Genomic DNA, 57,671 nt, shown 5'->3' with positions numbered 1-57,671 from the left:
TAATATTTCTCCATTTTGAGAACTTAATTTGTAGATTTCAGGTTGATTACCGCTATCATTTAATGTATAAAGAAAATCATTATAAAATTCCACACCTGAGGTTTCATGTATTTTTTTTGATAATGTAAACTGTATAGGTATTTCAGATAAATTCAAAGTATCTGTTTTATTTTGAGCAGGTAAAAAGTTTGTAAAAAATAAGAAAAATAAAGCATATATTTTCATTACTAAAGTTTTCATAAAAAGTTTTTTTTAATACTCTAAAAAAAATTGAAATGAAATAATAAATTTAAAAAAATAGGATAACTTCACTATATTCAATTTTAAATAAGTTGGTTATCCTAAATGATTTATAATTTTAAAGAACACTTAAATTCATAAGACGCAATTAACTTTAACAAAGCTACTACAATTTCGTATAAAATAAATAACTTATTATATAATTTTAAAATACAATTATAATTATTATCTATTTAGTTTATAGAGTGTCGATGTAATTATTATAAATTTCATTTTTTATCCTTTGATAAATATATTATTTTCGGTTACAACAATTCCTTTTATCTGACTTATTAGAGATATTTTTTATAAGTTTTTTAAATTTTCTTCAAGTATTGCTAATTTTTCTAAAGTATCAGATTGTTTTTTCTTTTCAATTTCTACTACTTTTTCTGGAGCTCCATTTATAAATTTATCATTAGACAATTTGGCATTTACACTTTTTAAGAAACCTTGTAGATAATTAATTTCTTCTTGTATTTTATTTTTTTCAGCTTCTATATCTATAGCTTGTGAAAAAGGAATAGCAAATTCTGTTTTACCTACAAGAAATGTGTAAACTGGTTGTTGAGATTCTAAATTATGTTGTACTTCAGATATATTAGCTAATTTTTTAATAATTTCAACATTATTTAAAGCATCTTTAGATTTTATGATGAGTTCTAAAGGCTCTTTAGGGGAAATACCTTTTTCAGACCTAAAATTACGTACTCCGGTTATTATTTCTTTAGTTTTTTCAAATTCAGAAATAATATTTTCCTCAAATATACTGGCAGAGGGATAAGTTGCAATAATCAAACTATTATAAGTTCCCCTTTCTTTTATATTTTGCCAGATTTCTTCAGATATAAATGGCATATAAGGATGTAATAATTTTAATAAATCTTCTAAAATAAAAAGTGTGTCATTATATGTTACAGAATCTATTTTTTCTCCAAAAGGAGGTTTTACACTTTCTAAATACCATGAACAATAATCATCCCATATTAATTTATAAATGTTCATTAAAGAATCTGATATTCTGAATTTCTTAAAATCAGTATTTACCCAAGTAATTGTTTGTGCTATTTTATTTTTTATCCATTTTATGGCTTCTTTATTTTCTGCAGGAATTTTTTTAGTTGTGTCTACATTCCAAGACTTTATTAACCGAAATGAATTCCATATTTTATTAGCAAAGTTTCGACCTTGTAAACATAAATCTTCATCAAACATAAGGTCATTCCCGGCCGAAGAACTTAATAAAACCCCTACACGTACACCATCTGCACCATATTTATTTATTAATTCCAAAGGATCTGGAGAATTTCCTAATTGCTTAGACATTTTTCTTCTTTGTTTATCTCTTACAATACCAGTGAAATAAACATTAGAAAAAGGTTTTTCATTTCTAAAGGCATATCCAGCCATAACCATTCTTGCTATCCAAAAGAAAATAATGTCTGGTCCTGTTACTAAATCTTGTGTAGGATAGTAATATTTTATTTCTTCATTATCGGGTTCATTAATTCCATTGAATACAGAAATAGGCCATAACCATGAGGAAAACCAGGTATCTAAAACATCTTCTTCTTGTTTTAAATCTTCTAAAGTTAAAGTAGAATTTTTTTTCTGAGCTAGTATTAATGCTTCTTCACGGGTTTCGGCTACTACAAATTCATCTTTTCCTTCTCCATAATAATATGCTGGAATACGATGTCCCCACCAAAGCTGTCGAGATATATTCCAGTCGTGCACATCTTCTAACCAGTTTTTATAAGTGTTTTTATATCTTTCAGGATATAGCTTAAGTTCATTATTCATTACCACTTCTAATGCTGGGGTTGCAAAATCTTTCATTTTCATAAACCACTGAACTGAAATCTTAGGTTCAATTACAGCACCGGTTCTTTCAGAAGTTCCTACTTTATTTATATGATCTTCTTCTTTTTCTAAAAGATTAAGATGTTTTAATTCTTCTACTATTTCTTTTCTTACAATAAAACGATTCTTTCCTTCATATTGTTTCCCGTTTTTATTTAATGTAGCATCATCATTAAATATATCTATACTCTCCAGATTATGCTTTTTACCTAATTTATAGTCATTTACATCATGTGCGGGAGTTATTTTCAGGCATCCTGTTCCGAACTCCATGTCTACATACTCATCCTCAATAACGGAAACTTCTCTTTCTACCAAAGGAACTATAACTTTTTTTCCTTTCAAAAAAGTATACCTTTCATCTTGCGGATTTATACATACGGCTGTATCTCCAAAAATAGTTTCAGGTCGGGTTGTAGCTACTACTATGTATGAATAATCACCCACTATTTGGTATTTTAAATAATATAATTTTCCATTTTGTTCTTTGTGAATAACTTCTTCATCTGAAATATTTGTTTTAGCTTCAGGATCCCAGTTAATCATTTTATAACCTTTATATATATATCCTCTATTATAAAGGTCTACAAAGCATTTAATTACCGAATTGTATAAATCATCATCTAAAGTAAATTTAGTTCTGTCCCAATCGCAGGAACAACCTAATTTTTTCAATTGTTCTAATATAATTCCCCCATGTTTACGGGTCCATTCCCAGGCATGTTCTAAAAATTTTTCTCGACCTATGTCTAATTTGCTTATTCCTTCTTCTTTTAACTTATTTACAACTTTGGCTTCAGTAGCAATAGAAGCATGATCTGTTCCCGGAATCCAACAAGCATTATACCCCAACATTCTAGCACGTCTTATTAATACATCCTGAATAGTGTTATTAAGCATATGTCCCATATGTAATATACCGGTAACATTAGGAGGAGGAATTACAATAGTATAAGATTTTTTTTCATTAGGTTCGGAATGAAAAAATCTATTTTCCAACCAAAAGTTATACCATTTAGATTCTACATCAACAGGGGAATATTTTGCTGCAATTTCTGACATATACTTATATTTTATTAAAGACCTTACAAAGGTAATATTTTAGGTTGTTTTTTAAAAAAATTATAGTCACATCCACTTTTTTAGTCTAAGAAATCTGTTTTATTTTTTTAGTATTGGTATTTTGCTTATTTTTTTGTTATAATTTTTATTTTAAAATTATAGTCATATAAAAAAACTTATACTTTAAAAGATAGTAAAATAGTATAATTTTAAATAATTTATTTTCAAAGAGAAATAATTATTTATATATAGAAATAATTGATTATATTTAATAATATAAAGTAAATAATCTGTTTATGTTAATATTTTAAATATATTTTTAATTAATAAATTAACTCATGATCTGATTTCCATTTTTTATAAATTAATTTTTATATAAAATTTTATGGAATTTTAATGTTTAATGTATCTATTATTATAATATTTAGACATAAATCAGTACATTTAATAACCTAACAAAAAAAGTATGAAAAAGCTATTTTTTTTATTACTAATTTCAATTCCATATATGATTATGGCACAAGATTTTAATTATCAACAGAAATGGAAAGAGATAGAATCTCTAGCTCAAAAAGGAGAGGTAAAATCATTATTACCGGAAATTGATAAAATTTATAATCATGCAAAAAAAGAAAATAACACTATAGAAATTATTCAATCTTATATTTATAAATCTAAAATAATATCTGAAACTACTGAAGATAATGAAAATGATTCTTTTAAACTTATTATTTTAGATGTTGAAAAAGAAATTTCATCTAGTAAAGGAGTTACCAAAGCTATATTGCAATCTATGTTGGCTAAACTTTATAGTGAATATGCAGATCAATCGCGTTGGTCTCGGATGAATATTACAGAATCTCAAGATAATTCCGATGACATTGGAACCTGGACAACCAAGCAATTATTGCAAAAAAGTTCTGAATTATATAAAGAGTCTATCAATAATAAAGAATTATTACAAAATGAGAAAACAGATAATTGGAAAAAAATCCTGACTACTTATGATGATATTATTCTTTATCCGACAATGTATGATGTGTTAGTATTTAGATACATAGATTTTTTATCTAAAAATGCCTACATAGATAATAATACTGAATTTAATGAGCAAAATAAAAAAATTAAAAATTCTCTTTTCCAAGATATAATTAAATATCACCAAAATGATGTTGAAAAATCTGCGTATCTTAATTCAGAACTTAAAGAAGTTATAGAAAAAGATATTCCAACAGAAGAAAAAACTGAAGAATTGCTCAGGTTAGCAAAAAAATATCCTAAAAATGACTTTTCTGCATATATATATTACGCTGCAGCAAATAATATTTTAAATACTGATAAAGTAAAGGCATTTGAAATTTGTAATCATGTTGCTGATCAAAAAAATAACCAATGGTCTACCAATTGTGTGAATTTGCAACATTCTTTGCAATTGCCCACATTCTCTGTAAATTTCGATCAGACTTTATTACCCAATGAAAATATTCCTGTTACGGTGACCGCTCGAAATCTCGATAAAATATATTACAGAATCTATGAAGTAAATCCCACAGAATTTTCTTTGATAACAAGAAAAAATAGTGTTATTGATACGGGAATATTCTCTGCTAATACTAAAAATATAATAAAAAAAGGGAATATAGATTTAAAACATTTTGATGATTTTTCAGATCATTCTACCATAGTACGATTAGAAGGTTTACCTCAGGGAAATTATAAAATTGAATTTGCTAATACTGTAAATTTTATACCTCAAAATGATAAAAATAGTAATCTATTGGGAACATCTTATTTTATGGTAAACAATTGGTCTTTAATAAGGACAGCATCAGAAGATAATTCTACTTATCAGCTGGTTAACAGAAAAACGGGTCAAATTTTATCCAATATTTCTATAAAACTTTTTGAGAAATTAAACTATACAGACAAAAAACCCCGTATATTATCAGACCCTATTAATTTAAAAACAGATAAAAATGGATTTATACAACTTCCGAATTTAAAGAAAGATACTGGATATTATCAAAATAGTACTTTTTATATTTATAATTCTGAATCTAGTTCTTATATTCCTCTCACATCCAGTAATTATTATTATGGAAGAGATGATAATAGTTTTTCAAAGAATAATAATATTTCAATTTTTACAGATCGAGTTATATACAGACCAGGTCAAAAGGTCTATTTCAAAGCAATTTTATTCACCGTTGATAAAGAAAAATCTTTAATCACAAAAAATCAAAAAGTTACTTTTAGACTATATAATCCCAATAATGAAGTTGTGTCTACCTTAGATTTAGTATCTAATGAATATGGAAGTGTTTTTGGAGAATTTATTCTTCCTCAAGGAGGTTTAACAGGAAATTATTATCTAGATTCAGATTATGCATATTCAAATCATTATTTCTCTGTAGAAGAGTATAAACGCCCAAAATTTGAAGTTATACTTGAAAAGCCGCAAGGTGAATATACTTTAGATAAAGAAATAAAAGCATCAGGTAAAGCTCTATCTTTTTCAGGGACTTACATATCAGATGCTAAAGTAGTTTATAGAGTAGAACGACAAGAAATATTCCCATATTATTGGTGGTATTATTCTATACCTTCCATTGTAGAAACAATACAACAAGGAGAAACTATTACCGATGGAGAAGGTAAGTTTAATATACTCTTTACAGCAAAATCTAAAAAAGCATTAGAGAAGAAAGACTATCGTACTTATATTTATACTATATATGCAGATGTTACAGATATAAACGGAGAAACTCATACCACAGAAACTCAAATTACAATCGGAGATCTGCCAAAAAAACTGAACTTACAAATACCAGAAAAAGCCTCTCAGAAAGAATTTAAGCAAATAATTATTAGTTCAACTAGTTTGAACGATGTAAAATTGCCTTCTCAAGGGAATATAAATATTATTGAATTAATAGCTCCAAAAAAGATTATTTTACCCAATAAAATAGATGATATTCCTGAATATCAATTATATGATGAAAAAACTTTCAATCAATATTTTCCTCATTTACCTTATTCTAAAGAGGAACAAACTCCTGCGCTGTGGAAAAAGGGAAAAGAAATTTCTTATTTTTTTAATACCGAAAAATCTGATACTGTAGCAATAACCGAGTCATTATCTCGCGGATATTACTTAATACAGGCAACCACTTTATATGGAGAAGACAGTATACAAACCCAAAAAGTGATTGAAATATTAGATAATCAAACTTTAAAATCTACAGATAATCTGTTTTTTTCAATTCATACTGATAAAAAATCTTATAAAGTAGGAGAAACCATTACATTAAATTTATTATCAGATTTAGAAGGAGCTACAGGTATTTTACACATAGAATCAGGAGGAAAATGGATAATACATAAAGATATATTATTAAAAGGGGGTAAAGGTTCTTTTAGTTTACAGGCTAATCAGGAATATGTAAAAGACGGGTTATTTGTTACCGCATATGTAATAAAAGAAAATGGTTATAGAAATCAAACATTAGCTGTTCAAATTCTAAATCAGCCAAAGGATCTGAAAATCACTACTAAAGTATTTAGAGATAAAATAACTCCGGGAGCAGAAGAAAAGTGGGAATTAACAGTAAGCGGTGCTGATAAAGATAAAGTAACCGCCGAAGTGTTGGCTACCATGTATGATGCTTCCCTAGATCAGTTTCAATCTAATACCTTTTCTTTCTCTCCATGGGGATATTCTCCTTATGGTATCTTATATAATCATTTAATTTTTGGATATAAAAGTAAATCTCTAACGTTAAATACTAATTATAAATCTTACTCACATCGAATTCCTCAAGAAGTAAATATAAAAGACTTTCCCATTTATTTTTCCCGTTGGGGTGATGTAGCTCAGTTGGCGGTATCGCGGCCAATGATGGATGAGACTCAAGATATGGCAGAGGAGAGAGTAGACAAGATAGAATTGTCTAGTTTAGAAGAAAGAAAGACAAAAGTTAATCCGCCAATTCCTGTTAAACCCTCTCCACAAATTTCCGAAATTCAAATTAGAACAAATTTACAGGAAACAGCCTTTTTTTACCCTAATTTGTATACAGATAAAAATGGAAATGTAAAATTATCATTTACTTCTCCTGAAGCGCTAACCAAATGGAAATTATTAATTCTGGCACATACGCAGGATTTAAAATCAGGAACGGCAGAATTTTATACGCAAACTCAAAAAGAACTGATGGTGGTTCCTAATGTACCACGTTTTTTGCGTGAAGGAGATGAAATTACAATCAGTACAAAAATCACGAATCTGTCTTCTAAAAAACTTGCCGGTCAGGCTCAACTTCTTTTGTGGGATGCTCTTAATAATAATTCGGTAGACGCTGAGTTTTTAAATTCAAATTCTACACAGACATTTCAAGCAGATACGTCACAAAATACAGAAATAAGCTGGAATATTAAAGTTCCTAAAAATATACAGGCTGTTACTTACAGAATTGTTGCAAAGGCTGGTGGATTTTCTGACGGAGAAGAAAATATACTCCCGGTGTTAACTAACCGAATGCTGGTTACAGAAACACTTCCTATAAGTATTAAAGAAAATCAGACCAAAGAATTCCGTATAGATAAATTAATTATGAATCAATCTAAATCTTTACAGAATTTTAACCTTTCAGTAGAACTTACTACAAATCCAATCTGGTTGGCAGTTATGTCTTTACCCTATTTAAGGGAATATCCATATGAATGTTCTGAACAATTATTTAGCCGTTTGTATGGAAATATACTATCCAGTTATATTATTAATTCTTCTCCAAAAATTAAAAAAGTGTTTGATAATTGGAATACTCTTGGTATTAACATTTCCAATTTAGAGAAAAATCAAGAGCTTAAAAATATTTTGTTAGAAGAAACTCCTTGGATAAAAAATGCAGAGAATGAAAATGAGCAAAAAAAACGTATAGCATTATTTTTTGATCTGAATCAAATGAAAAATGAAACTCAACAGGCTCAGAATAAGCTTATAAAAAGACAAAATGAAAATGGAGGATTTGCCTGGTTTGAAGGCGGTTCGTCCAGTTCAAATATTACCGAACATATAATTTTAGGTTTTGGGCAATTGAAGTTTATGTTAAAAGAAAAAGCAAATAGCTATTTACTTCCTTCATTAAAAAATGTAATAAAATCAGCAATTGATTACTCAGATCAAGAAACTATAAAATATATTAACTCACAATCAAAACAAAAACAAAAAATAGATGGAAAAAGTTTAATCCAATATTACTATGTAAGAAGTTTTTGGAAAGATGAATATAAGATTCCTACACAAATTACTAAATATCTAAAGGATATTACTAAAGATATTTCTGTATTTTTCAAAAATTATGATTTGCAATCTAAAGCTATGACTGCTTTAGTATTAAATCGATATGGATATTCAGAATCTGCAAAAAAAATAATACAAAATATAAAGGAAACCTCTGTGGAAAGTGATGAAATGGGTATGTATTGGAAAGATAATCAACCAGGATGGTATTGGTACCAGGCTCCTATAGATACACAAGCCCGCTTAATTGAAGCATTTTCTGAAATTACACCTTCTGATGTTCATTCTGTAGAAGAGATGAAAGTATGGTTGTTAAAAAATCGGCAAACAAATGCTTGGAATTCAACTAAAGCAACTACCAATGCTGTATATGCACTTATGAATTTTGGTAAAGATTGGACTGATTCGGAAAAAGGGGTAAATGCTTGGGTTGGAAATACTCAACTGTTTCCTAGTGTAAATTCATCTATTGAAACAGCTTCCGGATATATTAAACAATCTTGGAATGCAGAACAGATAAAACCTGAAATGGGTGTGGTGAAAGTAGAAAAAAACTCACCTGGAGTAGCATGGGGAGGAATATACTGGCAATATTTTGAAGATTTAGATAAAATTACTCAAACAGATACTAACATAAAAATGCAAAAACAATTATTTCTTAAAATAAATACAAATCAAGGACAACAGTTACAGCTTATCACCAATAAAAATTCCATTAAAGTTGGAGATTTGGTAACCGTTAAATTAATCATAAAAGTAGATAGAGATATGCAGTATATACATATAAAAGATATGCGTGCTTCCGGGTTCGAACCTGTAAATGTTTTATCTGGATATAAATTTCAAAATAGAGTAGGATATTACGAAAGTACAAGAGATGCGGCCACTAATTTCTTTTTTGAATTTTTACCTAAAGGTATCTATAATTTTGAATATGATTTACGTGCCAACAATAAAGGAGAGTTTTCTAATGGCATTACCCAATTACAAAATATGTATGCACCGGAAATGTCTGCATATAGCGAAGGAAAACGAATAAATATTAAATAAAAATTTCAAGAATTGTAAATATTATATAAAGGATCTTACATTGTTTAATTTAGGATCCTTTAGTATTTTTGTCAATAATTTTTTCCATTGAATAAAGAACAATTAACCTATTTTATAAAAAAAAGAGCCTACGAACTATCTTTTTTGGAATGTGGAATTTCTCCATCCGGGTTTTTAGAAGAAGAAGCTCCTAATTTAGAAAGATGGCTTAAAAATGAGTACCATGGAAAAATGAAATACATGGAAAATCATTTTGATAAAAGATTAAATCCTTCTTTATTAGTAGAGGAGGCAAAATCTGTTCTTACATTTTCTTATAATTATTTTCCTAAAAAATTACAAAATCCGGAAACTTACCAAATAGCCAAATATGCATACGGAGAGGATTATCATATTGTAATTCGTGAAAAATTGTTGAAATTGGTTGAAGAAATTAAAGTGATGGTAGGAGATTTTGCCTATCGTGTGTTTACCGATTCGGCTCCTGTAATGGAACGTGCTTGGGCTCAAAAATCTGGAATAGGATGGATTGGAAAAAACTCACTTTTATTATCTAAGAAAAAAGGATCTTACTTTTTTTTAGCTGAAATTATTTGTGACTTAGAATTGGTATATGACAATCCTTTTAAAACTGACCATTGTGGAAGCTGTACCCGATGTATAGATGCTTGCCCTACCCAAGCTATAAATGAACCAAGGATAATAGATTCTAAAAAATGTATTTCATATCTAACTATTGAATTAAAAGATGAAATAGGTAAAGAATTTAATGGGAAAATGAATGATTGGATCTTTGGTTGTGATATATGTCAGGATGTTTGTCCATGGAACCGTTTTTCAACTCCCAATTCAGAGGAAAAATTTCAACCCGCACCGCATTTACTTAATTTCACTAAAAAGGACTGGATACATTTAGAAGAAACTACTTTTAACAAACTATTTAAAAAATCGGCTATTAAAAGAACTAAATTTTCAGGATTGAAAAGAAATATTTTTATGAGCTGATTAAACCCATATTTTTAATACAAAATATTATTTATAATTATGAAAATTGGATTTTAAATTATTATTAAAAAAAATAATTTAATTCGAATATAAATTCGTTATTGTATGTAACCTTCTATTTGACTAAAATTAACAATTAGTTAGGGAAAATGTCTATGTACTTTCAAATAATTTAAATTTTATTCTTTTCTTTTTAGAATATAATGATAAATATTTTGGCTTCCTACGGTAATAAATGAATCTATAAATTCAAAACCATTTTCGTACATAAAATTTAATGCATCAATCATAGAATCAAAAGTAATTTCTTCCCCTTTAGAATTTTTTATTACAGAAGTATTTTTATGAGTTAAATTTTTAAAAATTTGACCAAAATCTATTTCTACATTTACTTTATCACTAAATGCTTTAGAAGTACCCACTATTTGTATGTATTGAGTATTTATATTTTTTATAGGAATATCATTTATAGATTGGGCTTTTATCATATATAGAGAGCCTAAAAATACACATAGGACTAGTGAAAATTTTTTCATACCAAAGTCTTTTGCCCAAAGATAAAAACTTTAACGTAAAAATATATTAATATCTTCTAATTTATATTATTTTTTTGTTAAGTCATATTTTTACTATTTGCCTTAATAAATCTAAAAAACCTTACCTTTGAAAAGTAAAAATAAGACGGTTTGAATTTTGTAAATGTAATATTACCTTTATCATTAGAAGGAACTTTTACTTATAAAGTTCCTGAAGAATTACAAAATCAAATTAAAGTCGGGCAAAGAGTAGTAGTTCCTTTTGGAGGAAAAAAACTATATACGGCAATTGTGGCAGAAATACATAATAAAAAGCCTGAATTATATACTACTAAAGAAATTTATTCTTTGTTGGAAGATTTTCCAATGATAACACAAAATCAATTAAAATTTTGGAATTGGATTGCAGACTATTATATGTGTTCTTTAGGAGATGTTTACAGAAATGCGTTTCCTTCTGCTTTAAAATTAGAAAGTGAAACGTTCATACGAAAAAGTTTGAAAAATATTCCTTGGGAAGATCTAAATGATAAGGAAACTTTCGTTATGCAAAGCCTGGAAGTAAGAACATCGGTAAATTTAAAAGAAATAGAAGCTTTTCTTGCTAAAAAAAATATTATTCCTGTAATTAAATCTTTGTTTGAAAAAGGATTAATTGAAACTGATGAACAAATTATTGAAAAATATAAACCTAAGAAAATAACTTACCTTAGATTAAATCCTGAATTTGATAATTCTGAAATTTTCAAAAAAGCATTAACGGAAATTGGTAAAGCTCATAAACAGAGAGAAGCACTCTTAATATTTATACAGCTACAACAACAAAGAACCACTTATATTGAAAAAGGAGAATTAGTAGAAAAATCTTCTCAATCTGTAGTAAAAGCATTAATAGAAAAAAAATATTTGTTCGAATTCCAATTAGAAGTTGATAGGAGAGAAGAATATGATGATAATATTGAAGATTCTTATCTTTTGTCTGAAAAACAGCAAAAGGCGTTAAAAGATATTGAAAATAATTTCATAAAGTTTGAAACAGTTTTATTACATGGAGTAACCGGTTCAGGAAAAACTGAAATTTATTTTCAATTGATAGATAAATTTTTAAACCATAAGGTAAATTCTTTATTACTGCTTCCGGAAATTTCTATTACTACTCAATTAGTGGGAAAAATACAAAAACGGTTTGGGGATGAAGTTGGTATATATCATTCTAAACTTAACCCGAATGAAAGGGTTGAAGTATGGAAAAACACATTACTTAACCGTCATAAAATTATTATAGGAGCTCGTTCATCTATATTTTTACCTTTTCAGAATTTAGGATTTATTATTGTAGATGAAGAACATGACAGTTCTTATAAACAAAATGATACTCGTCCGTTTTACCATGCCCGCGATTGTGTGCAAATTCTGTCAACATTTTTCAAATCTAAAGTGTTACTGGGATCGGCCACTCCCTCTATGGAAAGTTATTATAATCATGAACAGGGAAAAATTGGTTGGGTAGAGCTTAATGAAAGGTTTGGAAATATTCATCTTCCGGAAACAGAAATGATAGATTTAAAAAAACCATTAGCTGCACCCAATATATCATATGAATTAAAAGAAAAAATCAGCCAATGTTTAGAAAATAAAAATCAGGTAATTTTATTTCATAACAGGAGAGGATTTGCGCCTATTGTTGAGTGTAATGAATGCGGTCATTCTCCCGGTTGTCCCAACTGCGATGTTTCGCTTACCTATCATAAAGTAACTTCTACACTTAAATGTCATTATTGCGGGTATGTTAGGGCGCTTCCCGAAGTTTGCCCTCACTGTCATTCTCATGCTTTAGAAACCAAAGGAATAGGGACCCAGCAAATAGAAGAAGAAATTAATCATTTATTTCCTGAGGTACGTGTAGCTCGGATGGATGTAGATACTATGAGAAAAAAACATGCCTATGAAATTTTATTTGAAAAGATGTCTTTGCATGAAATCGATATTTTAATTGGAACTCAAATGGTTACTAAGGGATTAGATTTTGATAAGGTACAGCTGGTTGGAGTAATCCGTGCAGATTCATTGATGAACTTACCAAATTTTAGGGCAGAAGAAAGAGCAATACAATTACTGACCCAAGTTAGTGGGAGAGCAGGAAGAAGAAAACAGGGAAATGTATACATACAGACTTTTGATCCGGATAACCCCCTGTATGTTTTTGTTAGAGAAAATAATTATGATCTGGCTAAGGAGGCTATTTTAAATGAAAGAAAAGAATTTTTATATCCGCCTTATTATCGTCTGATAGAGCTTACTTTTAAACATAAAAATCAAGGAAAGGCTAAAAAGGTAGCCGATTATGTAGGTGATTATTTAAAACATTATATAAAATCTCCTTTATTATTAGGTCCGGAAGAAGGGATGATCCCTCGTATAAACAACCAATTTATTTATAAAATTCTTATCAAGCAGCCTTCCTCCAAATCTACCCGAAATATAAAATCTTATATTAAATCGGCTTTAGAAAGAATAAGGCAAATTCAAGCCTACCGTTCGGTAAAAATTGAGATAGATGTAGACCCATTATAAATTTTCAAAATTATAGTATATTTTGACTTTTTTCGTTGTATAAATAAAGTTGTTATAATAAATACTCTAAAAATTTATACTATTTTTGTATAAACTCATACAATAACAAAAAGTGGAAGGAGGAAAAATTATACGAACCATAGGGGGAGAAAGTGTAAAAATCGCAAAATAGTATATTAATAAAGAAGAAAGTAATTATCCAAATTTAAAACCTAAGAAATTAGATAAAACTATAGCATATAATTATGATATTATTCAAAAAGATTAATAAAGTATATTTGAAGACATTAACATTTCTTTTATTTATGTTCTTGTAATCAGAATTTATATACCCCTATATGTTATGAAAAAACTAAAAAAGAATTATTTTCTGATTTTTAGACCCTCAAATTACTATTCATACTGGACGAAAAGGAGAAATTAAGTGAATAATATTAAAGATAAAAAAGAAATAACCCTACCAGTACGAGTAGAGTTAAGTCATTTAGGCATTATAGATGGGTATTATTTTTTAAATGATATTTTATTTAACGGCTTTGCTTACGACCATCGCGATCAACAATTGTATAAAGTCTATCAAATTATTGCCGGTAAAATTAGTGCCGAGCAGGATTATGGTTTTTTTGAATCCCAAAGTTTGGTAAAAATTGATTTTGCAGTGATTGAGGATGATTATAATATTGATGAAGAGATGTTTTATCAAGGTAAACCACTTAATGGTATAACTTATGAATATCTAGATGGTTTTGTTTGGATTGAATCATTATGGATTGATGGTTATATTGTTGAGGATATCTGCTGGTACCCTGATGGATCCGGGTTAATACGTTCTTATGGAACCAATTATCATGAAGATGAATGTCAATTTGAGTGGAATTATAAACAACTTAAAAGTGTTAATATTAGAAAAGGGAATATCAATGCTGCAAATTATTTTAGTTTAACGTTAAATGATCAAAATCAAATTAAATCATGTGTGTTAAATGCATCGAATATAGCGAGTTTAGCTAAATTAGCGTTGCGAGAAGACTTACCTTTACCGGCAAATAATCCAGCCGAATTACTGGCTTATTACCCATTGGCTGATGATATTTTGCTTAATCTCGCAAGTGATGAGAACTTTAACTATTTTGTTGCTCATAGTTCGTTTCAATCCATTAAGAAATTACAATTATTAACTGAATATTTATCACTACCGGTATTATCGCCATTAATGAATTTGCCACATTTAACATCGCTTTCTTTTGATGAGGAAGGTATACTTAGTTATGATCTACAAAACCTGCCCGAACAAGAGCGAAAGATTAAACAACAACAGTGTGATGAGCGTAACTATGCGTTATTAACGTGGTTATTTTCGATACAAGCGAAGCAACATTGTGACATCAGTTTAAATGCAAGCTCTACTGAAATGATGTTTAGTTATTACCAAGAACGAGATAGGCTGATGCTTGATGTTAATCAAAATGATTTTAACTATCTACTCAACGTTTTACCGTTAGCGCGTATTAGAGAACTGAGTTTACGACAACGTAATTTCCCGATCCCTTTATTATTAGAAAAACTTGCTCAATTTAGTCATTTAAAAAAGTTAACAATTGAGGAAGGTATTGTATATAATTTTGATCGTAAACAATTGGATGATAAAGCAAAGGCTGAGGCGAAGAAAGCATCAGATAATCGGAATCAGTTATTATGGGAATTATTGGTCACTTTACAATCTCAATTGCATTGTGACATAGAGCTTATACTGCCATCGGATGAAAAAGTGCAACAACGTTATACACGCTAATCTAGGAGAAATTAAGTGAATAATATTAAAGAAAATAAAGAAATAACCCTACCAGTACGAGTAGAGTTAAGTCATTTAGGCATTATAGATGGGTACTATTTTTTAAATGATATCTTATTTAACGGCTTTGCTTACGACCATCGCGATCAACAATTGTATAAAGTCTATCAAATTATTGCTGGAAAAATTAGTGCCGAGCAGGATTATGGTTTTTTTGAATCCCAAAGTTTGGTAAAAATTGATTATGCGGTGATTGACGATGATCATAATATTGATGAAGAGATGTTTTATCAAGGCGAACTATTTAATGGAATAACTTATACTTATTCAGATGGTTTTGTTTGGGGCGAAGCGTTATGGGTTGATGGTTATATTGTTGAGAATATCTGTTGGTATCCTGATGGTTCGGGATTAATATATCTTTATGAAACCAATTATCATGAAGATAAATGTCAATTTGAGTGGCATTATAAACAACTTAAGAGTGTTAATATTAGAAAAGGGAATATCGATGCTGAAAATCGTTTTAGATTAGCGTTAAATGATCAAAATCAAATTAAATCATGTGTGTTAAATGCATCAAATATAGCGAGTTTAGCCAAATTAGCGTTGCGAGAAGACTTACCTTTACCGGCAAATAATCCAGCCGAATTACTGGCTTATTACCCATTGGCTGATGATATTTTGCTTAATCTCGCAAGTGATGAGAACTTTAACTATTTTGTTGCTCATAGTTCGTTTCAATCCATTAAGAAATTACAATTATTAACTGAATATTTGTCACTACCGGTATTATCGCCATTAATGAATTTGCCACATTTAACATCGCTTTCTTTTGATGAGGAAGGTCTACTTAGTTATGATCTACAAAACCTGCCCGAACAAGAGCGAAAGATTAAACAACAACAGTGTGATGAGCGTAACTATGCGTTATTAACATGGTTATTTTCGATACAAGCGAAGCAACATTGTGACATCAGTTTAAATGCAAGCTCTACTGAAATGATGTTTAGTTATTATCAAGAACAAGGCAGATTGATGCTTGATGTTAATCAAAACGATTTTAACTATCTATTCAACGTTTTGCCATTAGCGCGTATTAGTGAACTGAGTTTACGACAATGCAATTTCCCGATCCCGTTATTATTAGAAAAACTTGCTCAATTTAGTCATTTAAAAAAATTAACAATTAAAGAAGGTATTGCATATGATTTTGATCGTAAAGAATTGGATGATAAAGCAAAGGCTGAGGCTAAAAAGGTGTTAGATAATCGGAATCAGTTATTATGGGAATTATTAGTCACTTTACAATCTCAATTGCATTGTGACATAGAGCTTATACTCTCACCAGAGGAGACCGTGCAACAACGCTATCCACGCTTATCAAGTTGAAATAAAGCAGAAATTATTAGGTTAGTACGAGTAGCGTTAAGTCATTTACGCATTATGGATGGGTACTATTTTTTAAATGATACCTTATTGAATAGTTTGGCTTACGCTCATCGTGAATAACTTTTGTATAAAGTCTATCAAATTATTGCCGATAAAATTAGTGTCGATCAGGATTGTTTTTTTGAATCTCAAAATTTGTTAAAAATTGATTATGTAATGATTGACGATGATCATAATATTGATGCAGAGACTTTTTATCTAGGTGAACTATTTTAATGGAATAACATGTAGTTATTCAGATGGTTTTGTTTGGGGCGATGCGTTATGGGTTGAGGGTTATGTTGTTGAGAATATCTGTTGGTACCCAGATGCTCAGGATTGATATATTTTTATAAAATTAATTATGATGAAGATAAAAGTCAATATTGTGACATTAGACTTGACACGAATCCTACAGAACTTATGTTTAGCTATTCTCAAGAGCAAGGTAAGCTTAAGCTTGATATTCATCAACATGATTTTAACTATTTATTCAACATTTTGCCATAGAGCGTATTAGTGAATTGAGTTTACAATAATACAATTTCCCGCTTCCTTTATTATTAGGATTAGATTTTGATAAGGTACAGCTGGTTGGAGTAATCCGTGCAGATTCATTGATGAACTTACCAAATTTTAGGGCAGAAGAAAGAGCAATACAATTACTGACCCAAGTTAGTGGGAGAGCAGGAAGAAGAAAACAAGGAAATGTATACATACAGACTTTTGATCCGGATAACCCCCTGTATGTTTTTGTTAGAGAAAATAATTATGACCTGGCTAAGGAGGCTATTTTAAATGAAAGGAAAGAATTTTTATTCCCGCCTTATTATCGTTTGATAGAACTTACTTTTAAACATAAAAATCAAGGAAAAGCAAAAAAAGTGGCCGATTATGTAGGTGATTATTTAAAACATTATATACAATCTCCTTTATTATTAGGTCCTGAAGAAGGGATGATCCCTCGTATAAACAACCAATTTATTTATAAAATTCTAATCAAACAGCCTTCCTCCAAATCTACCCGAAATATAAAATCTTATATTAAATCGGCTTTAGAAAGAATAAGACAAATTCAAGCCTACCGTTCGGTAAAAATTGAGATAGATGTAGACCCATTATAAATTTTCAAAATTATAGTATATTTTGACTTTTTTCGTTGTATAAATAAAGTTGTTATAATAAATACTCTAAAAATTTATACTATTTTTGTATAAACTCATACAATAACAAAAAGTGGAAGGAGGAAAAATTATACGAACCATAGGGGGAGAAAGTGTAAAAATCGCAAAAAAATCTATAACTCTTACTGCTACGGAGGGCGATTTAACTTTTAATTCAGCTACAAAAGTGGTGATGACCGGGAAACAAGGAGGTGTACAATATCTTAATAATTATAAACCACCTATACCTTTACAAGTGGTAAAGATAGAAGGGCCTTTTAATGAACAGGGAGACAAAATTACTGTAATAGAGAAAGGAAAATCTTATATCTATAAAGCCACAGAATTTAATCGGGAATTGAAGTCACCATTAGAAATTAAACAAATAAAATGGGCGATGCAGCATAATGACGACAATCTTATTTTTGCATCTCAAGCTAGAGGAAAGCAGGAAGTAACTTTAAGTATTTCTGAGTCAGAACCTTCAGAAAAGATTACTATTTATGCTTATTTTGAGAACCCCATACAAGAAGCAAGTATAGAAGTAAGTTTAAAAACCGGAGAGCCTGGATATATTATTATTTCCTCAAGAATATCACATGAAAATGATAAAAATAGAACAAAAATTTTTAAATATTCTCAAGGTAATCTCTATGAAGAAATTGAAGAATATAGTAGAGATAATCAATTGTTTAAAATTGAACCTTATACTGGACATGTAAATGAGTATGTACAAAAAGCAAAAGAAGATTTAGACTTATTGGCTTCAAATTCCGAAGGAAAAAAACTATTAGTCTGGTTTGAACAAAAATATAAAGTCACTATCGGTGTAAAACCTGGGAGTGGAATAAATCATACTAATGGTTTTAGCATTACTTATGAAGGTATTCCTATTAAATTACCTGTAGAAAATAATCCCTTACCACAATTAATCTCTTCATATGTTATATTAGGTCATGAAATGGGACATGCAAAATCTTATCATTTAAAACAACAAGATCTCCGTTATTGGGAAGGAACAATTATGGTAGATGAAATCTATGCATCCCATATAGAAAATAAAATAAGGATGGCTGCGGGAATTCCTTTAAGAGATTATTACGATCGTGATAAAATAGGTTCAAAAACGCGTTTAATAGACAATAATCATAAAAATCTATATATTAATAAATATGAAAATAATTATCCTATTTTTAATCCTATAACTCAAACTATCAAAGAGATAGATTATAATGAAGCTTTTAATTATGATATTATTGAAAAAGATAAATAATTACTGTATCTGTTTATTATTCTTAATTGGATGTAGCTCTAATGATATACATAAAACAGATAAAATTATAAAAACTTTGCAAGAAAAAGAATATATAAGCAAAGCAATAAACTATAATAAAAGAAAAAGGTTCTTTAATGATAGTTTGCATAAAGAATTTTATCAATATAGACAAAAACAAATAGATTCGTTTTTATCTAAAAAAAGACTGAAAGATTTTATTATACAAGATAACTTTTTCTTTCAACATCTTTTTTCAGAAGATGATTATAGTTTACATATATATACACCTGATTCAATCTATTTTTTTGGTTTTTCTTCAATTAAAAGTAGTAGAAGTTTGAAATCTGAAAACTCAAATTGCTTATATTTTTCTTTCCAAAAAGATTCTCTAATCATAAATAGACATACCCTTTACGATTTTCCAAAAGAAAAAAATTCCTGTTTAAAAGAAAATATTTTTCCATCTTATACCTCTTTTTATAGAAATGGAAAATTAAAATTATTAATGAAAAAAGATAGTGTAATTTACCAAAAGAAAAAGAATAAAATAATGATAGATTTAGATACTTCTATTTATACTTATGATTCAGGAAAAATATGCAAAGAAAAAAATGGTGTATTTCATTGTAATAATGGGTCCATTGAAAAGTGTGATATAGATAGTTTAGGATATTTCTTCAACTGTAAAATAATAAAACAAGGAGAGTGAAATTATAATAAACTAAAAAGAATAAATCATGCTGATGAAAATCAAATTACTTATAGGGAGAACTGGAAGAATTATTTATTGAAGGATATTTTGAACGAAATAAAGTTTCTTCCTATATAGTTTTAGGGCATAAAATGGGACACGTCATGTCATATTATAAAAATCAACAAGATACACAAAAATGGGAAGATGAAGGTATAGTGATAGATGAAATTTATGCTTCCCATATAGAAAACAAAATACGAAAAGCAACAGGTGTATTCCTCTGAGAGATTTTTATGAAAGAGATAAATTTGGAGGAACAAGATTAGTTGATATAGAACATTTTAGTTTGTATATTAATAAAGAAGAAAGTAATTATCCAAATTTAAAACCTAAAAAATTAGATAAAAATATAGCATATAATTATGATATTATTCAAAAAGATCAATAAAGCATATTTAAAGACATTAACACTTCTTTTATTATGTTCTTGTAATCAAAATTTATATACCCCTCCAATAATAGTCGAAAAAATACAGAAAGAAAAATATATAAATGGGGGAAAATTAGATACTATTTATCAAGACTTATTCCTTTTTAGGGATAATCAGGTGAAATTTTTTTTACAAAAACATAAATTCGATATTTTTCTTTTAGAAGAAAAGTTTGGTACAGAATTTTTATCATCTCAAAATCCATTTTATTTAGCGATTATAACTACAAAAGATTCTATTTACTACTTTCATTCCAAAAAAGGTATTTCTTATGATATAGTAATGAATAATGTCGCAGATAATGGATGTTTAATATATACATTCAAAAATAAATCTATAGAAATAAACAGAGGTATTGACAAGGTTTTCAGTAACAATATATGTTATAAAAAAAATAAAAAAGAATTATTTTCTGATTTTTCTACAAATAATCAAAATTATTTATCTAGTTATAAAAATGGAAAATTAAATCTAGTCATGGAATTCGATTCAATAATATTTAGAAAAAATAGTAATGTAAATATAGATCTAAATAGTCAAAAATTTTTTACACCGAATGGATACTGTACAGAAAAGGACAATATTCTTAGCTGTAATAATGTAAATATGAAATGTAAAAGAATGCATGATACTGGTTTTTTATATCATTGTGATACTATAAAGTGAGCTCTATGCTTCTCATATTGAGAATAAGATATAGAGCAGCAAACCTACGGGATAAATACGATGGTTCTGGATATGGAGATATTATGGATAAAGAGGGATTCTCATTTTATATTAACCAATCAGAAGATTATTTTGCAAAACCATTACATAAATTAGACAAATCAGTAGCATTTAATTATTACCATATAAAAAAATGAATAAATTAATATATACGCTATTTATTTTATTGATTATATCTTGTAATATTACAGGTGTCAATAAGTCTGCAAAAATAATTCAGAATATTGAAACTAAAAATATAGAACAGACCTATATGACTTTTTCTCCACAAAATAAAAGATTTTATAATAAATTGTATCAAGACTTTTTTAAAGATAGAAAATTTATAAATAAATATATTAAACAGAAAAAGATAAGAAATTTTATAATTCAAGAAAGCTTTAATATAAATGATGCATCAGGAATTCCGCTTTATGATGCATTTATTATATATAAAGATTCTGTACTTATTTACAATTATTCAATTTCAAAAGAAAATAAAACTATTAGAAGAAAAAATGTAAAAACATTTATTTTAGGTAATCCATTTTTTTATACTTCTGACAATAATTTATATTATGTAAATAAATCATTGTCAGATAATAAAAATAGTTTTGATAGCTATTATATTTCAAGTTATATAAATAATAGGTTAGATTATTTATCTAAAATAAATCATAATAAAGACTCCATTTTATTAAAACGCAATAATAGCAAAACTTTGATAGATTTAAATACAACAAAATGGTTTACTTCAAATGGTATTTGTATGACTAAAAATAATATTATGGAATGTAGAAATATTAGTAAAAAATGTATGAAAAACGAAAAGGGAGAGTACATTTATTGTGATACTATAAAATAATCTTTCCTATATTGTTTTAGGGCATAAAATGGGACATGTAAAATCATTTCACTTAAAACAGCAAGATTTAAGTTATTGGGAAGGAACAATTATGGTAGATGAAATCTATGCTTCCCATATAGAAAATAAAATAAGTATGGCTGCGGGAATTCCTTTAAGAGATTATTACGATCGTGATAAAATAGGTTCAAAAACGCGTTTAATAGACAATAATCATAAAAATCTATATATTAATAAATATGAAAATAATTATCCTATTTTTAATCCTATAACTCAAACTATCAAAGAGATAGATTATAATGAAGCTTTTAATTATGATATTATAGAAAAAGATAAATAATTACTGTATCTGTTTATTATTCTTAATTGGATGTAGCTCTAATGATATACATAAAACAGATAAAATTATAAAAACTTTGCAAGAAAAAGAATATATAAGCAAAGCAATAAACTATAATAAAAGAAAAAGGTTCTTTAATGATAGTTTGCATAAAGAATTTTATCAATATAGACAAAAACAAATAGATTCGTTTTTATCTAAAAAAAGACTGAAAGATTTTATTATACAAGATAACTTTTTCTTTCAACATCTTTTTTCAGAAGATGATTATAGTTTACATATATATACACCTGATTCAATCTATTTTTTTGGCTTTTCTTTAATTAAAAGTAGTAAAAGTTTGAAATCTGAAAACTCAAATTGCTTATATTTTTCTTTCCAAAAAGATTCTCTAATCATAAATAGACATACCCTTTACGATTTTCCAAAAGAAAAAAATTCCTGTTTAAAAGAAAATATTTTTCCATCTTATACTTCTTTTTATAGAAATGGAAAATTAAAATTATTAATGAAAAAAGATAGTGTAATTTACCAAAAGAAAAAGAATAAAATAATGATAGATTTAGATACTTCTATTTATACTTATGATTCAGGAAAAATATGCAAAGAAAAAAATGGTGTATTTCATTGTAATAATGGGTCCATTGAAAAGTGTGATATAGATAGTTTAGGATATTTCTTCAACTGTAAAATAATAAAACAAGGAGAGTGAAACTATAATAAACTAATAAACAAGTTATAAAAGTAGTAAATTATGAGTATCGAAATAATATGGATTTAATTAAAGTAAATTCCTGAGGAATACAATATTTATAGTAAAATAAAAGATTCCATCCTTATCAATAAAAACGTCTCAATTAAAAAAATGATATATTTTGTTCCTTAATAATATTTACATTATGTAACAGTAAAATTAGACCAATTTTTCATTGGACACCCATTATTTACAAAAAAAGACAATAGGTCAAGTAAGTAGTCTTTACAAAAAATTAAAGACTATTATATTTGATTAGAAAACAGAGAAACCAACCTATTATCTTTAAAAATATAAAAATATTCTAATAATGAGTAACATAATATTCAAAGTATAAACAGTTACTTTTTACTTCCTTATAAAATTGAGTATCTTTTAAATCACTAAGAGAAGCAAAATATCTTCGGTTTTTAATTAAAATGCCATCTCCTTCCGGTAATTTATCTCTGTAGCAATAATATCTCGCCAAGTAAAAATCTTCCTGTTCTACTTTTGAAAGCGCAAAAACAATCCGGGCTTTAAGTTCCCTGTCTTTTGCCAAACTGAGCGCTTTTTCCAAATATTGAGTAGGAATTTTTGTGTAATCCGAAAAATAAGTAGTACTAGGATATTCTTTAAAATATACCATAGCAAAAAAATCTAAATGAGTATTATAGTAAAATTTAGGCCCATTCTGATTGTTTTTATCGAATCGTAAAATATGTCGGTAATATCCGTTACAGGATGTATTATAAAAGAAGTTTCCTAAAAGATAATTAGCTTTTGCAGATTGTTCGTTATCTTTCTGAGCTATTTTTTGCAAGGAAATTAGAGTTTCAGTTAATTCCCGTTTATTCATAGTAGATTTGATAAACTTAAAATCTTTCAGATAATCTACGCCCATAACTTCTGATTCAGGAGATTGAAAAGATTCAATCTTATTATATCCGAAAATATAATAGGGAATGTTGCTATAGCCGTTATATTCATTGGGTTTCAAAGTTTGTTCTTCTCCATATCTATGATTGATGCTAAAAAGTGTAAAATTATTACTTACTTTTTGGAACTCAGCAAGTGCTTTTTGTAATTCGCCCTGAGACAAATAGACATTTCCTTTCATCTGAGCTACATATTCATCAAAATTAAAATTGGTTTGTTTTTTTTGTACATATCCATCATATCCATATGGAGATATATTTTTAACCAAATATGTATCCATAGGAGATTTATTTTTCTTATGATATAGAGCAACTATATCCTCTAGTAAAGATAAATTAGGATTATATTCCAAATCTGTAATTTGATTATGCAATAAAAAGGATTGGGCGTATTGTTTTTGTAAAAAATAACGATTAGCTAAAATATCTATAATAAAAGATTGGGTAGAAGTATAGTCATTATTTTTTAAATTATCATTAAATATATTTTTATATTTTGAAAATAATATTTTTTCAAATTCAGGAGTAATAATAGGCTGCTCACAAATATCCAATAACATCTGCAGTCTGATTTTTTGTTCTTTGTAAATTTTTTTGTATGCATGTACCTTAGATAAAAACTCACGGGATTTTTTATAATTTTTTTGTAAAAAATATAAATAAGAAGTAGTTAAATTCCAAAAATCTGTATCCTTTACTTTTCTATCTAATGACTGTTTCAGGGAAAGATCTAACGTTTGTTGGAAGAAAGGAGTTGTTGAATCTTCAGTAATTACGGGTAGCCTTTTATCTGTATTATTTTTTGCATAATGTTCAGTATCTACACAACGGTGGAATACGTGTAAATAGTTTCTTTCCAGCTGATTTACAGCTCTGGCCATTAAAACTTTAGCTTGTATGGCATCCGGTGAATTTTGTATTATTTCTTTCAGAGAGCTTAGTGGATTATTAAAATCCTGATATCCTAATAAAAGATATGCATCATTCTTTTCTTTTTCAGTTTTTGCATTTTTTAGTAAATCTTCTAAAAAATTATCAGAAATGGAAAAATTATACTCGTATTCATTTTGTTTGGGTTGAGACAATATTAATGAGGAATATACTTTACTTTTTATATTTTTAGTGTGGGTGAAGACAGTAAAAAAATCATAATTTGCCTGAATTAAATTTCCTAATCCCCTTTCTGCTCCAGCCTTTTGATCCAATGCATAATAATACATTACAGGATAATATTTTAAGGAGGCTACATATTGATTAAAATATTCAATAGCTTGTTCAAAATCCTTTTTGTAATGAGCCAAACGTACTAACTGATAACCATATCGGAGTTTTAGCTCCTTGTCGGTTTCTGCATTCCAGCTTCTTTTTAATACATTGATTACTTTTTCATAATCCAAATCATTTACAGATAAAGAAGGACTATCCATCCAATAATTAGTTTTTGAAAAAGAAACACTCATATAAGGTTCCAGGTATTTGGAATAGGCAATGTATTTTAAAGCTTGTATGTTTTTTGTTATGAAATCCGGAGTGATAAAAGACAAAGTATCATTATTAATTTTTTTTCCTTTAATTAGGGACCGTATATCTGTTTCTTTAGATTTAAAAACCAGATAATAAGCCTGATTATACTCTACATGTAAATATTTTTGCCATTCTTCAATATTTTCATTTTTAAAAGTAAATATTTTATTAGTAGAAGAGTAATAAGTAGAAGATAAACCTAATAGAAAGGGAAAATATTGAGGAGAATTGATAGTTTCCTGCATAAACAGGTTATAATAATCATATTCAGGATTATAATGTGTACAAGGGTAGACCAAAGAAGAAGCTAATAAGGCGAAAGATACAACGATTTTTTTCATAATAATTCCTCTGTTTTAAATCTTTTAACAAATATACTATCTAAATGAAAATAAATAATACTATATGGTTTATCTATTTTTTTTGATAAGTACATTTTCGTTTCATTTAATAGTTTTGGTGAGATATTTTCTATAGTTATAATAAAATCTTTATTAAGGTACAAACCATGAAGAAAATGATCTTCCATAACCTTATACCTATTTTCAGAAATTTTAGTAAATTTTTTATTTTCTAACTCTTCAGTAGTTAATCCATTGATTATTTTTATTTTTCCCATATGATTTTTAACTATTCCCCAGGAAAAGAGTGGGAGAGCAATATCAAACTCTAGCGGGTATGTACGTATAGTAGAGAGATAGTCTTTAAGCAAATCAATATCTAAAATAGAATTTTTATTGGATTCTTCCGTAGGATTAGATGTTGCATAGCACATTAAATATCCTTTATCCACCGGCGGTATTCCTGTTTTTTCCCTAAATTTAACCTGATGAAGTCGAATAGTACAACTAATATTTTTATGGGAAATAGATTTTAATTCACTAAGTAAATAAAAATAATTATCTCTAGTTGAAGAAGTCCAGTCGCAATCTAATTGAATTTCTGTATATTCTTGAAAATGGTTAGTCTTATAAATATAACTAATCAAGGAATTAATTTTTTTAGCCAGTTCCGAAATATTATTTTGAGATAAATTTTGTAGGCTTCGGTTAGTTATAAAAATTACCGGAACATATTCTGCTTTTAAATTTAATTGAGTAAAATCTTTAATAACCGCTTTAGGTATTGGAAACTGATTTTCATATTTATCTACATCAAAAAAACGTACATATAATTTATTACAATGAAGAGAATTGAAATACTCTTCTTCTATTTTACCTATATCTACAGTAGTTTTCCAGTAATAAAAATTAATAGGATGTAGTTTTTCCTTATGACAAGAAAAGAGCAAATTTAATATTATAAATAGAAAAAATGCTTTTATTTTCATAGTTGTATTTATAATTATGATTTAAGGAGCTAATCGGTTAATATTCCAGTTTTGATTTTCATCTAAAGTATATATAATTCTGTCATGTAGTCGATTGGGCCTTCCTTGCCAAAATTCTATTTGAAAAGGTTTTACAATAAATCCGCCCCAATTTTTTGGACGTTCAATTTCTTCTATATTTCTAGTAGCTTCTTCCATTTCTTTTAATCTGTTATCCATAAATTCTCTATTGGGAATTATTTGGCTTTGAGGGGAAACTATAGCTCCTAGTTGACTTCCCCTTGGTCTGGAGTGAAAATACCCATCAGACAAATTACTAGCAATCTTTTCAGCAATACCATTTATAATTATCTGTTTTTCAATCTTGTCCCAATAAAAATTTAAACAAACATTAGGGTTTTTTGCAATTGCTTGACCTTTCCTTCCTTCATAATTTGTATAGAAAATAAAACCTTCCCAAGTATATTGCTTTAATAGTACAATACGTGTTCTGGGAATTTTGTCATCTTCTATAGTTGAAATTGACATAGCATTGGTTTCAACAATCAAATTGCTTTGCTCTGCAAATATATACCAATCTCTGAATAATTCCATAGGATTATCTTTTAATTCAGATTCAATTAAATAACCTGAATTATATACTTTTCTCTTATCAGATAAATCTTCCATAATAAAAAAATGTGTAATTTTATATTTTAGTAAAGAATAATGTTAGGTATATGAATGATATGGATTACAAAGGTAAATTATTAATTACAAAACCTATTCTTGAAGATCCCTTTTTTTCTAAAAGTGTAATTTATATTACAGATTATAATAAAGAAAAAGGAACTGTAGGTTTTATATTAAATAAAATATACACTAAAAAATTATCAGACCTTATGCCAGGAATAGAAGCCGATACTGCTGTGTATATGGGGGGACCAGTAAACCAAGATCATTTATTCGTTATTCATTCACGTCCAGACATAATAAAAGGAGGTGTTAAGATCTCTGATAATTATTTTTGGTCTGGAGATTATGATCAAATAAAATTATCTATAAATAAAAATTTAATTGGAAAAAATGAAATTAGATTTTTTATTGGTTATTCAGGTTGGAGAGAAGGGCAGCTAGAAAATGAAATGAAAAGAGAAGATTGGCTTATATATGATGACCCTCAACTTAATATATTAGAATGGGATAAAAATTTATGGAAAAATGAGCTGATAAAGATGGATAAAACAAATATAATTTGGGTTAATTCTCCAAGTAATCCACAACTTAATTGAATAATAGTTGATAATATAAATATAAATTATTTTCAGTTTATTGTCTAATATTCGGTTTAATGCTGTTTCTAATATATGAAAGGTAGTGATCTTATCTGCCTGTAGTTAAAATTAATATTTACACAAACTAGTAGTACATAATTCTCCCCATCATAATATTCCCTATTATTTGTTATTTATTTTGTAATATATGTCAATTTTTGACATACTATTTTATAATTTTACCTATATAATATATATATATTATAATTTATAATATTCAATAAATTATACTTCTATTTTGTTTATTAATTATTTAATAATTTAGCAAATAAAAATTAATTTTATTAAATAATTAAAAAAAAATCTTATGAAAAAACTTTCATTTTTATTAATTTCATTATTATTTAGTACATTTTTGTTTAATATGAATTGTAGTAGTGATAATGATAATGAATATGAAGAAGATAATTTTATAATAAATCTTTCACCGGAAAAGATATCGGCAGAAACTACTACTTCTGAACTTAAAATAACAACTACAAGAAAATGGACTATATCTATTGAAGATAAAAACAAATCCTGGGTTTCTTTTTCATCTAACGAAGGAGTATCCTCTTCTACTGTTTCAATAATAATAGAACCCAATAAAAATGAAAAAACACGTATAGTTGATATATCTGTTTCTAACGGATTAGAAATTAAGACTGTAAGATTAATACAAGAAGGATTTAAAGAAGGTGTACCACTTGGTAAATTAGGTTGGTTAGAATTACCTAAACAAAAAAATATGCAAAACACACTTTTTATTTCGCATAAATTACCAGATAATCCTTCACAGAGAAATTACTCTATGTTATATGATACGCAAAATAAAATCGCATATTGGGTAGCTTACCCGCTACACAAGTATTATATAGGAAAATCCGGTAGGACTGATGCTTGGAATTTTGATCCACAAATTCTTCAAGAGCAACAATCTTCTTTATTTAAAGGAATACCTGGATTTGATAGAGGGCACCAAATACCTAGCGCAGATAGAACCAACTCTAAAAACAATAATAAAACTACTTTTTATTTTTCTAATATGACTCCGCAAAATAGCATATTAAATCAAAATTTATGGGCTAATTTAGAAAAAAAAGTTAGAACCTGGTCTTATCAATGTGATACATTATATGTGGTTACCGGTGCTATAATTACAACAGCTACAGATCCTACTATTAATTATGCATATGATAACAATAAAAATAAAATTGCAGTACCTAAATATTATTACAAAGCATTATTAAAAAGAAATGGGGATATTTTTACTTCTATAGCTTATAAGATGAACAATGAAAAACCGGTAACAAATACAAATATTGATTTATATAAAATGACAGTAAGTGAATTAGAAAAAGAAACAGGGTTTACTTTTTTTCCAAAAATTCCCGAAGCTATAAAAAATGAAATAAATCCTTCTCAATGGAAGTAAAATATTAAAAAGGGACTGATTAAAACAGTCCCTTTTTTATTTATACTTTCAAATATTTAAAATCCTGGTTGTTTTTAATTGATTTTAAACTATGATAAATCATCTTTATCGTATTTTCTACATCTTTTATGTGAACCATTTCTACTGTTGTATGCATATATTTTAAGGGTAATGAAATAAGAGCAGAAGGCACTCCACCGTTTGAATAGGCAAAAGCATCTGTATCTGTACCTGTTACCCGACTTGAAGCATGTCTTTGAAACGGAATTTTATTTTCTTCAGAAGCATTTATAATGAGTTCTCTTAAATTGTTTTGAACTGCCGGAGCATAAGTAATCACCGGCCCTTTACCGCATTTTATTTCCCCATGTTTTTTCATATCGATCATAGGAGTTGTAGTATCATGGGTAACATCTGTAACTATAGCTACATCTGGTTTTATAGTATTAGTAATCATTTCTGCCCCTCTTAGTCCTACTTCCTCCTGTACAGAATTAGTTATATATAATCCAAAATCAAATGTATCATTATTTTCTTTTAAGAGACGGGCTACTTCTGCAATCATAAATCCTCCGATACGGTTATCTAAAGCCCTACATACAAAATAGGTGTCATTCAATATAAAAAACTCATCCGGATAAGTAATTATACAACCTACATGAATCCCTAATTTTTCTACCTCTTCTTTAGATTGTGCTCCACAATCAACCCAAATAGTTTCGACTTTAGGAGCTTCTTCAGCTCCCGTATAATTTCTCGTATGAATTGCCGGCCAACCGAATACTCCACTAACCACTCCTTTTTTTGTATGTATATGAACTTTTTTAGAGGGTGCAATCATATGATCCGAACCTCCATTTCTTATTACATATAATAAACCATCCTCGGTTATATAATTTACAAACCATGAAATCTCATCTGCATGTGCTTCAATAACTACTTTGTATTTAGCAGAAGGATTTATAATAGCATAAGCTGTTCCATAGTTATCAATATGTATTTTATCAACAAAGGAATTAATATAATCTATCCAAACTTTTTGCCCATTAATTTCTGCACCTGTAGGAGAAGGAGTATTTAAATACTTCTCTAAAAAATTCATAGAGCTTTTATTAATACTAGTTTTCATTTTAAAAATTGCAATAATTTATACAAATATAAAAATTTTAGGAATAGTTTTTGATATTTTAAGATAAATGAAAACTAAGAAAATCTATATATTGCTGTCATTTTTTATATTTTATTATTATAGCGCTCAAGAACCTGAGAATGATAATAAAAACATGAAAAATACATTTTTTAATTCTGATTCTATTATTAGAAATGAAGCAGATTTTGTTATAAATGATGAAGATAGTATTATTGTTGACCTGAAACATGTAAATATATATGGTCTTCCTAAATTTAATAATGATTTAGATAAGTATCAATACTTTTGGCTGAAAACTAAAGTTTATAGATTATATCCCTATTTATTAATTGCTGTAAAGCAATATAATAACATTCATGATTCATTAGAAATAAATAAAAACAATAGTCGCTTTAAAAAGTATATTCAAAACAGGCAAAAACAACTTTCTGCCGAATACGAAAAAAAACTAAAAGCACTTACTAAAACAGAAGGAAAGATTTTTTCGAAGTTAATGTATAGAGCTACAGGGAAAACCGTATTTGATATTATAAAAGAATTAAGAAGCGGCTGGTCTGCTTTTTGGTGGAATACTAAAGCCAAAGCTTTTGATATAGATTTAAAAGAACCTTATGATCCTTATAATATAAGAGATGATTCTTACGTAGAAAATATTCTCATGCAGGCATATGAATTTGGAGATTTACAACCTATTCCCAGATTTGATGCTAACAATAATTAATTTTAGAATGTAAAATATTATTGTTCCAACTCTCAAATTTTACCATTTTAAATAAATTGTCAAATTATCATTATCTTCCTTTACTCATTAATAATGGTAAAAGTATTATCTTTGTAACCTTATAAAATATGTATGAATTCATTAAAAAAGGTACTTAAACAATTCGCTTATCCTTATAAAAAAGAATTTTTCTTAGGAATTTTTTTCAATGTTTTATATTCCTTATTTTCTATTGTTTCGGTGTTATCTATCATGCCTATTTTAGATATGCTGTTAGGAGGAAGTGTAAAACAACAAGAAACCCTAAAACATGTACAAGAAAAAGCTTCAGAGGGTTTTTTTTCAGAAATAAAATATAAATTTTATCTTTTTTTACAAGAAAATATAATAGATATAGGTGCTAAAAAATTCTTAGCTTATCTATGCTTCACTGTTATTATTCTTTTTCTATTACGAAATATTTTTAGGTATTTAGCCCAGTATTTTATAGTATTATTGAGAAGTGGAGTTTCTAAAGACCTTCGTTTGGCTATGTATAATAAAATCATCTCTCTCCCTGTATCTTATTTTACAGAAAGAAAAAAAGGAGATATTATGATAAGATTATCCGGAGATGTAGGTGAAGTAGAAGGGAATTTATTAAACGCTATTTTAGAACTTTGGCGTACTCCATTCTCAATTATTTTTACATTGGTATCTTTACTTTTAATAAGTCCATCTTTAACTTTAATAGCATTGATAGTTCTCCCTTTTATGGCTTGGATTATATCTTCTATAGGAAAAAGTCTTAAGAAAGATGCACGCAGAGGACTTATTGAGTCTGGAAACGTATTATCTATAATTGATGAAACTTTAAACGGAGCAAAAGTAATTAAAATATTTAATGCAGAAGAAACCATGAAAAACAGGTTTATTACCAGTGTTTTATATTTACGGAAATTATCTATTAATATGATGAAAAAATATGAGTTAGCCTCGCCTTCTTCTGAATTTTTGGGCTCAGTGGCCATGATTTTTATTACTTGGTATGGAGGTTCACTCATTTTAGATGGAAAAGGTTTAGATCTTTCATCTTTTTTAATTTACATAGCTTTGTTTTTTCAATTACTTGAACCTGCTAAAACGTTATCTACATCATTAACCAATTTGCATAAAGGAACAGCTTCTACAGATAGAATTATAGAAACCTTAGAAAGTAATATTCAAATTTATGAATCAGAAAATGCTCTAGTTTTAAATGAATTGGAAATTGGTTTTCAATTTAAAAATATAGATTTTCAGTATGAAGAAGGACATCCCATATTACAAAATGTAACTATTAATATACCTAAAGGCAAAACTATAGCTATTGTAGGTCAAAGCGGTAGTGGGAAGACTACTCTAGCTAATTTGCTTGCACGTTTTTATGATATTGATGGAGGAGAAATTTTAGTGGATGGACATGACCTTAGAGACTTAAATATTAAAAGCTATAGAAAATTATTAGGAATGGTCACGCAGGAATCTATTTTATTCAATGACACGGTAGCTAATAATATAAAATTAAGTAATCCTAATGCTTCAATGGATGAAATTGTAAACGCTGCAAAAGTAGCAAACGCATTAGAGTTTATAGAACAGCTTCCTGAAGGTTTTAATACAATTATTGGAGAAGGAGGAGGAAAACTTTCCGGAGGGCAAAAACAGAGAATTGCTATTGCAAGGGCTATTTTAAAAAATCCTCCTGTAATGATTTTAGATGAAGCTACTTCAGCTCTGGACACTCAAAGTGAAAGATTAGTACAAGAAGCTTTAGATAACTTAATGTCTAACCGGACTTCTTTAGTAATTGCACACAGATTATCGACAATTGTTAATGCAGATATGATTATTGTAATGGATAAGGGTAAAGTTATAGAACAAGGTAACCATACAGAATTGATTGAAAAAAATGGGATGTACAAAAAATTAATTGATATGCAAAAATTTGCTTAAAGTATATATATCTTTAATTTAAAAAAGGATCTTTCAAAATTGAAAGATCCTTTTTTAAATTAAAGAGAAAAAAACAAACTATTTTTTCTTTTTATAAAAATCGTTTTTCTTTTTATCATGAAACTGATTTTTCATTTCTTCTAGCTTTTGTTTTTGATCATCGTTTAAAACCTTTTCCACTTCGGCTCTTTTCTTTTCCTTTAATTGATGTTTTTGCTCTTTAATCGCCTCAGCTTGTTTTCGTAAAGATTCTTCTTGAGCTTTATATTTATCATCAATAGCATTAATTTGTTTAATTTGGTTTTCATTCAGATTAAGTTCTTTGACCATCTTGTCTTTCATACATTTTGTCTTTTCTTTATTTTCTTTAAATAATTCATTTTTTGATGAGTTTGAAAGTAAAGAATCTTTATTTTTATCTTGTGAAAAAGCTGAACCGGAACATAAAACTAATACGCTTATAATTAATACTTTTTTCATATTTTCTCTCTTTTATTATTTGACAGAGTAATTATAAAAAAGTTTAAAAAATAAAAAAAAAAAATTTTAAAACTAAGGAATTTCGTATAGTATATCTATCACATTTTTTTGTTTAGACATAGCTCCGGGATTTATCCCTAATTCTCCCTCAGGAATAGGAATGTTTAATTTACGAAAGTGTTCAATCCAATTTTGGGAATATTTATTTGTCCCTTTTCTTTTAAATGTCATAGTATTTAATTCAAATACAGGAGTATTATGATTTGCTTTTAAAAAAATATTATAAATCAGTTCTGAACAATAATATTTATTATTACAGATATCAAAGGCATCGTCATATTCATAACCCACTAACTTTTTTGCTTCTTCTATTGCAGGTAATATTAATGGATGATATTTTTCTTTAACTCTCCCTAAAACTGATGTAGGCTTACATTTTCCGCCATCAGGAATTAAAAATTTTTTCAAAGGAGTAATACATACTTTCGGATGAGTTGCTTCTATTACATATATACTATCATTATCGGGATTAATCCAAACAATGCCTACATGAGTGAAATTATAACCTTTTGCGCTATAAGTAACTTCTTTAACAGCATTTCCAAATTCTCCTGAACAGGATTCTTGAAAGATTAAATCTCCATTTTTTATTTTGGGGTCTTCCTTAGAAACTGATAATGGATTAATTAGAGACAAAAAAAAAATAAAAAATACTGACATAGTAATAAATGTTAATCTTTAATATATTTAAAGTAATTATTTAAGTTAAATTAAATAAATTATTGTAAATCAAATTTTTTTGATATTAATAATAATCCTAAAAATGTAATTCCGCTGTTAATTATAATCAATTCTAAGCCTATACCATAACCTAATTTTAAAACTAAAATTCTAAATAAATAACTTAATATAGGAGCGATAATACAAATTATAAAAATCTTACCATTTTGAGGGAGAATTCTCTTGGTAAAAATGCCAAAAGAAAATAGCCCCAAAAGAGGTCCATAAGTAAATCCAGCCAGATCCATTATGGTATAAACAATCGAATCATTATTTATTTTTTTAAAAATTAAAATTAAAACTAAAAAAATAAAAGTAAACGTTAAATGTATTTTAACTCTTAAAGACTTTTTTTGTTTTTCAGTTAAATTGTTTTTTTGAGGCAGTCCTAAAATATCTACACAAAAAGAAGATGTTAATGAAGTAAGAGCCCCATCAGCAGAAGGAAATAAAGCTGAAACCAAACCTATAATAAAAATAATAGCCAAATACTGTGGGAAATAACCAGCTAAAGATAAAGTAGGAAATAAATTATCTCCCATGATATTTTGTATTTTTCCCGAAGTATCTTTAAATCCAAATATATTTTGTGTTATTTGACTGTGGTTTATCATATGAGACACAGATTGATATTCGGCACCAAGGTTTATTGCATATAAATACAAAAGTCCACCCATAAATAAAAATAACAAATTAACCAAAATCAAAATTGTCGCAAAAGTCAGCATATTTTTTTTACTATCTTTAAGATTTTTAACCGAAATATTTTTTTGCATCATTTCTTGATCTAATCCGGTCATAGCAATAGTAATAAACATTCCACCCAAGATATGTTTCAAAAAGAAAGTTTTTGAGTGTGGGTCACAATTAAAGATATGTAAATACCCATTTATATTTAAAGTGTCAATGGATTCTCTTATATTTAAATTTAAATTTTTCATGATGAATAAGATGCAAGCTATCATACTAATAAGCATAAATGAGGTTTGCAACGTATCTGTAAATACTATAGTTTTTACTCCACCTTCAAAAGTATATAGCAAAATCATCAGTAGTATAACTAGGGTTGTTAACCAGAAAGGAACACCTAACTTATTTAATAGAAATATATCCAATACATTAATAACAAGATATAATCTTGCTGTGGCTCCGATTGCTCTGGAAATTATAAAAAATGTAGAACCTGTTTTATGAGCTTCAGTATTAAATCTTTTATTTAAATAGGTATAAATAGAAGTTAAATTCATTTTATAATACAGAGGAAGTAATAAAAAAGCTATAATAAAATAGCCAATAAAATTTCCAATTATAAACTGAAAATATTCAAATCCTCCAAAAAGATAAGAACCACCTGTAGCTCCAACAGTTCCCGGGACAGAGATAAATGTTACACCACTTAGACTTGTGCCTATCATTCCAAAAGCAACTAACCACCATTTACTTTTTCTGTTGCCTATAAAAAAAGATTGATTATCAGAGTTTTTAGATGTGTAAAATGCTACTCCTAAAAGAATAAAAAAATAGATAAAAATAATACTTAATAGAACAGTAATATTCATACAGAAAATAAATTTGTTCAAATGTAATAAAAATAGAAGCTTATAAATGTCTTAATCTACCTTTGTTAATAATTTTTTATCCATATAAAATATTTAAATCGTATTTTTACAACTTGAAATTTTAGGTATTAATGGGAAAAATTATTGCAATTGCTAATCAAAAAGGGGGCGTAGGAAAAACTACTACAGCAGTAAACTTAGCTGCAGCCATTGGTGTATTAGAGAAAAAGGTATTAATAATTGATGCAGATCCTCAAGCCAATGCAAGTTCTGGTTTAGGGGTTGACATAGAAAATATTGAAGCCGGTACTTATGAGGTTTTAGAACATAGTAAAATAGCCAAAGAGACCATTCAACCTACTACGTCCCCCAACGTAAGCCTTATTCCTGCACATATTGATTTGGTAGCTGCTGAAATTGAATTAGTAGATAAAGATGAAAGAGAACAAATGCTAAAAAAAGCATTGGCAGAAATTAAAGATGAGTATGATTTTATTATTATAGACTGTGCTCCTTCTTTAGGTTTAATTACATTAAATGCACTTACAGCTGCCGATTCAGTTATTATCCCTATCCAATGCGAATATTTTGCTCTTGAAGGTTTAGGTAAATTACTTAATACTATACAAAGTGTACAAAAACTCCATAATCCTAATTTATCCATTGAAGGGTTATTGCTTACTATGTATGATTCAAGATTAAGGTTATCTAACCAGGTGGTAGAAGAGGTGCGGACTCATTTTCCGGATATGGTTTTTGATACTTTGATACAAAGAAACATCAGGTTAAGTGAAGCTCCAAGCTTTGGAGAGTCTATTTTAAAATATGATGCAGAAAGTAAAGGAGCAATAAATTATATTTTATTAGCGGAAGAAGTATTAAAAAAGAATAAAGTATCAGTTAAATAAATTATGGCTTTAGATAAAAAACGTGCAATGGGAAGAGGACTTTCAGCAATATTAAGTGAAAGTTCCAAAAATATTAATTCTGCCCAAGAAAAAGGAGCAGAAGAATTGGTAGGAAATATTATTGAAATCTCTTTAGATGATATTATTACTAATCCCAATCAGCCCAGAACAAATTTTGATTCAAAAGCTCTTGAAGAACTTTCTGTTTCAATTAAGCAGTTAGGGTTAATACAACCCATAACTGTAAGAAAAAACGGTGAAAAATATGACCTCATTTCTGGAGAAAGAAGATTTAGAGCTTCAAAACTTGCAGGATTAAAAAAATTGCCTGCTTTTGTACGGTTAGCTAATGATCAGGAATTATTGGAAATGGCTCTGGTTGAAAATATTCAAAGAAGAGATTTAGACCCTATTGAGATTGCTTTATCTTTTGAAAAATTAATTGAAGAAATTCATATAACTCAAGAAAATTTAAGTAATAGAGTAGGAAAAGACCGTAGTACTATTACTAACTATCTACGATTATTAAAACTATCTCCCATTATTCAAACCGGTATTCGAGATAATATAATTACTATGGGGCACGGGAGAGCACTTATTTCTTTAGAAGATTCCCAACAACAATTAGCTATTTACGAAAAAATTATAAAAGAAAAATTATCTGTAAGACAAACAGAAGAAATTATTCGTACTATTAAAAATCCAAAAGAAAAAAAGGAAAAAAAAGAAAGAGAACTTCCTAACTATATAAAAAAAGGATTAAAAAGTTTTGAAGATTATTTTGAAACAGCAGTAGAAATTAAAACAAATGGTAAGGGAAAAGGAAAAATAATTCTTAATTTTGAATCCTCGGAAGAGTTTGAAAGAATTCAGAAATTATTAGAATGATAAAAAAATTAGTACTCATTATCTTCACAATCTTTATCAATTATTCTCTTTCTGCCCAAAACAGTAAAACAGATAGTACATTAAGTGCTTATAATGAATTGGTTATGGTTAATAACAGGAAAATTGATACTATTTCAAAAAACTATTTACGAAGTCCATTAAAAGCATCGCTTTACTCTGCTATATTACCCGGTCTGGGTCAATTATACAACAGAAAATACATAAAAGCCCCTATTGTTTTAGCTGTCATAGGTACAGGTATTGGATTTATAAAATATTATGATAATAGATATAATCGTTATCATAAGGCTTATTTAGCAGAATTAAGTGGACAACCTCATGAATTTTCAGGAATTTCAGGTATGACCCCTAAAGTTTTAGCAAATGCCGAAGATTCTGAAAGGCGTAATAGAGACTATGCTATTGTGCTGACCGCACTAGCTTATCTTTTAAACATTGTCGATGCTACAGTAGATGCACATTTATCTATATTTGACAAGGATAAAGACTTAGCTGTTAAACCTGTTATTATAGAAGACCTTAATTCTGTAGTATCCAATCAAAAATTAGGTCTCTCATTCAGTTTAACATTTTAAAATAAAAAAATAAAAATATCTATCATGAAAATAGCATTAGTAGGTTATGGGAAAATGGGGAAGGAGATTGAAGGAATAGCTATCTCTCAAGGACATAATATTGTAGCTAAATTAGAAGAAAAGCCCACCAAAGAAAATATTAAAGATGCAGAAGTTGCCATTGAATTTTCAACCCCAAATTCAGCATATGAAAATGTTAAAGCATGTATTGAAATTGGCATTCCTGTGGTTTGTGGTACCACAGCCTGGCTAGATAAGTTAGAAGACATAAAAAAATTATGTAAAAAAGAAAATGGTGCTTTTATTTATGCTTCAAATTATAGTTTAGGGGTAAACTTATTTTTTGAAATAAATAAAAGAGTTGCTGAAATTATGCAAAAATATCCTGAATATTTAATCCATATGGAAGAAATACATCATACTGAAAAAAAAGATGCTCCTAGTGGTACGGCAATTACTTTAGCAGAAGAAATAATTCCTATTTATAAATTTGATGGTTGGAAATTATCATATAAAACAGAAAATAACAAGTTAGGAATAGAAGCAAAACGAGTTCCCAATGTTCCCGGAACCCATAAAGTTTCTTATGACTCGGAAGTAGATAAAATAGAAATAAAACATATAGCACATTCTCGTAAAGGATTTGCCTCTGGTGCATTAATAGCTGCGCAGTGGTTAATTGGTAAAAAAGGGGTGTTCACGATGAAAGATGTATTAGGTTTTAAATAAATTATGTAACAATCAAGATATTATTACTACCTATTAAAATAATTAAAGAAAGAACTTCAAATGCATATATTACAATATTATTTACTGTTTGCAATAGTTTCAAATATATTATATTTTATTACCACTTGGAAATTATTTAGAAAAGCAGGAAGAAAACCTTGGGAATCTTTAATTCCTTTATATAATATCTTAATTACATTAAAAATAATCCACAGACCTTGGTGGTGGATACTTATTATATTTATTCCTATCGTTGGTCCGATAATGGGAATAATAATATTAGTAGATTTTATTCGTCATTTTAATCATAGATCTTTGATAGATGCACTATTAGTCATATTTCTTTCATTTATATTTTTAGCATACCTAAACTATTCCCCTCAAACACAGTATACAGGAAAACAAGAAAGAAAAGAAACTTTTATATCAGCTATTTTATTCGCTGTAATATTTGCCACAATTATTCATTCTTTTATTTTACAACCTTTTACTATTCCTACCGCATCTATGGAGAGAACTTTATTGGTAGGAGATTTTCTATTTGTTAGTAAAATGAATTATGGAATTCGTATTCCTATGACACCGGTAGCGTTACCTTTTTTACAAAATAAAATTCCTTTAGGAGACAACCAACAACCTCAAAAACAAATAAATTCGTACGTAGATCAAATTCGATTACCATATATGAGAATACCGGGATGGACAGAGGTAAAACGCTATGATATTGTTGTATTTAATTATCCTACAGACTCTCTTCACACAGCTATAGATCGAAAAGATCCTTACGTAAAACGATGTGTAGGCTTACCGGGTGATAAAATACAATTAATAAATGATAATCTTTTTATTAATGGAAAACCGGAGTTAATTAAAAAAGACGAAGAACAACAGCGGAATTATTATATATATGCCACTGAAGCAGGAATTAGCTCTAGAAAAATAGAAGAGATTTTAGGATATGCAAACTATCAGGAAGTACAAGATGAAACAGGAAAAAAGATATATTTTTTCAGAGGCTTAACAAATACAAATGCCGAAAAATTAAAAGGATTAGATACTGTTGATTCTATTTCAATAGTTTATCAGAAAAAAGGAGAAGATGGCATTTTTTATAAAGATATCAATAAAACAAAAATAGATACAACTAACTCAATATTTCCTTTACACTCAGGTTGGAATGGATCGCAATACGGACCTTTACTCATACCTAAAAAAGGAGACATTATAACACTTACTAAAAACAACATCGATCAATATAGAAGGATTATAAAAAACTATGAGCACAATGAATTAAAAGAAGAAAATGGTCTTTTTTATATTAATGGAAGAAAAACCAATACCTATACAATTCAACAAAATTATTATTGGATGATGGGGGATAATAGAGATAATTCCTTAGACAGCAGATATTTTGGATATGTACCTGAAGATCACATTATAGGAACACCAATTTTTACATGGCTTAGTATTCAAGGGCTTTTTGAAAATGATCAATTTGGTCATCCAGCAAAATTTAAAATAAGATGGGATCGAATGTTTAAAATTCCTAATACAGATATTCCTTTAGAAAAAAAGACAAATTACTTACCTTATTTTATAATCTTGTTAGGAGGATATTTTGTGTATGATTATTATAGAACAAAGAAAAAGAAGAAAGATGTAAATAAATAAATTAAGAGACTCATGAAAAGAATTGTTTTATCAGCCATAATGTTATGTTGTATAACCTCAGGAATTTTTGCTCAAGATGATTTAATTAACAAAATAAAAGATAATAAATCAGAAAAAACTAACTTTCAATTTACGGTAATTAAGCAATTAGATAACACATCTATAAAAAATCAGGGCTCTTCCGGTACTTGTTGGAGCTATTCAGGAAATTCATTTATAGAATCCGAAGTGTATAAAAAACACAAAAAAGCCATAGATATAGCAGAAATATATACAGCTCGTAAAACCTATGAAGATAAAGCAAAAAAATATATCCTAATGGGGGGCTATGTTAACTATGGAGATGGGGGAGAACTTCATGATGTTATAAATATCTATAAAAAATATGGTATTGTACCTCAAGAAGCCTATACAGGGTTAATAAACGGAGCAGATCGTAATAATTTTAATATGATGCAGGACGAATTAAAATCATATCTGGAAAATATAAATTCGCAAAAAGCTCCAATAGACTTAAATTGGCATATAAAGTTTTCACAAATCTTAGATAAATATTTAGGAGAGGTTCCTAAAACTTTTGTGTATGAAAATAAAACTTACACGCCAGAAACCTTTGCCAAAGAAATAGTAAAATTAGATCCCACAGATTATATAGAGATATCTTCTTATAAAGATTATCCATATTATCAACCGTTTGTTGTTCCTATTCCTGATAATTGGAGTTCAGATTCATCTTATAATATACCAATGGCAGAACTAACCGAAGTAATAGATAATGCTTTAAAAAATGGATATACCGTAGGTTGGGCTACAGATGTCAGCGAACCTTATTTTAGTTGGAAAAACGGAATAGCTTATGTACCCGATCTGGATCTTTATAATTTAACAGCAGAACAAAAAGCCCAATTATTTACAGAACCAAAAGCAGATAAAAAAATTACAGAACAAATGCGTCAAGATGCATTAAATAACTTAACGACTACTGATGATCACGGAATGCATATTGTGGGTTTAGCTAAAGATCAAACTGGAAAAGAATATTATATTGTAAAAAATTCTTGGGGAATATCTAATGATTTTCAAGGATATTTATATGTCACTAAACCCTATGTTCAATATAAAACTACCGCTTTATTAGTCAATAAAAAAGCACTTCCTAAAAATATAAGAAAAAAACTTTCTCTTTAAACTTATTAAATATACTTGTAGTGTATTTATAATTTATATTTAACACTACAAGTATTATCTTTATTATTTTATTTAATATTTTCATTAAAAAAAATTCAATAAAAATTAGTATTTAATATTGAAACCCAATATTATAAATTTATTTTATTTTTGGTATTTACATATTACAATAATACAATTATATAATTTTTTATGATAAATATTTATATTTCATAGAAATTATAAGTTTTATTTATAAATTTGTGTGGTTTTAAAGTATCTGATTTATATTTATAGCTGTTTTTATATATAAATATTTATTAATAATTAATTAACTTATGAACAATTCTGTAAAAATAGGAATAGATATTGGTGGTACAAATGTGCGTGTTGCTTTAGTTGACGAAACAGGAATACTTAAGATTTTAAAAGAACCTTGCAAAGCCGATCAACCTGAAAACGTAGTAATTGATCATATTAAAAGTATGATTAAAGAAATTATTACTCCTGAGGTGGTTGGCATAGGAATAGGAGTACCTTCTGCAGTAGATATTGAGAAAGGAATCGTTTATAATTTAAATAATATACCTTCTTGGAAAGAAGTTCATCTTAAAGAAAAATTAGAAAAAGAATTCTCATTACCCACCTATATAAATAACGATGCCAATTGTTTTGCTCTGGGACATAAATATTATGGAATGGCTAAATCTTACAGTAATAGTGTTTGTATAGCAATGGGAACTGGTTTAGGCGCAGGACTTATTTTAAATAATGAACTATATATGGGGGCTAATACATGTGCGGGAGAAATAGGCTGTGTACCATATTTAGATTCTACATATGAAGGATACTGCAGTAGTCATTATTTTAAACGTTTTCATAAAAATACTACCAGCCTTGAGCTATTTAACAAAGCTCAAAATAATGATAAAGAAGCCTTAAACATTTGGGATGATTTTGGAAAGCATGTAGGAGCTTTACTATCATTTGTATTATTTACCTATGATCCTCAAATAATTATTTTTGGAGGAAGTGTATCCAAATCATTTAAGTTATTTTCTCCGGCAATGAATAGATACTTAAAAAATTTTTTATTTCCTAAAAATATTGAAAAATTAGTTATTCAATTATCTGAAATAAAAAATATAAGCGTTTTAGGAGCTTCTTCATTAGTAAAAAATAAATAATTTATAAGAAAAGAGAATGGATGAACTTTTATAAATATAATAATTTATAAAACTATTTCTTAAGATAATTGCCAAAATTATGAATAAGTAATATCTTAAAAAATAAATCTATATTTATTTATTAGTTAACTAGGTGTAGGATAGGGGAATAAAGTTCATTTTTTCAGTAATCTCATCTAATCATCTTGTTCTTTTAAATCTCCAAGCAATTTTTAATTAAAAAGAAATAATAATAATAATAATATGAACTAATATTATTTTTACTAAATTTATACCAAAAAGATATAATAGCAACATATTATTATTTTAATTATTTATATATTAAATTATTTAATGTAGAAATAAATAAAATGAAATTAATATTATATAAAAATAATCGCATAAAATATGAGAAAAAAACTAAGTTTAATATTCATTTTATTATTTTCTATTTTTTATTCAGCCAAAACGAACCAATCTTTCAAAAAATTATCAGGTAATTTTTTAATTGATCAGTTAAAAAATGAAACCGATAGTACAAAATTAAAACAATCTCAAAATTTACCTCCAGACTCTTTATCTTTAAATTTATCTTCAGAAAACACTGCAAAAAAATCTACGAGTATTAAAAATTTTTTAAAAAAATCAACTTTAGGGGGTACGTTATATTTCTGGGACCGGAATCGGGAACGCAAAAACCGAATTACCCAACAATATGTAAACGACATTATACAAACCACTTTTTTTGCAGAATTAAATTTTAAATCGGCATATATAGCCCAAATGTTTTCTCTCGAATTAGGTGGATATGGTATTTGGCAACCCAATAGCCGGGGAAATAATCACCCCAGTGAAATGGCTTTCAGTAAACATAAATCAAGATGGAGAGAAACCTGGGATGATGATACAGGAGGATTTAGTTTTTATAAAGCGTTGATGGATTTTAAATTTAAAAACTATCTTTGGGCCAAAATAGGGTACTTACAACCTTCGGGGCAAACTTTATTAGCTACTCATTGGAGTATGCTCCCTGGTACATATGAAGGAATTGAAGTGGGTACTGTATTAGATTTTGGTAAATCCGGAGTATTATCGGCATCCTATATGTGGACAGACCGTTATAAAACTCCTTGGTATAGAAAATTGGATAAGTTTTATAGAATGGGGCCAGATTCAAAAAGAGTACATTACTTACATTCTTTAGGCTTAAAATATGATATGAAAAATAACTTGGTATTAGAAGCTGCATTTGGACAAAGTGAACATTATTTAAACCAATATTTCAGTAAAATTTCATATAAAATTAATCTTTTTAACTCACCACTTAGTATGAGCTATCAATTCTATGGCTCTCAAAATCAGGGAAATTCCGGAATTAAAGTTTATGATGGACTTGCTTTCTTACAAGGAATAACTTTCAATTATCCCATAGGACCAGTGGGTATAAGGTTAGAAGGAACGGCTGTTAAAGCAAACGGTAAACAGGGATATTTCTTACAAAGAATGACTTCTGCTTATGCCTCCACACAAGGCAGATTAGATATTTCTTGGAATTCACGATCAGATTTTAATGCACGTGATGAAAAAGCTATTTTTGCCGAAATCAGTTATCAATTAAAAGATATAGCTGCATTTCTGAAAGGATTTGTAATTGCCACTTCCTATGCTTATGGATGGGATGCAAAACCCAGTAGTGATCCTATATATGATCAAAGTCAGAAAATATGGGAAAGATCATGGAATTTAGATTTTAGTTACTCGGTATCCAAAGGATATTTTAAAGGAACATTATTTCAGTTACATTATACCAGCTATAATAATAATTCTAAACATAAAACTTGGTCAGGAGGATATGCAAATATTTTCCAAGACGAACATGATCTTAAAATTACAGTTACATTTCCATTTAATCTATTAACTCCAAAAAAGTAACTGCATTCGCGAAATTATACAGTGATGTTGTGTTTGAAATATTCTATTTAACATAATATAAATTATAGGAAAATAATTCATTTCAAAATTAAGGCAATATTTATACATTTTCATATAAATTTACCATTATGTATAATTTTATGATTTTAATGGCTTTGAGTAAATGCGTCAGAGAAACTATGAAATTTGTAAACATGATGAAAAATAAATGTTTGAGCGATAGCGAGTTTTTATTTTTCTTGAATTTTTGTTTCTTTTGTTTCAAGACAAAAGAATATTAAAAACTTCTTTACTTTTCTCAATAATTTTTTTCTCTTTTCTATTTAACATAATATTTATCATCCAAATCTTATTTGTAAATCATAAAACTATGCTTAATCTGCAATTATTTTTTATTCATTCAGATAATATAAATAAATTTGTAATGCATCTAATCAAGGGTTTAGATATGTTAAAAAAAAAATATATATTTATTTTAATCTTATTGTTTATTATAAATTTACCTTTATTTTTAGTTTTTTTTATATTGAGTATAATCCCAGAAAATAAATTATTGAATATAATTATTTATACTGCTATATTTTACTTTTCTTACTTCATTATTTTTTTAATATTAGAAGAAATAAACTACAAATATAATAACAAGATTTTTAGTAAAATATATAGAATAATTAAATATCCAATGGATTTATTATTTAATTTATGGGAGATTTTCGTTCCTATAATAATGGGATTTCAATTTTCCTTATTTCTATATTTTGGCATCTGTAATGTTATACCAACAATTATATCCACTGCTTATTCTATATTACATCACTCAAATATAAATTATGAAATATATATTTATTTATATATAACTATTTTTGTCATAATTTCTATTTTATTTAGAACTAAAATTTTGCACATAATATTTTACTTTCATTTAAGAATAGACTCCAGTACATTTAGTTCAAAAAAAATAACTCTATATATTCTTTCTGAAAATAATATAAAAGCAATTATTTATTTTTCTTATTTTTTGTTATTAATATTAATAAATATTTACAATTTTAATAGTATTCCTCTCTTTAAAAATGTAAATATAGATAAATCTATACTTCAATCTTTTGCTACATATATTGCTTTTGAACGTTTTTATAATCACTTAAAAAAAGTTAATTTTAGATTTCCAGAATTTGTAAATAAAATTTTAAATGCTATGATAAGTAATCTAAAAAATCAATAAAAATATTGTAGAAAATTACTTATGTTTTTTAACTAAAATTACTATTTTTATCAATAAGATATTTAAAATAAATTTTATGAATCCTATCCCCTATTCTATAAAAAAATGAAGATACATTTTATACAGCACGAAAGTTTTGAAACAGCCGGAGTTTATTTAACTTGGGCAAAAAATAAAAAACATACGATCAGTTTTTCGAGAATTTATAAAAACGATCCGGTCCCATTAAACGCGGAAAATATAGATATACTTATTGTGTTGGGAGGACCACAAAGCCCCAACAGTACTAAAGAAGAGTTTCCTTACTTTGATGCGAGGATGGAGATTTCTTTAATCCGAAAATGTATAGAGGCAAATATATGGGTTATTGGAGTTTGTTTAGGAGCGCAATTAATCGGAGAAGCATTAGGGGCTAAATTTGAGCAAAGTCCTGAGAAGGAAATAGGTATTTTTCCTATTCAACTTACAAATGATGGATTAAAAGATAACATGATTTCTCATTTTGGAGAATCCTTACTAGTAGGACATTGGCATAATGATATGCCGGGACTTATTCCAAGCAGTAGAGTACTAGCAACCAGTATAGGATGCCCTAGGCAAATCATTAAATATCATAAGAAAGTTTATGGTTTTCAATGTCATATGGAATTTACCCCAGAGACAATAGAGTTACTCATCAACAAAGAGGAAAATTTTTTGAATACTCAAAACACCTACAAATGGATACAAAAACCTGTAAAAATGAGAAAGTTTGATTTTACAGAGATGAATGAAAAGCTTTTTGTCTTTTTAGATAAAATAGAAGAGGAATATTTAAAAAATAACTCCCCTAAATAAATAATATTTAATCCGTATTATTATATTGGTTTTTATGTATCACGTACACAAAATTTTCTTTTAGGTTTTCCCTGCCGGAATTCTCTTTTTCTTTTATTTTTTTAGCTCCTAGGCGAGTGACTGCAATTTGTGAACGGAAATTATAAGCCCCAACATAAAAATAAATTTTGTCTACATATTGGAAAATATAATCCATCATCAATTTTTTTACAGAAGGGTTCATTCCTTTTCCCCAATATTTTACAGCAAAAAAGGTGAAACCAATTACTATGCTATGATCTGTTTCATCATAATTATAAAAACGGGAGCTGCCAGCAATTTCTCCTGTGCTTTTATCAATTATTTTAAAAGCTCCTTTACTCTAAATTGCCTCATCAAAAAAATTTTGAAAACCTCTCTTTTCCATCTATCCTTGCACGGATGCTGTTCCCATATTTTTTTATCGGAAGCCACCTCATATAAATTATCAAAATCTGTTTCTTCTAAAGGTAATAAAAGTACCTTTTCATCTTCTAATATATTCTGTATCGAAAATTTCATTTTTAATGTGGTTAAAAAATTTATACAAATAAATTTTTTAGGGTTATTCCCAGTTATTTTTATTTCGCAACCTTTTTATATAAGATAATTTTTTTTTGAACATTAATCTTTTTTCTATAGAACTGCGTGTCCTTTCTGAGGGTTTTCTAATTGTAGATTTATAAAGTGACTGAGTAACTAATTGGAGCATTTTCTGAGTAGCTATTTTTTTATTTTCGATTTGCGATCGGGTTTCTGAACTATTAATACATAATTCTCCTATTTTATTCATTCTGTTTGATAATTTATTTTTTATGCATATTTTTTCCTCATTGGTAAAAAATAAAGAATTTTCTACATTCCAAACAGCTTCCACCTTAGTTTCTACCTTATTTACATTTTGTCCTCCCTTGCCGGGACTTCTTGATGTTTTATATTTTATTTCTTGAGAAAAATCGATCATATAGATTTTTTTATATTTAGATACATTTTTTTATAGAAAAAGTAAGAAATAACGCCTAAAAGCAAAACTAAAAATATAACTATGTATACCCATAAAGGTATAGGAACCGGATCTCCCTGCGCATAAGAATGAAGTCCTGTTAGGTAATAGTTTACCCCAAAATAGGTCATAATCACAGAAGAGAAAGCAATTAAAGATAGTAAATTAAAAATATAACGACCTCTCCAACCCGGAACTAATCGTATATGTAAAACAATTGCATAAATAATTACGGAAATAAAAGCCCAGGTTTCTTTAGGGTCCCAGCTCCAATAGCGCCCCCAACTTTCATTAGCCCACATTCCGCCTAAAAAAGTACCAATTGTAAGCATAAAAATACCAAGGGTCAGTGATATTTCATTAACTATTGTTAACTCTTTTATAGAGTTTTCTACAGTATGCGATATTTTTTTATTACTAACAACAAAAAGTAATAAAACTACCATGCCTATAAGGGCACTTAATCCAAAGAAACCGTAACTAGAGGTGATTATGGCTACATGAATCATTAGCCAATAAGATTTTAGAACCGGCACCAAGGGCGTGATTTGTGGGTTCATTTGATCACCTCCGTGGGCAAAACCCATAAGAATTACGGCAACTAAGCAGCCGGCAGCCGGTATAAATCCATTTCGGTTTCTGTAAAGAAGAAATCCTGCAAATATGCTAATCCAGCTAATAAACATAACTGCTTCATATCCATTAGACCAGGGTTCATGTCCCGATACATACCACCTCACACCTAACCCCAATCCATGTATTAAAAAAGCAATAATTACTATACCTAATAAAATAAATTCGGAAAAAGTGAGAAATTTTGATTTTGGTTTAAATAGTTTCAAAAATGCAATAATTAACAACAAAATTCCTAAAAATGCATAAAGAATCATTATTTTAAAAAAAATATTCCAATTATTATATCGAATTTCCCATTGTATTTTTGCTTTTGAAGGAATAACCTCTTTCCCCCATTTATATTGATAATCTTCTATTTTTTTTAATTGTATGTCAGCCTGCTTCCAGTTTCCGTCTTTTTCTGCTTTCATAACAGACATAAAATATCCTCCGATCAACTCTAAAGCTTCAGGATCGGTTTCTAATTCAACATTTTGCCAAGAAATCCATGTATGTTTAGGATCATTTTTTATAGGAACAAATCTTAGAAATTGACCACTTATGAGTGCCTGCATAACCTGTAATTTATCATTAATCTCGATCACCTCCTTATCATAATTAGATTGATCTGCCGGTTTTTTTGCAAAGGCTTTCCTAAAATCTTCTTCCAATACAAAGTAAGGTTTCCCATCTGGCCCCGGAGGATATAAATTCATCAGGGTTGTATATCCTTCCTTATTGGATTGGGTTTTATTTTTTAATTCTTCTCCCCCTCTTTTTCCAACTTTAATAAATGGCACTTGTGCCCAATTTAGGGGATCTAAAGAAATCGATATTAAGAATTGATTGGCATCCAGATTATAAAATTTATCTTTTTTATATAATTTCCTAAGTATTTCCAAAGCCAGAGTATTAGTTGGCTCTATTCTTCCTTCAAATGACTGTACTAATAAAGAACCAAATTTATCGGAATGTGATTTAGGTATTTTAACAGAAGCCGCAAATTTTTCGGGATCTAAGGGGTGCAATGGTATTCTTTCAGTTGTTTCTTCTTTAGGGTGGCTATGGGCATTTTCTGCTGTAGGTTGCATCTTAGTTAGTGGTTCTTCATTCGTTTTTAAAGATTCTTCTGCTTGTATATGAGTATGTTCTTCCGACTTAGAATTTAACGTTTGAGAAAATGATATTGCACTTATCAATAAAAGTATTATTGCTAATGAGTTTTTATTTTTGGCTATTTTTTTTAACTGGTCATTAAGTTTCCAAAACCTGGTTCCTTTCCAAAAAAGAGTAACGAACATTCCTAAAAATAAAAGAGCATAACCGATATAGGTAATTGTAGTTCCCCAAAAATCATGATTTACAGAAAGAATAGTTCCTTTTAAGTCAGGATCAAAGCTAGATTGAAAAAATCTAAATCCTTTATAGTTTAAAATATGATTCATATATATTTTAAAAGGAGTTTCCTGTCCGTTATCAACTATTGACACTTCAGATTCATAGGCGGAAGGACTGTTGCTTCCCGGATAATGGTCCATAGTGAATTTGTTGAGTTTTAGATAAAACGGTTCTGTTTTATATATTTTAGATCCGTAGCCTATAGAAACTAAGAGATTATCTATAAAAACCTGTTTTTGCACTCCCGTTATTCCTTTTTTTCCATAAAATGAAATTTCTTTGGTTTCTTTGTCGGTGGAAACCTGCATAAAAATTAAATCGGGATCAGTTTGATTTTTATTCTTATCTCCTTCATAAAAAATTATTTTCCCAGTAAAAGGTACTTTTGGTACAACAAAACTTGCATTGGGAAATTGATATAGGCTACCTAAGTGGAAAGGTTGTATTTTTCCTTCACCTTCTACCGATTTTTCTTCTTGTGTAGACATGATCATATATCTGCCCATCATAGGGGAAGATATTCTTAATTCACCGTTATTCACTGTTATATTTATAGCTTGCGGAATATTTACATTAAAACTAACCATTGCATTTTGTACTTGTTTAGCGGTACCTTCTTCAATATATATATTTTTACGTCCTTCTTCTCCGATAGTTACTAATTGCAATATTGGTTTTCCTTTTGCAGAAGGTTGTATTGAATCTTGCGCTCGGGGAATATAACTGGTGGTTTTAAGTTTTACTTTTTTCCCTAAAAAATCATATTGCGCTTTAAAATCACTTTGAAATGGTTTTAAAAGGACTGGAATATTCTTGGGGGTAAGAATAAAAGGAATATCCTGATAGGCTCGAGTATCTCCTTTGTCATTAGATATTTGTACTTTAAAAAATGTACCTTCAGATATTACTTCATTACTCATCTCTCCTTCTCTTATGTGCATAGTGCCCTCATAACTTACATATCGTGTAATAGCTCCGCCAATAAATATAAATATAAAAGCCAGATGAAAAACCAAGATAGGCCACTTTTTCATTTGGTATAATTGATATCTTTTAATATTACCTATAAAGTTTAAAATTAAAAGTACCATAATACATTCAAACCATTTCGCATTGTATATTAGTGCTTTAGCTACAGGCGTTCCATAATCGTTTTCTATAAAAGTAGCCCAAGCCATAGCTATAGCAAAAAGGGCAAATAAAGCAGCTGTAGTTTTGGTCGAAAAAAGCAGTTTCAGGATTTTATTCATTTCTGGTATTCGTTTCTTTTTTTTTTAAATCTTCCAAAAGTACATTAAGTAATTTCTATTACAAAATGTTTATTATAAAAAACGAACTCCTGATTTATATAATTTAATAACATAAATTATTTTTGTTCATATTAATTTAAAAAAGAGTATAAATAGGTATTCCCATAATGTGAAATACAATATTAAAAATAGAAGTTTTTTTTATGTTTATAGTCCATGAATATTGGAGTAAATAAATAGAAAGAGTTAAAAAATGGCATATAAAGATAGGATCTCAGAAATTGGAGATTTCTCGGATATTTTTGTATCACGGCATATCGTAAATTATGATATATGCGAATTGGATATTGTTATTTAAGCGATTCAAATTTAATATGCAGACAGCTACCTGATATAGTGTTTCTTGATAAAGCAATCATTCTAGACAATGGGAAAAGTGATGGGTGTAAATACTTTTTTGTTTTAAAATAAACTAAAAAGCATAAACAAACACAAATAAAGCGTTGAACCTAAAAAATATTACATTTGTAGGATAAACTATTATTTAGAATTATATAATCAGCTAAAAATGAAACAGACGGAATGTACAGATACTAAAAAAAAGATACTACTTCAGGCATTTCTTCTATTTAGTAAAAAGCCTTATGATGAAGTAACATTTTCTGATCTGGAATTAGCTACCGGCCTTAGTCGTGGGGCTATATTATATCATGTAAAAACTAAGATTAATCTATTTAACGAAGTAATTGAATCTTCATTGTTTAGTAGATCATCTACTTTAGAAATACAAATACAGGAAAAGGATTGCCTCAAAAATTTTATCCTTGAATTCATTCACAATTGTGAGGTCGCAATGAAGACGATGCGCAGTTATGGATTAAAGAATATCAATAGAGCACATTTTAACATTGAGTCGCAAGCTTTATATTATTATGCAAATTATGCTGAAATATCGAAACAATGGGTTGCTACAGAAATAAAAATATGGCAACAAGTAATAAAAAAAGCTATTGAGAAAGAGGAGATCATTGAAGTAGATAGCGAAGCTATGGCTTTAGTTTTCGAGAAAATATATCTAGGACATGCTTATACGGATGTTACCAGTGAAAATGGATGTGATACAGAGCTTTTAAAAAGAGAACTTTTTACTATATATGAACTAATTAAACGAAAGTGATGTTTTCATTTAACTATGAAAAACTCTGCGTAAAATTGCAGAGTTTTTTATGTATTAAAAATCAGCTATTTCTGTATTATACTGTCTATTTTTTTATAAGCATTTATATTTTTTGAATTTTATTCTCCATATAATTGTAATTATTTTATTTATATTTGTACCGTACATACTGTTTGTAATTTATATATATTTATATTACAGATGTTTGTGTAAAAATAATAAACAGTATATATATTCTGATAAATGTATTGTTGTAACGAAAATTAAATAACATTACATTACGATTAGCCTGATATATTATTAGCAACAAACAAGAAAAGATATTTTAGTTCAAAAAAAGATAAAGTATGATATTCAAGAGTTAAAGATATATCAGAATATTTAAGTTAATAGTAAAATTATTATGAAAAAGGTAATATATAATAAGTGTGGAGATCCCAATGTTTTAAAAATTGTGAATATTGACAATATAGATTTGAAAGGTCAAAAAGATAAAATTCTTGTCAAAGTGTTATTTTCTTCGATAAATGCAGTTGATTGGAAATACAGGAGAGGAGATTTTAGATTTTTCACAAAAATGTTTAATACTGATTTAGGATATGATATTGTAGGAGAAGTTATAAATGTCCCAAGTAATGTTGTTCAATATAAAAAAGGAGATATAATTCTCGGATTATTACCTACTCTAAAAGGCGGGGCTCATAGCGAGTGTGTGCTGTTGTCAGTAAATCAATGTATTACAGTGAATTCAGCAATGGACTTAAAAGAATTGGCCGGAATTCCTATGGCTGGAGTCACTGCTTGGATATCACTTATTGAGAAAGCCAAATTACGGAAAGGACAATCTGTTTTAATTAATGGAGGGAGTAGCGGAGTTGGCCATTTAGCTATTCAATTGGCGAAAGCATACGGAGCAGAGGTTACATCTGTATCTAGTGGAAAAAATGAATTGTTTTGCCGGCAATTGGGTGCAGATCATACCATTAATTATGAAACTGAAAATTTTAGAGAATCTTCGAAGAAGTATGACATAATATTCGATGTTGTTTCAAATACATCAGTAAATGAGATCAAGCCAATATTAAATCCTAGAGGATATTTTATAGACACGAATATCTCCTTTTCTCTTATTAAAGATATGCTTTTGTACCCATCGAAAGTAAAATTTGTTTATGTCTATCCTTATAAAAAAGCACTTACTGATTTATATCGTCTTGTTGAAGAAAAAAAAATACATGTTCATATTGATAAAATTTTTACATTAAATCAAATTGTTGATGCCCATAAATACGCTGAAAGTTCAAGAACAACAGGAAAAGTTATTATTAAAATTAATGGAGCTAAAATCTAAACTATGATAAAAAAATATACTTTAATATCTATTCAAGGATTGTAAAAACACCAAGAATTTACCGACGAAGAGTAAATAATCATTATAATTAGGAGAAAGTTTTTTTTCCTGAATTATTTTCCCCTCCTACCTAAACTTTAATATATATGATTTATATCCGACAATAGCCGGATATAATCAATCTATAACTATCTTTTTTATAATTCAATTAATGCGCTTCCAGCCAGTTTTGTCCCACTCCTACATCTACCACTAAAGGGACTTCTATTTTTAAGGCATTTTCCATAGTAGTTTTTATCAGTTGGGATATTTCTTTGACTTCTTCATTGGGAGCGTCAAAAACCAATTCATCATGTACTTGTAACAAGAGCCTGGTTTGAAAGTTTTTTTCTTTTAACAAATCATGAATCCGAATCATTGCAATTTTAATTACATCTGCTGCAGTTCCCTGTATAGGGGCATTTACCGCATTTCGTTCGGCATGAGAACGGACAATGGAATTGTGGGAATGTATATCGGGTAAATATCTGCGCCTGCCTAAAAGAGTTTCAACATATCCATTTTTACGGGCAATATTTACCTGATTTCCTATATATTGTTTCAGTACCGGATAAGCTTCATAATATGCATCTATAAGAGATTTGGATTCGGAGCGAGAAAGTCCGGTCTGTTCGCTCAACCCGAAAGCTGAAACCCCATAAATAATACCAAAATTAACTGTTTTTGCATGAGAACGTTGTTCTCGGGAAACCTGATCTAAAGGTATATGAAAAACCTTAGCTGCTGTGGATTTGTGAAAATCTTCTCCTCTTTTAAAGGAAGATATCATTGTAGGGTCTTTACTCATGGCAGCAATAATGCGTAACTCAATTTGGGAATAATCGGCAGAAATAATTTTATGATGTGCATCTTTAGCAATAAAAGCTTTCCGTACTTCCTGTCCTCTTTCTGTACGAATCGGGATATTTTGTAAATTAGGATTATTAGAAGCCAACCTTCCGGTAGCGGCTACTGTTTGAGCAAAGGTGGTATGTACTCTTCCTGTAAAAGAGTTCACTTCATCCGGCAAAGCATCTACATAGGTAGATTTTAATTTTTGTAATTGACGATATTCTAATAATAGATCAATAATTTTATGTTTGTGTGCCAGTTTCAATAAAACATCTTCTCCTGTAGCATATTGTCCGGATTTTGTTTTTTTGGGTTTATCCCCAAGTTTCATTTTATCAAATATAATATCTCCTAATTGTTTAGGAGAATTTATATTAAATTCATCACCTGCCAGAGAATAAATTTCTTTTTCTAATCGGAGTATATCTTGAACTAATTCTTTAGACATTTCTTTTAATGCACTTATATCCAAATTAATACCCTCCCATTCCATATCTGTTAACACACGCATCAAAGGCATTTCAATGTCATCAAAAAGTTTTTTAAGGTTATCTTTAGCTAACCGGGGTTCAAATTTATTTTTAAGCTGTAGGGTAATATCTGAATCTTCTACAGCATATTCTTTTTGTTCTTCTAAAGGAACCATGGAAAACAGATTTTGATTTTTTCCTTTTTTTCCTATTAGAGATTCTATAGAAACCGGTTGGTAATTTAGCTCTGTTTCCGCTAAAATATCCATGCCATGTCTTCCGTCTGGATTTATCAGATAATGGGCTATCATTGTATCAAATAAGGTTCCTTTAACTTCTAGTCCATATTTTCTTAATACTTTGCAATCATATTTCAAATTCTGCCCGACTTTCAGTATGCTTTCATTTTCAAAAAACGGTTGTACTATTTCTATAAGTTTTTGTGTATTTTCTTTGTCTTTAGGGTTGAAAGGAATGTAGTATCCTTTTCCTTTTTCATAGGAAAAAGAAATACCTACCAGCTCTGCAAGCATAGAATCTGTAGAAGTGGTTTCCGTATCAAAGCATACAATTTTTTGTTTATGTAATTTATCTAATAATAATTTTATCGCCATAGGAGTATCTGCGAGTTGATAGAAATGTTCGGTATTACTAAGAGTATTTCTATCAGATTTTTCTGCCTGTTGGACCACTTCATCTTCAAATAAAGAAATTTGAGCGGAGGCAGAGGGCTTTACTCCTTTTACATATTCTGCTTTTTCATTTTCAGCTATTATATTATATGTTTTCTGAAAGTTCTGAATCATATTTCTAAATTCCAGATCTTCAAAAATTTTAATTACTTCATCTATATTGGGGTTATCTACAGTGTAACTTTCATAATTAAAATCGATCGGTACTTCCGTACAGATGGTAGCCAGTTTTTTAGATAATAATCCTAATTCCTGATTTTCTTCTATACGTTCCTTCATTTTTCCCTTTAATTCGGAAGAATGAGCAAATAAATTTTCCATACTTCCATATTCTTTTATGAATTGTTTAGCAGTTTTTTCTCCCACACCGGGTATACCGGGTATGTTATCTACACTGTCTCCCATCATTCCTAAAAAATCAATAATCTGAGAAGGTGATTGCACTTCAAATTTTTCTTTTACTTTTTCAACATCCCATATTTCTATGTCGTTTCCTCGAGAAGCTGGCTTAAACACAAATATATGGTCTGATACTAATTGGGCATAATCTTTATCAGAGGTCATCATATAGGTAGTAAAACCTTCTTTTTCCGCTTTTTTAGCTAGGGTACCTATTACATCATCGGCTTCATATCCTTCTTTCCATAAACAAGGTATTCCCAATGCTTCCAGTATTTTATGTATATAGGGAACTGCTATACGAATAGCTTCCGGAGTTTCTTCCCGATTGGCTTTATATTCTTTGTATTCTTTGTGCCTGAATGTTTCCCCTACATCAAATACTACTGCTAAATGAGTAGGTTTTTCTTTTTTCATCATATCAAAAAGCGTATTGGTAAAACCAAATACGGCAGAGGTATTTATTCCTTTAGAATTAACTCTGGGATTTTTAATAAAAGCATAATACGCTCTAAATATTAAAGCATAGGCATCTAAAAGAAACAATTTATTATCACAATTCTTACTCGTCATTCAACTAGGAAATTTTAATTTATTTCAAATATAAGATATTTGAAATAAATATTCTAAGGGATCTGTTAGGGAAAAAATAGTAGATTATAATATAGCTTAAACTACATGATAATGTAATTTGGCGAGATTGGACAATTATAAAAATGTAAAAAATCTTTACCTTTGATACCAAGATATTTATTCAATGCGTAGAAATACTGAAAGTATATATCAGCAAAAAGTCAATCATATTATTGATTATATCAGCGCAAATTTATATAACCCATTAAAATTGGATATCTTAGCCAGACAAATACATGTATCTCAGCGGCAGTTACTTCGTATTATGAATTCATATCTGGATGAATCAATATATACTTATATAGCAAGGC

At 28.3% G+C, this 57,671-nt stretch carries 46 protein-coding genes (2 of these 46 running past the window's edge); 31 read left to right on the top strand and 15 right to left on the bottom strand.

The window, feature by feature from the left end:
* Together C4S77_RS08100 and C4S77_RS08095 are read right to left on the bottom strand one after the other, a co-directional pair.
* A protein-coding gene (locus C4S77_RS08100) for a hypothetical protein (RefSeq protein WP_105247118.1) crosses the window boundary here: on the bottom strand, nucleotides 1-240 show its 5' portion. It extends 672 nt beyond the left edge of the window; 240 of the gene's 912 nt are visible here — the first part of the coding sequence; it begins with the start codon at nucleotides 238-240; its stop codon lies beyond the left edge, outside the window.
* A gap of 345 nt (nucleotides 241-585) precedes the next feature.
* Nucleotides 586-3,204, bottom strand: coding sequence for a valine--tRNA ligase (locus C4S77_RS08095; protein ID WP_105247117.1), 2,619 nt, complete (start codon nucleotides 3,202-3,204; stop codon nucleotides 586-588).
* Nucleotides 3,205-3,670: 466 nt separating this feature from the next.
* Here C4S77_RS08095 and C4S77_RS08090 point away from each other — a divergent pair, with 466 nt between their 5' ends.
* The gene (locus C4S77_RS08090; protein WP_105247116.1) at nucleotides 3,671-9,556 is read left to right on the top strand and encodes an alpha-2-macroglobulin family protein; all 5,886 of its coding nucleotides are present in this window, start codon (nucleotides 3,671-3,673) and stop codon (nucleotides 9,554-9,556) included.
* Between the two features lie 87 nt (nucleotides 9,557-9,643).
* Nucleotides 9,644-10,561: a tRNA epoxyqueuosine(34) reductase QueG gene (gene queG / locus C4S77_RS08085; protein WP_105247115.1), complete on the top strand. Its 918-nt coding sequence runs from the start codon at nucleotides 9,644-9,646 to the stop codon at nucleotides 10,559-10,561.
* Between the two features lie 179 nt (nucleotides 10,562-10,740).
* Here the strand turns inward: queG and C4S77_RS08080 are convergent, their stop codons facing one another.
* Nucleotides 10,741-11,097 (bottom strand): hypothetical protein, encoded by a 357-nt coding sequence (locus C4S77_RS08080; protein WP_146106071.1) that lies wholly within the window; start codon nucleotides 11,095-11,097, stop codon nucleotides 10,741-10,743.
* A gap of 150 nt (nucleotides 11,098-11,247) precedes the next feature.
* Between C4S77_RS08080 and priA the strand changes: the two genes are divergently transcribed.
* From priA to C4S77_RS08025, 13 genes are all read left to right on the top strand, one after another.
* On the top strand, nucleotides 11,248-13,671 hold the full coding sequence (gene priA, locus C4S77_RS08075) for a replication restart helicase PriA (protein ID WP_105247113.1): 2,424 nt from the start codon (nucleotides 11,248-11,250) through the stop codon (nucleotides 13,669-13,671).
* A 424-nt stretch (nucleotides 13,672-14,095) separates the two neighbouring features.
* Nucleotides 14,096-15,463, top strand: coding sequence for a hypothetical protein (locus C4S77_RS08070; protein WP_105247112.1), 1,368 nt, complete (start codon nucleotides 14,096-14,098; stop codon nucleotides 15,461-15,463).
* A 15-nt stretch (nucleotides 15,464-15,478) separates the two neighbouring features.
* On the top strand, nucleotides 15,479-16,855 hold the full coding sequence (locus C4S77_RS08065; protein WP_105247111.1) for a hypothetical protein: 1,377 nt from the start codon (nucleotides 15,479-15,481) through the stop codon (nucleotides 16,853-16,855).
* Between the two features lie 123 nt (nucleotides 16,856-16,978).
* Complete coding sequence (locus C4S77_RS13045; protein ID WP_181042851.1) at nucleotides 16,979-17,131, top strand: hypothetical protein; 153 nt, start codon at nucleotides 16,979-16,981, stop codon at nucleotides 17,129-17,131.
* Nucleotides 17,132-17,514: 383 nt separating this feature from the next.
* The gene (locus C4S77_RS08060; RefSeq protein WP_105247110.1) at nucleotides 17,515-18,018 is read left to right on the top strand and encodes a primosomal protein N'; all 504 of its coding nucleotides are present in this window, start codon (nucleotides 17,515-17,517) and stop codon (nucleotides 18,016-18,018) included.
* 112 nt (nucleotides 18,019-18,130) lie between these two features.
* Nucleotides 18,131-19,330: a M91 family zinc metallopeptidase gene (locus tag C4S77_RS08055; protein WP_105247109.1), complete on the top strand. Its 1,200-nt coding sequence runs from the start codon at nucleotides 18,131-18,133 to the stop codon at nucleotides 19,328-19,330.
* The gene (locus C4S77_RS08050; RefSeq protein WP_146106070.1) at nucleotides 19,314-20,042 is read left to right on the top strand and encodes a hypothetical protein; all 729 of its coding nucleotides are present in this window, start codon (nucleotides 19,314-19,316) and stop codon (nucleotides 20,040-20,042) included. The genes C4S77_RS08055 and C4S77_RS08050 overlap by 17 nt, the downstream gene beginning before the upstream one ends.
* 146 nt (nucleotides 20,043-20,188) lie before the next feature.
* Complete coding sequence (locus C4S77_RS13375) at nucleotides 20,189-20,311, top strand: hypothetical protein (RefSeq protein WP_260209634.1); 123 nt, start codon at nucleotides 20,189-20,191, stop codon at nucleotides 20,309-20,311.
* Between the two features lie 138 nt (nucleotides 20,312-20,449).
* Nucleotides 20,450-21,184, top strand: coding sequence for a hypothetical protein (locus C4S77_RS08045; protein WP_105247107.1), 735 nt, complete (start codon nucleotides 20,450-20,452; stop codon nucleotides 21,182-21,184).
* Nucleotides 21,185-21,189: 5 nt separating this feature from the next.
* Nucleotides 21,190-21,381, top strand: a complete 192-nt coding sequence (locus C4S77_RS08040; protein ID WP_105193256.1) for a hypothetical protein — start codon at nucleotides 21,190-21,192, stop codon at nucleotides 21,379-21,381.
* The gene (locus C4S77_RS08035) at nucleotides 21,378-22,088 is read left to right on the top strand and encodes a hypothetical protein (RefSeq protein ID WP_105247106.1); all 711 of its coding nucleotides are present in this window, start codon (nucleotides 21,378-21,380) and stop codon (nucleotides 22,086-22,088) included. The genes C4S77_RS08040 and C4S77_RS08035 overlap by 4 nt, the downstream gene beginning before the upstream one ends.
* Nucleotides 22,089-22,116: 28 nt before the next feature.
* A complete protein-coding gene (locus tag C4S77_RS08030) occupies nucleotides 22,117-22,428 on the top strand; it encodes a hypothetical protein (protein ID WP_105247105.1) in 312 nt (103 codons plus the stop codon).
* Nucleotides 22,429-22,504: 76 nt separating this feature from the next.
* Nucleotides 22,505-23,140 carry a hypothetical protein gene (locus tag C4S77_RS08025; protein ID WP_105247104.1) on the top strand — a complete coding sequence of 212 codons (636 nt, stop codon included), beginning with the start codon at nucleotides 22,505-22,507 and terminating at the stop codon, nucleotides 23,138-23,140.
* A gap of 346 nt (nucleotides 23,141-23,486) precedes the next feature.
* Here the strand turns inward: C4S77_RS08025 and C4S77_RS08020 are convergent, their stop codons facing one another.
* The 3 genes from C4S77_RS08020 to pdxH are packed head-to-tail and all read right to left on the bottom strand — an operon-like array spanning nucleotide 23,487 to nucleotide 27,622.
* Nucleotides 23,487-25,964, bottom strand: coding sequence for a hypothetical protein (locus tag C4S77_RS08020; RefSeq protein WP_105247103.1), 2,478 nt, complete (start codon nucleotides 25,962-25,964; stop codon nucleotides 23,487-23,489).
* The gene (locus C4S77_RS08015; protein ID WP_105247102.1) at nucleotides 25,961-26,953 is read right to left on the bottom strand and encodes a hypothetical protein; all 993 of its coding nucleotides are present in this window, start codon (nucleotides 26,951-26,953) and stop codon (nucleotides 25,961-25,963) included. Before C4S77_RS08015 ends, C4S77_RS08020 begins: the two co-directional genes overlap by 4 nt.
* Nucleotides 26,954-26,974: 21 nt before the next feature.
* Nucleotides 26,975-27,622: a pyridoxamine 5'-phosphate oxidase gene (pdxH, locus tag C4S77_RS08010; RefSeq protein WP_105247101.1), complete on the bottom strand. Its 648-nt coding sequence runs from the start codon at nucleotides 27,620-27,622 to the stop codon at nucleotides 26,975-26,977.
* 50 nt (nucleotides 27,623-27,672) lie between these two features.
* Here pdxH and C4S77_RS08005 point away from each other — a divergent pair, with 50 nt between their 5' ends.
* Together C4S77_RS08005 and C4S77_RS08000 are read left to right on the top strand one after the other, a co-directional pair.
* Nucleotides 27,673-28,224 (top strand): YqgE/AlgH family protein, encoded by a 552-nt coding sequence (locus C4S77_RS08005; RefSeq protein ID WP_105193268.1) that lies wholly within the window; start codon nucleotides 27,673-27,675, stop codon nucleotides 28,222-28,224.
* A gap of 349 nt (nucleotides 28,225-28,573) precedes the next feature.
* A complete protein-coding gene (locus C4S77_RS08000; protein WP_105247100.1) occupies nucleotides 28,574-29,680 on the top strand; it encodes a DNA/RNA non-specific endonuclease in 1,107 nt (368 codons plus the stop codon).
* Nucleotides 29,681-29,720: 40 nt separating this feature from the next.
* Here the strand turns inward: C4S77_RS08000 and C4S77_RS07995 are convergent, their stop codons facing one another.
* Entirely contained in the window at nucleotides 29,721-30,809 is a 1,089-nt protein-coding gene (locus C4S77_RS07995) for a M42 family metallopeptidase (protein ID WP_105247099.1), read from the bottom strand.
* A gap of 154 nt (nucleotides 30,810-30,963) precedes the next feature.
* Between C4S77_RS07995 and C4S77_RS07990 the strand changes: the two genes are divergently transcribed.
* Entirely contained in the window at nucleotides 30,964-31,551 is a 588-nt protein-coding gene (locus tag C4S77_RS07990; RefSeq protein ID WP_181042850.1) for a DUF4294 domain-containing protein, read from the top strand.
* Between the two features lie 132 nt (nucleotides 31,552-31,683).
* Entirely contained in the window at nucleotides 31,684-33,525 is a 1,842-nt protein-coding gene (locus C4S77_RS07985; protein ID WP_105247097.1) for an ABC transporter ATP-binding protein, read from the top strand.
* Between the two features lie 78 nt (nucleotides 33,526-33,603).
* Here C4S77_RS07985 and C4S77_RS07980 read toward each other — a convergent pair whose 3' ends face one another.
* From C4S77_RS07980 to C4S77_RS07970, 3 genes are all read right to left on the bottom strand, one after another.
* Entirely contained in the window at nucleotides 33,604-34,005 is a 402-nt protein-coding gene (locus C4S77_RS07980) for a hypothetical protein (protein WP_105247096.1), read from the bottom strand.
* 72 nt (nucleotides 34,006-34,077) lie between these two features.
* Nucleotides 34,078-34,725: a YiiX/YebB-like N1pC/P60 family cysteine hydrolase gene (locus C4S77_RS07975; RefSeq protein ID WP_105247095.1), complete on the bottom strand. Its 648-nt coding sequence runs from the start codon at nucleotides 34,723-34,725 to the stop codon at nucleotides 34,078-34,080.
* A 59-nt stretch (nucleotides 34,726-34,784) separates the two neighbouring features.
* Nucleotides 34,785-36,344, bottom strand: coding sequence for a sodium:solute symporter (locus C4S77_RS07970; protein ID WP_105247094.1), 1,560 nt, complete (start codon nucleotides 36,342-36,344; stop codon nucleotides 34,785-34,787).
* Between the two features lie 131 nt (nucleotides 36,345-36,475).
* Between C4S77_RS07970 and C4S77_RS07965 the strand changes: the two genes are divergently transcribed.
* From C4S77_RS07965 to C4S77_RS07920, 9 genes are all read left to right on the top strand, one after another.
* Nucleotides 36,476-37,252 carry a ParA family protein gene (locus C4S77_RS07965; protein WP_105193283.1) on the top strand — a complete coding sequence of 259 codons (777 nt, stop codon included), beginning with the start codon at nucleotides 36,476-36,478 and terminating at the stop codon, nucleotides 37,250-37,252.
* A 3-nt stretch (nucleotides 37,253-37,255) separates the two neighbouring features.
* Nucleotides 37,256-38,140 (top strand): ParB/RepB/Spo0J family partition protein, encoded by an 885-nt coding sequence (locus tag C4S77_RS07960; RefSeq protein ID WP_105193285.1) that lies wholly within the window; start codon nucleotides 37,256-37,258, stop codon nucleotides 38,138-38,140.
* Nucleotides 38,137-38,736: a DUF5683 domain-containing protein gene (locus C4S77_RS07955; RefSeq protein WP_105193287.1), complete on the top strand. Its 600-nt coding sequence runs from the start codon at nucleotides 38,137-38,139 to the stop codon at nucleotides 38,734-38,736. Before C4S77_RS07960 ends, C4S77_RS07955 begins: the two co-directional genes overlap by 4 nt.
* 24 nt (nucleotides 38,737-38,760) lie before the next feature.
* Nucleotides 38,761-39,465 (top strand): 4-hydroxy-tetrahydrodipicolinate reductase, encoded by a 705-nt coding sequence (gene dapB / locus C4S77_RS07950; protein WP_105247093.1) that lies wholly within the window; start codon nucleotides 38,761-38,763, stop codon nucleotides 39,463-39,465.
* 60 nt (nucleotides 39,466-39,525) lie between these two features.
* On the top strand, nucleotides 39,526-41,136 hold the full coding sequence (lepB, locus tag C4S77_RS07945) for a signal peptidase I (RefSeq protein ID WP_105247092.1): 1,611 nt from the start codon (nucleotides 39,526-39,528) through the stop codon (nucleotides 41,134-41,136).
* Nucleotides 41,137-41,148: 12 nt separating this feature from the next.
* Nucleotides 41,149-42,324 carry a C1 family peptidase gene (locus tag C4S77_RS07940; RefSeq protein ID WP_245915796.1) on the top strand — a complete coding sequence of 392 codons (1,176 nt, stop codon included), beginning with the start codon at nucleotides 41,149-41,151 and terminating at the stop codon, nucleotides 42,322-42,324.
* A gap of 317 nt (nucleotides 42,325-42,641) precedes the next feature.
* Nucleotides 42,642-43,490, top strand: a complete 849-nt coding sequence (locus C4S77_RS07935; RefSeq protein WP_105193295.1) for an ROK family protein — start codon at nucleotides 42,642-42,644, stop codon at nucleotides 43,488-43,490.
* Between the two features lie 387 nt (nucleotides 43,491-43,877).
* Entirely contained in the window at nucleotides 43,878-45,401 is a 1,524-nt protein-coding gene (locus C4S77_RS07930) for an OprD family outer membrane porin (protein WP_105247091.1), read from the top strand.
* 1,330 nt (nucleotides 45,402-46,731) lie between these two features.
* A complete protein-coding gene (locus tag C4S77_RS07920; protein ID WP_105247089.1) occupies nucleotides 46,732-47,463 on the top strand; it encodes a glutamine amidotransferase-related protein in 732 nt (243 codons plus the stop codon).
* 7 nt (nucleotides 47,464-47,470) lie between these two features.
* Here the strand turns inward: C4S77_RS07920 and C4S77_RS13475 are convergent, their stop codons facing one another.
* From C4S77_RS13475 to ccsB, 4 genes are read right to left on the bottom strand one after another with little or no spacing between them, the layout of a single operon-like run.
* Complete coding sequence (locus C4S77_RS13475) at nucleotides 47,471-47,782, bottom strand: GNAT family N-acetyltransferase (RefSeq protein WP_317614917.1); 312 nt, start codon at nucleotides 47,780-47,782, stop codon at nucleotides 47,471-47,473.
* A gap of 20 nt (nucleotides 47,783-47,802) precedes the next feature.
* Nucleotides 47,803-48,003, bottom strand: coding sequence for a hypothetical protein (locus tag C4S77_RS13470; protein ID WP_317614916.1), 201 nt, complete (start codon nucleotides 48,001-48,003; stop codon nucleotides 47,803-47,805).
* A 43-nt stretch (nucleotides 48,004-48,046) separates the two neighbouring features.
* A complete protein-coding gene (locus C4S77_RS07910) occupies nucleotides 48,047-48,445 on the bottom strand; it encodes a peptide chain release factor-like protein (protein ID WP_105247088.1) in 399 nt (132 codons plus the stop codon).
* On the bottom strand, nucleotides 48,442-51,747 hold the full coding sequence (gene ccsB / locus C4S77_RS07905) for a c-type cytochrome biogenesis protein CcsB (protein WP_105247087.1): 3,306 nt from the start codon (nucleotides 51,745-51,747) through the stop codon (nucleotides 48,442-48,444). The genes C4S77_RS07910 and ccsB overlap by 4 nt, the downstream gene beginning before the upstream one ends.
* 568 nt (nucleotides 51,748-52,315) lie before the next feature.
* Between ccsB and C4S77_RS07900 the strand changes: the two genes are divergently transcribed.
* Together C4S77_RS07900 and C4S77_RS07895 are read left to right on the top strand one after the other, a co-directional pair.
* Nucleotides 52,316-52,924, top strand: a complete 609-nt coding sequence (locus tag C4S77_RS07900; protein ID WP_105247086.1) for a TetR/AcrR family transcriptional regulator — start codon at nucleotides 52,316-52,318, stop codon at nucleotides 52,922-52,924.
* 403 nt (nucleotides 52,925-53,327) lie between these two features.
* On the top strand, nucleotides 53,328-54,275 hold the full coding sequence (locus C4S77_RS07895) for an NAD(P)-dependent alcohol dehydrogenase (protein ID WP_105247085.1): 948 nt from the start codon (nucleotides 53,328-53,330) through the stop codon (nucleotides 54,273-54,275).
* Between the two features lie 208 nt (nucleotides 54,276-54,483).
* Here the strand turns inward: C4S77_RS07895 and polA are convergent, their stop codons facing one another.
* Nucleotides 54,484-57,300: a DNA polymerase I gene (gene polA, locus C4S77_RS07890; RefSeq protein ID WP_105247084.1), complete on the bottom strand. Its 2,817-nt coding sequence runs from the start codon at nucleotides 57,298-57,300 to the stop codon at nucleotides 54,484-54,486.
* Between the two features lie 184 nt (nucleotides 57,301-57,484).
* On the opposite strand from polA, the gene C4S77_RS07885 reads away from it, so the two are divergent.
* Nucleotides 57,485-57,671 carry the start of an AraC family transcriptional regulator gene (locus C4S77_RS07885; RefSeq protein WP_105247083.1) on the top strand. The gene runs 662 nt beyond the window's last position, so only the first 187 of its 849 coding nucleotides appear in the window; its start codon is at nucleotides 57,485-57,487; its stop codon lies beyond the right edge, outside the window.

Source organism: Apibacter adventoris, assembly GCF_002964975.1.
Lineage (GTDB): Bacteria > Bacteroidota > Bacteroidia > Flavobacteriales > Weeksellaceae > Apibacter > Apibacter adventoris.
This window is presented reverse-complemented; position numbering and strand designations above follow the sequence as displayed.

Coding starts and splice junctions, on each gene's coding strand:
- C4S77_RS08095 (WP_105247117.1), bottom strand. CDS start 3,204: ATGTCAGAAATTGCAGCAAAATATTCCCCTGTTGATGTAGAATCTAAA.
- C4S77_RS08090 (WP_105247116.1), top strand. CDS start 3,671: ATGAAAAAGCTATTTTTTTTATTACTAATTTCAATTCCATATATGATT.
- C4S77_RS08080 (WP_146106071.1), bottom strand. CDS start 11,097: ATGAAAAAATTTTCACTAGTCCTATGTGTATTTTTAGGCTCTCTATAT.
- C4S77_RS08060 (WP_105247110.1), top strand. CDS start 17,515: ATGAACTTACCAAATTTTAGGGCAGAAGAAAGAGCAATACAATTACTG.
- C4S77_RS13375 (WP_260209634.1), top strand. CDS start 20,189: ATGTCATATTATAAAAATCAACAAGATACACAAAAATGGGAAGATGAA.
- C4S77_RS08045 (WP_105247107.1), top strand. CDS start 20,450: ATGATATTATTCAAAAAGATCAATAAAGCATATTTAAAGACATTAACA.
- C4S77_RS08040 (WP_105193256.1), top strand. CDS start 21,190: ATGCTTCTCATATTGAGAATAAGATATAGAGCAGCAAACCTACGGGAT.
- C4S77_RS08035 (WP_105247106.1), top strand. CDS start 21,378: ATGAATAAATTAATATATACGCTATTTATTTTATTGATTATATCTTGT.
- C4S77_RS08030 (WP_105247105.1), top strand. CDS start 22,117: ATGGGACATGTAAAATCATTTCACTTAAAACAGCAAGATTTAAGTTAT.
- C4S77_RS08020 (WP_105247103.1), bottom strand. CDS start 25,964: ATGAAAAAAATCGTTGTATCTTTCGCCTTATTAGCTTCTTCTTTGGTC.
- C4S77_RS08015 (WP_105247102.1), bottom strand. CDS start 26,953: ATGAAAATAAAAGCATTTTTTCTATTTATAATATTAAATTTGCTCTTT.
- pdxH (WP_105247101.1), bottom strand. CDS start 27,622: ATGGAAGATTTATCTGATAAGAGAAAAGTATATAATTCAGGTTATTTA.
- C4S77_RS08005 (WP_105193268.1), top strand. CDS start 27,673: ATGAATGATATGGATTACAAAGGTAAATTATTAATTACAAAACCTATT.
- C4S77_RS08000 (WP_105247100.1), top strand. CDS start 28,574: ATGAAAAAACTTTCATTTTTATTAATTTCATTATTATTTAGTACATTT.
- C4S77_RS07995 (WP_105247099.1), bottom strand. CDS start 30,809: ATGAAAACTAGTATTAATAAAAGCTCTATGAATTTTTTAGAGAAGTAT.
- C4S77_RS07990 (WP_181042850.1), top strand. CDS start 30,964: ATGAAAAATACATTTTTTAATTCTGATTCTATTATTAGAAATGAAGCA.
- C4S77_RS07985 (WP_105247097.1), top strand. CDS start 31,684: ATGAATTCATTAAAAAAGGTACTTAAACAATTCGCTTATCCTTATAAA.
- C4S77_RS07980 (WP_105247096.1), bottom strand. CDS start 34,005: ATGAAAAAAGTATTAATTATAAGCGTATTAGTTTTATGTTCCGGTTCA.
- C4S77_RS07975 (WP_105247095.1), bottom strand. CDS start 34,725: ATGTCAGTATTTTTTATTTTTTTTTTGTCTCTAATTAATCCATTATCA.
- C4S77_RS07970 (WP_105247094.1), bottom strand. CDS start 36,344: ATGAATATTACTGTTCTATTAAGTATTATTTTTATCTATTTTTTTATT.
- C4S77_RS07965 (WP_105193283.1), top strand. CDS start 36,476: ATGGGAAAAATTATTGCAATTGCTAATCAAAAAGGGGGCGTAGGAAAA.
- C4S77_RS07960 (WP_105193285.1), top strand. CDS start 37,256: ATGGCTTTAGATAAAAAACGTGCAATGGGAAGAGGACTTTCAGCAATA.
- C4S77_RS07955 (WP_105193287.1), top strand. CDS start 38,137: ATGATAAAAAAATTAGTACTCATTATCTTCACAATCTTTATCAATTAT.
- dapB (WP_105247093.1), top strand. CDS start 38,761: ATGAAAATAGCATTAGTAGGTTATGGGAAAATGGGGAAGGAGATTGAA.
- lepB (WP_105247092.1), top strand. CDS start 39,526: ATGCATATATTACAATATTATTTACTGTTTGCAATAGTTTCAAATATA.
- C4S77_RS07940 (WP_245915796.1), top strand. CDS start 41,149: ATGAAAAGAATTGTTTTATCAGCCATAATGTTATGTTGTATAACCTCA.
- C4S77_RS07935 (WP_105193295.1), top strand. CDS start 42,642: ATGAACAATTCTGTAAAAATAGGAATAGATATTGGTGGTACAAATGTG.
- C4S77_RS07930 (WP_105247091.1), top strand. CDS start 43,878: ATGAGAAAAAAACTAAGTTTAATATTCATTTTATTATTTTCTATTTTT.
- C4S77_RS07920 (WP_105247089.1), top strand. CDS start 46,732: ATGAAGATACATTTTATACAGCACGAAAGTTTTGAAACAGCCGGAGTT.
- C4S77_RS13470 (WP_317614916.1), bottom strand. CDS start 48,003: ATGAAATTTTCGATACAGAATATATTAGAAGATGAAAAGGTACTTTTA.
- C4S77_RS07910 (WP_105247088.1), bottom strand. CDS start 48,445: ATGATCGATTTTTCTCAAGAAATAAAATATAAAACATCAAGAAGTCCC.
- ccsB (WP_105247087.1), bottom strand. CDS start 51,747: ATGAATAAAATCCTGAAACTGCTTTTTTCGACCAAAACTACAGCTGCT.
- C4S77_RS07900 (WP_105247086.1), top strand. CDS start 52,316: ATGAAACAGACGGAATGTACAGATACTAAAAAAAAGATACTACTTCAG.
- C4S77_RS07895 (WP_105247085.1), top strand. CDS start 53,328: ATGAAAAAGGTAATATATAATAAGTGTGGAGATCCCAATGTTTTAAAA.
- polA (WP_105247084.1), bottom strand. CDS start 57,300: ATGACGAGTAAGAATTGTGATAATAAATTGTTTCTTTTAGATGCCTAT.